This is a genomic window from Rhodococcus sp. NPDC059968, from assembly GCF_042738615.1.
Classification (GTDB): domain Bacteria; phylum Actinomycetota; class Actinomycetes; order Mycobacteriales; family Mycobacteriaceae; genus Rhodococcus_F.
Window position 1 is genome coordinate 1 of the sequence record NZ_JBHWUE010000046.1, and the last position, 56,238, is coordinate 56,238.

55 protein-coding genes and 3 tRNA genes (1 of these 58 only partly in view) are annotated in these 56,238 nt (G+C 67.2%); 35 read left to right on the forward strand and 23 right to left on the reverse strand.

All coding sequences use genetic code 11. The annotated features are described in order from the left end of the window. The first annotated feature begins 240 nt into the window (after window positions 1-240). Window positions 241-522 (forward strand): hypothetical protein, encoded by a 282-nt coding sequence (locus ACFWAY_RS30395; protein WP_378513183.1) that lies wholly within the window; start codon window positions 241-243, stop codon window positions 520-522. A gap of 750 nt (window positions 523-1,272) precedes the next feature. On the opposite strand, the gene ACFWAY_RS30400 is transcribed toward ACFWAY_RS30395, so the two are convergent. Genes ACFWAY_RS30400 through rpmH form a run of 5 tightly spaced genes read right to left on the reverse strand, consistent with a single transcriptional unit; the run spans window position 1,273 to window position 3,883 of the window. Further along, complete coding sequence (locus ACFWAY_RS30400; protein WP_378456304.1) at window positions 1,273-1,827, reverse strand: protein jag; 555 nt, start codon at window positions 1,825-1,827, stop codon at window positions 1,273-1,275. 19 nt (window positions 1,828-1,846) lie between these two features. Further along, window positions 1,847-2,959: a membrane protein insertase YidC gene (gene yidC / locus ACFWAY_RS30405; RefSeq protein ID WP_378513184.1), complete on the reverse strand. Its 1,113-nt coding sequence runs from the start codon at window positions 2,957-2,959 to the stop codon at window positions 1,847-1,849. A gap of 4 nt (window positions 2,960-2,963) precedes the next feature. Then, a complete protein-coding gene (gene yidD, locus ACFWAY_RS30410) occupies window positions 2,964-3,338 on the reverse strand; it encodes a membrane protein insertion efficiency factor YidD (protein WP_378513185.1) in 375 nt (124 codons plus the stop codon). Beyond that, entirely contained in the window at window positions 3,335-3,712 is a 378-nt protein-coding gene (gene rnpA / locus ACFWAY_RS30415) for a ribonuclease P protein component (protein WP_378456307.1), read from the reverse strand. The genes yidD and rnpA overlap by 4 nt, the downstream gene beginning before the upstream one ends. A 27-nt stretch (window positions 3,713-3,739) precedes the next feature. Further along, the gene (rpmH, locus tag ACFWAY_RS30420) at window positions 3,740-3,883 is read right to left on the reverse strand and encodes a 50S ribosomal protein L34 (RefSeq protein WP_005263481.1); all 144 of its coding nucleotides are present in this window, start codon (window positions 3,881-3,883) and stop codon (window positions 3,740-3,742) included. Between the two features lie 739 nt (window positions 3,884-4,622). Here rpmH and dnaA point away from each other — a divergent pair. From dnaA to ACFWAY_RS30525, 21 genes are all read left to right on the forward strand, one after another. Next, window positions 4,623-6,209: a chromosomal replication initiator protein DnaA gene (gene dnaA / locus ACFWAY_RS30425; protein ID WP_378456308.1), complete on the forward strand. Its 1,587-nt coding sequence runs from the start codon at window positions 4,623-4,625 to the stop codon at window positions 6,207-6,209. Between the two features lie 650 nt (window positions 6,210-6,859). Further along, window positions 6,860-8,044, forward strand: coding sequence for a DNA polymerase III subunit beta (gene dnaN, locus ACFWAY_RS30430; RefSeq protein WP_378456309.1), 1,185 nt, complete (start codon window positions 6,860-6,862; stop codon window positions 8,042-8,044). Between the two features lie 62 nt (window positions 8,045-8,106). Then, window positions 8,107-9,018, forward strand: coding sequence for a phosphogluconate dehydrogenase (NAD(+)-dependent, decarboxylating) (gene gnd / locus ACFWAY_RS30435; protein ID WP_378513186.1), 912 nt, complete (start codon window positions 8,107-8,109; stop codon window positions 9,016-9,018). Continuing rightward, window positions 9,019-10,251, forward strand: a complete 1,233-nt coding sequence (gene recF, locus ACFWAY_RS30440) for a DNA replication/repair protein RecF (protein ID WP_378513187.1) — start codon at window positions 9,019-9,021, stop codon at window positions 10,249-10,251. Further along, window positions 10,241-10,804 (forward strand): DUF721 family protein, encoded by a 564-nt coding sequence (locus ACFWAY_RS30445; RefSeq protein ID WP_378513188.1) that lies wholly within the window; start codon window positions 10,241-10,243, stop codon window positions 10,802-10,804. The genes recF and ACFWAY_RS30445 overlap by 11 nt, the downstream gene beginning before the upstream one ends. Window positions 10,805-10,927: 123 nt before the next feature. Beyond that, the gene (locus ACFWAY_RS30450; protein ID WP_378456313.1) at window positions 10,928-11,836 is read left to right on the forward strand and encodes a metal-dependent hydrolase; all 909 of its coding nucleotides are present in this window, start codon (window positions 10,928-10,930) and stop codon (window positions 11,834-11,836) included. Then, a complete protein-coding gene (locus ACFWAY_RS30455) occupies window positions 11,833-12,951 on the forward strand; it encodes a PDR/VanB family oxidoreductase (protein WP_378513189.1) in 1,119 nt (372 codons plus the stop codon). Before ACFWAY_RS30450 ends, ACFWAY_RS30455 begins: the two co-directional genes overlap by 4 nt. 52 nt (window positions 12,952-13,003) lie before the next feature. Continuing rightward, complete coding sequence (locus tag ACFWAY_RS30460) at window positions 13,004-13,942, forward strand: alpha/beta fold hydrolase (protein WP_378513190.1); 939 nt, start codon at window positions 13,004-13,006, stop codon at window positions 13,940-13,942. Between the two features lie 197 nt (window positions 13,943-14,139). Beyond that, window positions 14,140-16,182, forward strand: coding sequence for a DNA topoisomerase (ATP-hydrolyzing) subunit B (gene gyrB, locus ACFWAY_RS30465; RefSeq protein ID WP_378513191.1), 2,043 nt, complete (start codon window positions 14,140-14,142; stop codon window positions 16,180-16,182). Between the two features lie 425 nt (window positions 16,183-16,607). Continuing rightward, window positions 16,608-19,448 (forward strand): sensor histidine kinase, encoded by a 2,841-nt coding sequence (locus ACFWAY_RS30470; protein ID WP_378513192.1) that lies wholly within the window; start codon window positions 16,608-16,610, stop codon window positions 19,446-19,448. Next, on the forward strand, window positions 19,445-19,861 hold the full coding sequence (locus tag ACFWAY_RS30475; protein ID WP_005249096.1) for a roadblock/LC7 domain-containing protein: 417 nt from the start codon (window positions 19,445-19,447) through the stop codon (window positions 19,859-19,861). Before ACFWAY_RS30470 ends, ACFWAY_RS30475 begins: the two co-directional genes overlap by 4 nt. Window positions 19,862-19,868: 7 nt before the next feature. Beyond that, entirely contained in the window at window positions 19,869-20,243 is a 375-nt protein-coding gene (locus ACFWAY_RS30480; protein WP_005249095.1) for a DUF742 domain-containing protein, read from the forward strand. A 13-nt stretch (window positions 20,244-20,256) separates the two neighbouring features. Continuing rightward, window positions 20,257-20,808 carry an ATP/GTP-binding protein gene (locus ACFWAY_RS30485; protein ID WP_005249094.1) on the forward strand — a complete coding sequence of 184 codons (552 nt, stop codon included), beginning with the start codon at window positions 20,257-20,259 and terminating at the stop codon, window positions 20,806-20,808. Window positions 20,809-20,819: 11 nt separating this feature from the next. Continuing rightward, complete coding sequence (locus ACFWAY_RS30490; RefSeq protein WP_378513193.1) at window positions 20,820-21,662, forward strand: MHYT domain-containing protein; 843 nt, start codon at window positions 20,820-20,822, stop codon at window positions 21,660-21,662. Window positions 21,663-21,813: 151 nt separating this feature from the next. Then, on the forward strand, window positions 21,814-24,336 hold the full coding sequence (gene gyrA / locus ACFWAY_RS30495) for a DNA gyrase subunit A (RefSeq protein ID WP_378456319.1): 2,523 nt from the start codon (window positions 21,814-21,816) through the stop codon (window positions 24,334-24,336). After that, entirely contained in the window at window positions 24,336-25,754 is a 1,419-nt protein-coding gene (locus ACFWAY_RS30500; protein WP_378513194.1) for a DUF3566 domain-containing protein, read from the forward strand. Before gyrA ends, ACFWAY_RS30500 begins: the two co-directional genes overlap by 1 nt. A gap of 131 nt (window positions 25,755-25,885) precedes the next feature. Beyond that, a tRNA-Ile gene (locus ACFWAY_RS30505) sits at window positions 25,886-25,959 on the forward strand. A gap of 120 nt (window positions 25,960-26,079) precedes the next feature. Beyond that, window positions 26,080-26,152 (forward strand) — tRNA-Ala (locus tag ACFWAY_RS30510). 93 nt (window positions 26,153-26,245) lie between these two features. Further along, on the forward strand, window positions 26,246-27,079 hold the full coding sequence (locus ACFWAY_RS30515) for a siderophore-interacting protein (protein WP_378456321.1): 834 nt from the start codon (window positions 26,246-26,248) through the stop codon (window positions 27,077-27,079). 19 nt (window positions 27,080-27,098) lie between these two features. Then, window positions 27,099-27,689: a chorismate mutase gene (locus tag ACFWAY_RS30520; RefSeq protein WP_378513195.1), complete on the forward strand. Its 591-nt coding sequence runs from the start codon at window positions 27,099-27,101 to the stop codon at window positions 27,687-27,689. 50 nt (window positions 27,690-27,739) lie between these two features. Further along, window positions 27,740-28,711: a helix-turn-helix domain-containing protein gene (locus ACFWAY_RS30525; RefSeq protein WP_378456323.1), complete on the forward strand. Its 972-nt coding sequence runs from the start codon at window positions 27,740-27,742 to the stop codon at window positions 28,709-28,711. On the opposite strand, the gene ACFWAY_RS30530 is transcribed toward ACFWAY_RS30525, so the two are convergent. Next, the gene (locus tag ACFWAY_RS30530; protein ID WP_378456324.1) at window positions 28,701-29,165 is read right to left on the reverse strand and encodes a hypothetical protein; all 465 of its coding nucleotides are present in this window, start codon (window positions 29,163-29,165) and stop codon (window positions 28,701-28,703) included. The genes ACFWAY_RS30525 and ACFWAY_RS30530 overlap by 11 nt on opposite strands. Window positions 29,166-29,281: 116 nt before the next feature. Between ACFWAY_RS30530 and ACFWAY_RS30535 the strand changes: the two genes are divergently transcribed. Further along, window positions 29,282-30,955, forward strand: a complete 1,674-nt coding sequence (locus tag ACFWAY_RS30535; protein WP_378513196.1) for an alpha/beta hydrolase — start codon at window positions 29,282-29,284, stop codon at window positions 30,953-30,955. On the opposite strand, the gene ACFWAY_RS30540 is transcribed toward ACFWAY_RS30535, so the two are convergent. Then, window positions 30,938-31,498 carry a hypothetical protein gene (locus ACFWAY_RS30540; RefSeq protein ID WP_378456326.1) on the reverse strand — a complete coding sequence of 187 codons (561 nt, stop codon included), beginning with the start codon at window positions 31,496-31,498 and terminating at the stop codon, window positions 30,938-30,940. The genes ACFWAY_RS30535 and ACFWAY_RS30540 overlap by 18 nt on opposite strands. A 100-nt stretch (window positions 31,499-31,598) precedes the next feature. Between ACFWAY_RS30540 and ACFWAY_RS30545 the strand changes: the two genes are divergently transcribed. Continuing rightward, on the forward strand, window positions 31,599-32,126 hold the full coding sequence (locus ACFWAY_RS30545; protein ID WP_378456327.1) for a peptidylprolyl isomerase: 528 nt from the start codon (window positions 31,599-31,601) through the stop codon (window positions 32,124-32,126). A gap of 13 nt (window positions 32,127-32,139) precedes the next feature. Further along, on the forward strand, window positions 32,140-33,057 hold the full coding sequence (locus tag ACFWAY_RS30550; protein WP_378456328.1) for a rhomboid family intramembrane serine protease: 918 nt from the start codon (window positions 32,140-32,142) through the stop codon (window positions 33,055-33,057). Here ACFWAY_RS30550 and ACFWAY_RS30555 read toward each other — a convergent pair. Beyond that, a complete protein-coding gene (locus ACFWAY_RS30555; protein ID WP_378456329.1) occupies window positions 33,051-33,509 on the reverse strand; it encodes a PH domain-containing protein in 459 nt (152 codons plus the stop codon). The two genes, ACFWAY_RS30550 and ACFWAY_RS30555, sit on opposite strands and share 7 nt — an antisense overlap. 67 nt (window positions 33,510-33,576) lie before the next feature. Then, a complete protein-coding gene (crgA, locus tag ACFWAY_RS30560; RefSeq protein WP_005249082.1) occupies window positions 33,577-33,840 on the reverse strand; it encodes a cell division protein CrgA in 264 nt (87 codons plus the stop codon). A 119-nt stretch (window positions 33,841-33,959) separates the two neighbouring features. Here crgA and ACFWAY_RS30565 point away from each other — a divergent pair, with 119 nt between their 5' ends. Continuing rightward, window positions 33,960-34,661, forward strand: a complete 702-nt coding sequence (locus ACFWAY_RS30565) for a DUF881 domain-containing protein (RefSeq protein ID WP_378456330.1) — start codon at window positions 33,960-33,962, stop codon at window positions 34,659-34,661. Between the two features lie 54 nt (window positions 34,662-34,715). Then, window positions 34,716-35,369: an aminodeoxychorismate/anthranilate synthase component II gene (locus ACFWAY_RS30570; RefSeq protein ID WP_378513197.1), complete on the forward strand. Its 654-nt coding sequence runs from the start codon at window positions 34,716-34,718 to the stop codon at window positions 35,367-35,369. A gap of 186 nt (window positions 35,370-35,555) precedes the next feature. Here ACFWAY_RS30570 and pknB read toward each other — a convergent pair whose 3' ends face one another. The 7 genes from pknB to ACFWAY_RS30605 form a co-directional block, all read right to left on the reverse strand. After that, entirely contained in the window at window positions 35,556-37,475 is a 1,920-nt protein-coding gene (gene pknB / locus ACFWAY_RS30575; protein ID WP_378456332.1) for a Stk1 family PASTA domain-containing Ser/Thr kinase, read from the reverse strand. Further along, on the reverse strand, window positions 37,472-38,857 hold the full coding sequence (locus ACFWAY_RS30580; protein WP_378456333.1) for a protein kinase: 1,386 nt from the start codon (window positions 38,855-38,857) through the stop codon (window positions 37,472-37,474). The genes pknB and ACFWAY_RS30580 overlap by 4 nt, the downstream gene beginning before the upstream one ends. A 2-nt stretch (window positions 38,858-38,859) precedes the next feature. Beyond that, a complete protein-coding gene (locus ACFWAY_RS30585) occupies window positions 38,860-40,347 on the reverse strand; it encodes a penicillin-binding transpeptidase domain-containing protein (protein WP_378456334.1) in 1,488 nt (495 codons plus the stop codon). Next, window positions 40,344-41,798, reverse strand: coding sequence for an FtsW/RodA/SpoVE family cell cycle protein (locus ACFWAY_RS30590; RefSeq protein ID WP_378456335.1), 1,455 nt, complete (start codon window positions 41,796-41,798; stop codon window positions 40,344-40,346). Before ACFWAY_RS30590 ends, ACFWAY_RS30585 begins: the two co-directional genes overlap by 4 nt. After that, on the reverse strand, window positions 41,798-43,273 hold the full coding sequence (locus ACFWAY_RS30595) for a PP2C family protein-serine/threonine phosphatase (RefSeq protein WP_378456336.1): 1,476 nt from the start codon (window positions 43,271-43,273) through the stop codon (window positions 41,798-41,800). The genes ACFWAY_RS30590 and ACFWAY_RS30595 overlap by 1 nt, the downstream gene beginning before the upstream one ends. Beyond that, window positions 43,270-43,734, reverse strand: coding sequence for an FHA domain-containing protein (locus ACFWAY_RS30600; RefSeq protein WP_005249074.1), 465 nt, complete (start codon window positions 43,732-43,734; stop codon window positions 43,270-43,272). The genes ACFWAY_RS30595 and ACFWAY_RS30600 overlap by 4 nt, the downstream gene beginning before the upstream one ends. Window positions 43,735-43,990: 256 nt before the next feature. After that, entirely contained in the window at window positions 43,991-45,295 is a 1,305-nt protein-coding gene (locus ACFWAY_RS30605) for a DUF3662 and FHA domain-containing protein (protein ID WP_378513198.1), read from the reverse strand. A gap of 254 nt (window positions 45,296-45,549) precedes the next feature. Here ACFWAY_RS30605 and ACFWAY_RS30610 point away from each other — a divergent pair. From ACFWAY_RS30610 to ACFWAY_RS30630, 5 genes are all read left to right on the forward strand, one after another. Beyond that, window positions 45,550-45,635, forward strand: a tRNA-Leu gene (locus ACFWAY_RS30610). 272 nt (window positions 45,636-45,907) lie between these two features. Further along, a complete protein-coding gene (locus ACFWAY_RS30615) occupies window positions 45,908-46,303 on the forward strand; it encodes a DUF6292 family protein (protein WP_378456338.1) in 396 nt (131 codons plus the stop codon). Between the two features lie 53 nt (window positions 46,304-46,356). Then, window positions 46,357-47,010, forward strand: coding sequence for a hypothetical protein (locus tag ACFWAY_RS30620; protein WP_378513199.1), 654 nt, complete (start codon window positions 46,357-46,359; stop codon window positions 47,008-47,010). After that, window positions 47,007-47,468, forward strand: coding sequence for an RDD family protein (locus ACFWAY_RS30625; RefSeq protein ID WP_378456340.1), 462 nt, complete (start codon window positions 47,007-47,009; stop codon window positions 47,466-47,468). The genes ACFWAY_RS30620 and ACFWAY_RS30625 overlap by 4 nt, the downstream gene beginning before the upstream one ends. 40 nt (window positions 47,469-47,508) lie before the next feature. Further along, window positions 47,509-48,192 (forward strand): helix-turn-helix domain-containing protein, encoded by a 684-nt coding sequence (locus tag ACFWAY_RS30630; protein ID WP_378456341.1) that lies wholly within the window; start codon window positions 47,509-47,511, stop codon window positions 48,190-48,192. Here the strand turns inward: ACFWAY_RS30630 and ACFWAY_RS30635 are convergent. Beyond that, window positions 48,182-48,577: a VOC family protein gene (locus ACFWAY_RS30635; RefSeq protein WP_378513200.1), complete on the reverse strand. Its 396-nt coding sequence runs from the start codon at window positions 48,575-48,577 to the stop codon at window positions 48,182-48,184. The genes ACFWAY_RS30630 and ACFWAY_RS30635 overlap by 11 nt on opposite strands. Before the next feature lie 111 nt (window positions 48,578-48,688). Here ACFWAY_RS30635 and ACFWAY_RS30640 point away from each other — a divergent pair, with 111 nt between their 5' ends. Then, entirely contained in the window at window positions 48,689-49,084 is a 396-nt protein-coding gene (locus tag ACFWAY_RS30640) for an SRPBCC family protein (RefSeq protein WP_378456343.1), read from the forward strand. 385 nt (window positions 49,085-49,469) lie between these two features. On the opposite strand, the gene ACFWAY_RS30645 is transcribed toward ACFWAY_RS30640, so the two are convergent. The 6 genes from ACFWAY_RS30645 to ACFWAY_RS30670 all read right to left on the reverse strand — a co-directional run bounded on the left by ACFWAY_RS30645 (window position 49,470) and on the right by ACFWAY_RS30670 (window position 54,485). Beyond that, window positions 49,470-49,718 (reverse strand): HNH/endonuclease VII fold putative polymorphic toxin, encoded by a 249-nt coding sequence (locus tag ACFWAY_RS30645; protein WP_378456344.1) that lies wholly within the window; start codon window positions 49,716-49,718, stop codon window positions 49,470-49,472. Window positions 49,719-49,729: 11 nt separating this feature from the next. Continuing rightward, on the reverse strand, window positions 49,730-50,488 hold the full coding sequence (locus ACFWAY_RS30650; protein WP_378456345.1) for an RHS repeat-associated core domain-containing protein: 759 nt from the start codon (window positions 50,486-50,488) through the stop codon (window positions 49,730-49,732). 321 nt (window positions 50,489-50,809) lie between these two features. Next, on the reverse strand, window positions 50,810-51,577 hold the full coding sequence (locus ACFWAY_RS30655) for a hypothetical protein (RefSeq protein ID WP_378513201.1): 768 nt from the start codon (window positions 51,575-51,577) through the stop codon (window positions 50,810-50,812). Then, entirely contained in the window at window positions 51,574-52,239 is a 666-nt protein-coding gene (locus tag ACFWAY_RS30660; protein WP_378513202.1) for a hypothetical protein, read from the reverse strand. Before ACFWAY_RS30660 ends, ACFWAY_RS30655 begins: the two co-directional genes overlap by 4 nt. Window positions 52,240-52,310: 71 nt before the next feature. Continuing rightward, a complete protein-coding gene (locus ACFWAY_RS30665; RefSeq protein ID WP_378456348.1) occupies window positions 52,311-53,162 on the reverse strand; it encodes a glycoprotein in 852 nt (283 codons plus the stop codon). A 300-nt stretch (window positions 53,163-53,462) separates the two neighbouring features. Next, entirely contained in the window at window positions 53,463-54,485 is a 1,023-nt protein-coding gene (locus ACFWAY_RS30670) for an FAD-dependent oxidoreductase (protein ID WP_378513203.1), read from the reverse strand. A 54-nt stretch (window positions 54,486-54,539) separates the two neighbouring features. Here ACFWAY_RS30670 and ACFWAY_RS30675 point away from each other — a divergent pair, with 54 nt between their 5' ends. Further along, complete coding sequence (locus ACFWAY_RS30675) at window positions 54,540-55,088, forward strand: TetR/AcrR family transcriptional regulator (RefSeq protein WP_378513204.1); 549 nt, start codon at window positions 54,540-54,542, stop codon at window positions 55,086-55,088. 306 nt (window positions 55,089-55,394) lie between these two features. After that, window positions 55,395-56,238: the 5' end (the start) of a glutamate synthase large subunit gene (gene gltB / locus ACFWAY_RS30680; RefSeq protein ID WP_378513205.1), read on the forward strand. The gene runs 3,785 nt beyond the window's last position; 844 of the gene's 4,629 nt are visible here — the first part of the coding sequence; the start codon lies at window positions 55,395-55,397; its stop codon lies off the right edge, out of view.

Here is a 56,238-nt window from a genome sequence, read left to right on the forward strand (position 1 = left end):
GCGTCCACCGAGGAGGTGACACCGGCCTTGACTGCCTGACTCACCAACGAGGAGCCACGCGACGGCCCTCGTACACCACTCCCATGGACTTGACCTCGCTTGGGCGATGGGGACTTCCCGCGGACCCGTCCGCTCGGTGTGAGCTGCCGAGGGTCCATCGAAATCCAAAACCTCAGAGCGGGCTCTGTCGTCGAAGCGGTCGAACCTCGAATCCGGGAGTTGTTGAACGAGTTCCCGACGATGCCGGCGACCGTGATCGCCGAACGGATCGGCGGGGACCGGTCGGTCCGCGTTCTCAGCGGCCGGGTTGCCGAACTGCGCCCGGTCTACCTGCCGCCGGACCCCTCCTCTCGCACCACCTACCTGCCCCGGGAGATCGCCCGGTGCGATTTCCGGTTTCCGCCGATTACCCTCCCGATCGACCACGGCCAGATCCGAACGACTACGGAGCTCCCCGTCTTGACCATGAACTGCGGATATTCGCGCTGGGTTGTGTGCAGCGCCATCGCGAGACTGAACTGATCCACGACTGCCGCGGCATCCTCAGGGCGAACGTCCTGAACGGCGAACCCACCGACCCGGCCACCGGCATCATCGACCGTAACCACGGCTCTGGAGACCTCCCTCCTGCCCGGCCGGACGACTTCGACCGGTAGCTCGCAGCGTGTCAGGCCGGTCGCGAACGCCCTCCGCAAACGCGTCCTCTGCTCCGCCATGACCGCTCGCACTAGTGCACCCGCCAGAGGACTCCGAGGTGCAGATCCACTCCTCGAGCGACTACGACGCCGCCCTCGGGATCGGCGACTATTACGGAACGGTGACGTGATGACCGCGAGCACCAGAACATCAGACGGGACCTGACTGCGCGATGCTGCGGGACGGTTGGTCGAGCCGGCCCGGTCCGAGAACTGGCCCATGAAGAATTCCCAGTCGCATAGCGGGAGGCTCCGTCTGGGGGAACCGCGGTGGTGAATTCCGGATTCGGTCGGCGCGCTTCCGAGCCCACCGATCCTTAGAAGCCGTGACATCACCGTCTTCGTCTAAAACCCCACACCCGCGCACTGTCCACGAAATCCTGAGACAACGCAGTGAGCGGAGGATGCGACTCGATCTCGCTGCACACACCCGACCTCTAGGTGGGGGAGGGGAGGGGTGCGTGTTTCACGTGAAACGAAACGAACCCAAAGTGACGGATGGCGACATACCGATATAAAAAGGGCGGGCCTCCCAGAGGTGAATCCGGAAGGCCCGCCTTGGTGATGCTTCTGTGGATCAGTCCTTGATGACGACCACGCGACGTGAAGGCTCGGCGCCTTCGCTCTCGCTCGACACGCCATCGACCTTGGCGACTGCGTCGTGAACGATCTTGCGCTCGAACGGCGTCATCGGAGCGAGCTCCTCGCGTTCACCGCTCTCGAGGACGCGGCGTGCAGCCGACGAACCCAGCTCGGTCAGTTCCTCGCGACGGCCGGCACGCCATCCGGCGATGTCGAGCATCAAGCGACTGCGTTCGCCCGTCGCCTGCTGCACGGCGAGGCGCGTCAGTTCCTGAAGTGCGTCCAGCACCTCACCCTTGCGCCCGACCAACTTGGTGAGATCGTCTCCACCATCGATGCTGACAACAGCACGGTCGCCCTCGACGTCGAGGTCGATATCGCCGTCGAAGTCGAGTACGTCGAGCAGCTGCTCCAGGTAGTCGCCGGCGATTTCCCCTTCCTCGATCAGGTAGTCGTCAGAATCGGAATCCACCTCGGTGTCCGGGTTCTGCGTCGTTGCAGTCACGTCTGTCTCATCTCCGTCCACTGCGATGTCAGGCTCACTAGCCATGCTCGTTCTCTTTTCTGAATCAGCGCCGCTTGCGCTTGGGGGACTTTCCGCGGTTTGACTGGGGGCGGGCGCCGGGCTTCGGCTTCGACTTATCTGCGGCCGAACCGTCACCACTCACCTGATCGGAGGCACTTTCTTCGACGACGCCCTCGACGATTTCCGGTTCGCTCGCCGACAAAGAACCGTCCGTTGCGGTCCCGGACTTCTTCTTTTTCTTGGTGAGGTCGGGACGTGCACCGGGCTTCGGAGCGTTGTCCGCCCGACGTGCGATGGCAGCCTGCTTCTTCTCTTCCTCTTCGGCGTCGATGCGACGGAACACGATGTGCTGCTGCCCGTAGGTCCAGATGTTGTTACTCACCCAGTACAGGAGGATCGCGATGGGGAGGAACGGACCACCGACGAGCACACCGAGCGGGAAGATCCACAGCGCGAGCTTGTTCATGATCGCGGACTGCGGGTTGGCAGCGGCCTCGGGACTCTGCCGCGCGACGGAGGCACGCGAGTTGAAGTGAGTCGCGATGCTGGCGATGACCATCAGAGGAACTGCGACAACCGCAATGTTCAGCACCGTGGGGATCGGGCCGTACGCAGCGAACGCGTCGAGTTGTGCCTTCGGCATGGTGATCCAGGCCGAGATGGGCGCGCCGAACAGTCGGGCACTCAAGAAGGACTGCACGTCCTCGACGCTGAAGAAGTAGTTCGGCGTGTTCGCGTTGGCCTCGACCGACATGCTGAGCTGACCGATACCGGTGCCGGTGCGGTTGAACGAGCGAAGCACGTGAAACAGGCCGATGAAGACCGGCGCCTGAGCGAGAACCGGGAGGCAGCCCATGATGGGGTTGAACCCGTGCTCCTTCTGGAGCTTCTGCATCTCGGTGGCCTGGCGCTGACGGTCACCGGAGTACTTCTTCTGCAGAGCCTTGATCTGCGGCTGAAGTTCCTGCATCTGGCGCGTCGTGCGAACCTGCTTGACGAACGGCTTGTACAGCACGGCACGCAGCGTGAACACGAGGAACACCACGGAGAGCGCCCACGTGATACCGCTGTCCGGACCCAGGAAGGGAATGGCACCGAAAACCTTGTGCCAGACCCAGAGGATCCCGGACACCGGATAGTAAATGAAGTCGAGCACGGCTCTATGTACTCCTCTGTTCGTCCACGTTCGCCGGACAGCAACGGCCACCCGCATGACGGTCCATGGTTGATTCCCGCCCACCTGGGACGGGATCCCACCCACCAGGGTGCCAGGGGGCACACTTCGCCAACCGAACCACCGTCAAAAAAAGGCCTTTGATCACCCCGTGGGTACGCAGGGATTCCACCGCGTACTCGCTACAGGTCGGCATGAACCGGCAGGTCGGCATCCTCAGGGGCGACACATACGTCCGGTAGAGCTCGATGAAGAAAATGAGAGTGCGCGCCGGTAACCCGCGAACCGACTTCCACGCGTAAGAGGCCGAGGAGGTGGCCTCGGCCGTGTCGGCGCGCGACTCGTGGAGTGCGCTTTTCATGCGGAGTTACTCACGGGCGCAAGAAGGTCCAATCGAAGGAGACCTGCACGGAGTTGCTTCTCCAGGTCCCGGCTACTTGCAGTCGCAGCTCCCGGAAGAGCCCGAATCACCACATCGGTTCCCCGTGGAACCACGTCCACGAGGTCGATGCAGATATGACGAAGCCGGCGTGCGACTCGATGTCGAATCACCGCCGGCCCGACAGCCTTACTCACAACCAGTCCGAATCGCGGACCGCCGCTACTCACCAGCTCATCTGCCTGCACACGATCGAATGCGTGCACAACCAGATCGCGTCTTCCCATCCGACGACCACGTCGCACAGTCATCGAAAAATCTGAATGACGACGCAATCGGTGCGGCTCAGGCAACACCCCGAGCTCCCGAACCCAGTGTCGGGATCAGGCGGTGAGAGATTCGCGGCCCTTACGGCGACGCGCCGAAACGATTGCACGACCCGCACGGGTCCGCATACGAAGACGGAAGCCGTGAACGCGCGCGCGGCGTCGGTTGTTCGGCTGGAACGTCCGCTTGCCCTTGGCCACGGTCAACACTCCTCGAAGTTCTTCGACGCCTCCCGGCGTCATGGATCTAACATTGACGAAAACTCAGGTGTTCATCCACAAGGTGGGGATGAAACGACTTCAAAACTGGACTCGAGCCAGCACGAAACCGCCACCTCACCACAGGGTGACTGTTCGAGAGTACTTACCACTCACGGTCAGGTCAAACTCGCTCACCTGCGATTCCCCCGCGAATCGGTTGACCGACACGCCGAGGATCGACAAATGCTTGCACCCCAACTTCCAATGTGCCAAACCGCTGTGAGGTTGCCGACACTGTTGCTAGCGTCTATGCATGGTCTCGCCGATGAACCCTGATCGAGTGCCCAGCTCTCGACTTCACCGTTCTCATCTGCATATTCACCACAATTCATCCACAGGGCACAGATGGTGTGCCGCTTCGGATCACCACGAGGGTTGTTGACACCCTTCACTTCCCGGGTCCTCGAACCCGCTCATCCAGGTTTCGCATGCATAAGCGCAGGTCAGCGCGCTCAATCTGGACCCCTCACCACGCAATGGCGTCTCGACAGGAGGCGTCTGCGCTTTGTCCACATCTGTGGATAATTGTGTGGAAACACAGTTCAGATGGCATATTCGTAGGTCCGTACGGGGTCCATCCTCAGGTCGGGGAAGCTCCCAATTCCACCTCGACGACGGCACCGACACTCGACTCGGCACCGCTGGCGCCGAGTCCGCGAACACACTGGGGAGGAACCACGTGAACGACGATCCCAATGCGCTCGCACGGATCTGGATCGACGTCGTCGCAGACCTCACATCCGATTCGCCCGGCGGCGATCTGCCGCCGCTGACGAGGGGACAGAAGGCCTGGTTGGCGCTCGTCAAACCACTGACTCTCGCGCAGGGCTTCGCGCTCCTGTCCGTTCCGTCGCCCTTCGCTCAAGAGGCCATCGAGCGGGATCTCCGTGAGCCGATCCTCCACGCGCTCGGCCGTCATCTCGGTGAGCAGGTGGAAGGCCTCGGTGTGCGTATCGCGGCCCCGGTCGACGACGAACCCGAGTCAGAGCCGCCGAGCCGGGACCATCGGCCCGAGCCGGAACCGATCCACACACCCCGCCACCTCGAGACTTCCGTCACCAGTTCCGGCACTTTCCGCAGGCGCCGTTTCGGCTCCGGTGAAGATCAGCCGTACTCCGACACCACGGACTTCGAGGAGGTGGACGACGACCGCGAGGCCCTCGCCAGCGTCCACGAATCCTGGCCGTCGTACTTCACGAAGCCACCCTCCGGCCCGGCACCGTCGGCGACCGGGGGAAACAGTCTCAACGCGAAGTACACGTTCGACACGTTCGTGATCGGCTCGTCCAACCGGTTCGCGCACGCCGCGGCGGTCGCCATCGCCGAGGCACCGGCGCGCGCGTACAACCCGTTGTTCGTGTGGGGAGCATCCGGCCTCGGCAAGACGCACCTCCTGCACGCCGCCGGCCACTACGCCCAGCGGCTGTTCCCGGGGATGCGGGTGAAGTACGTCTCCACCGAGGAATTCACCAACGACTTCATCAACAGCCTCCGCGACGACCGCAAGGTGGCGTTCAAGCGCCGCTACCGCGAGACGGACGTGCTGCTGGTCGACGACATCCAGTTCATCGAGGGCAAGGAAGGTATCCAGGAAGAGTTCTTCCACACCTTCAACACCCTGCACAACGCGAACAAGCAGATCGTCGTCTCGTCCGACCGGCCGCCGAAGCAACTGGCGACGCTCGAGGAACGACTGCGTACGAGATTCGAATGGGGCCTGATCACCGACGTTCAGCCACCCGAACTCGAGACCCGCATCGCGATCCTCAGCAAGAAGGCCCGAATGGACCGGCTCGAGGTGCCCGACGACGTCCTCGAGTTGATCGCCTCCCGGATCGAACGCAACATCCGGGAACTCGAGGGTGCCCTCATCCGGGTGACGGCGTTCGCGTCCCTGAACAGGCAACCCCTGGACCTCACGCTCGCCGAGGTGGTGCTGCGTGACCTGATGCCGGACTCGTCGAGTCTCGAGATCAATGCGGCGACGATCATGGCGGTCACCGCGGAGTACTTCAACATGTCCATCGACGACCTCTGTGGCCCCGGTAAGGCACGTCCGCTGGCGTCCGCCCGCCAGATCTCGATGTACCTGTGCCGTGAGCTCACCGATCTGTCCCTGCCGAAGATCGGGCAGACTTTCGGCCGCGACCACACCACCGTCATGTACGCGGACAAGAAGATTCGCAAGGAGATGACGGAGCGACGCAAGGTCTACGACCAGGTCCAGGAGCTGACCGCCCGGATCAAGCAGCGTTCCAAGAGGTAGTCGACGGCCGCTGTCTCTCCTGCGCCCCTGGTAGCTCGCCTACCGGGGGCACAGGTCGTTTCGGGGGAACTTACGGTCCCGCGGGCAACTCGAGGGACCCCCCGAGCCGGTCCTCCAGGGTTGGCTCGAGCGGGTCCTCGAGGTACCGCTCGAGGGTCTACTCGAGGCCTGCGCGAACCCCTACCGACACGACACGCCGGTGCAACACGCCGACGCCGGGACCTGGGATAAAGCATGCACACCTGTGGATAAGGGTGGGGATGAGGTGGAATCTCTGTGGACAGAACGTGCAGAACTTTGAACAACCTCGAGTAGTCCACATGGGTGCCGGATCGGTCCTCGAGTTTGTCCTCGAGAATTCCCCATACGGCGACGCGGACGGACCAGCGTCTACACGCCTTCGTCCACAGATTCCACAGGACCTAATAGTACTTCTCATTAATTCTTATAAAAACCTCTTTGAAAACAGGGTTGGGGATTGCGCCGGTTCACAGGCCTCGGTCGGCGACTCGAGGACGCGACCGTTCCACTTTCAAGTTCGTCCTCGAGGGCATACGGTTATGCATCGCCGCTCTGTGAAAGACTGCAGTGCTGTGGTCACGGCCCGACCGTGGCGAACAACCGTGCCTACCGAGAGGAACAACCCGGCGATGGAGCTTGGAAGCCTGAAGTTTCGTGTCTCCCGGGAAGAATTCGCTGATTCAGTGGCATGGGTCGCTCGCAGTCTGCCGTCGCGGCCTCCAGTCCCCGTTCTCGGCGGTGTTCTCCTGGACGCGACCGAGCAAGGGTTGACGGTTTCCGGATTCGACTACGAGGTATCGGCCCAGGTCAGGGTCGCAGCCGAGGTCGGTAGCGCCGGTCAGGTCCTCGTCTCCGGCAAGCTTCTCGCCGACATCACGAAGTCGCTCCCCAACAAGCCGGTCGACGTGACTCTCGAAGGCACCCGCGTGCTGATCACGTGCGGAAGCGCCAAGTTCTCCCTGCCCACCATGCCGGTCGAGGACTATCCCCAGCTTCCGCAGTTGCCGCAGCAGACCGGCTCGATTCCCGCCGACCTCTTCTCCGAAGCGATCAGTCAGGTGGCGGTCGCGGCGGGCAAGGACGACACCCTGCCGATGCTCACCGGCATCCGGGTCGAGATCGAACGCAACGCGATTGTGCTCGCCGCCACCGACCGGTTCCGTCTCGCGGTCCGTGAACTCGAGTGGTCGCCGGCGAACCCCGACACCACCGCGGCCGTCCTCATCCCCGCGAAGACGCTCTCAGAGTCGGCGAAAACACTTGCAGGAGATGCCACTTCGCCGGTCGAGCTGGCGCTCGGTTCGGGCTCCGCGGTCGGCAACGACGGCCTCCTCGGCATCGTCAACGACGGCCGCCGCACCACCACCCGGTTGCTGGACGCCGAGTTCCCGAAGTTCCGGCAGCTGCTGCCGTCCGAGCACACGGCGCTGGCCACCGTGGAGATCGCTCCGCTCGTCGAGGCCATCAAGCGTGTGGCCCTCGTCGCCGAGCGCGGTGCGCAGGTCCGCCTGCAGTTCTCCACCGAGGGGCTTCTCCTCTCCGCGGGTGGCGACGATGCAGGTCGCGCCGAGGAAGGCTTGAACGCGGTCTTCCAGGGTGAGCCGCTCACCATCGCCTTCAATCCCGGCTACCTGATCGACGGGCTGTCTTCGCTGCACAGCGAGCAGGTGCTGTTCGGCTTCACGACCCCCAGCCGCCCCGCGGTGCTGCGTCCGGCCACCGAGGACGAGATCGAGCCCGACGATTCCGGCAACTTCGCGGCGCCGGAGAGCGCGTACACGTACCTGCTGATGCCGGTGCGTCTGCCGGGCTGACGATTTCGCGGAAGCGAAACCAGCACTGCCGAACGAAATCTCACGAGTGGACGGAGATCACGATGCAGATCGGGTTGGTCGGGCTCGGAAAGATGGGATTCAACATGCGCGAGCGGTTGCGCGCGCACGGGCACGAGGTGGTCGGTTACGACCCCCGCCCCGAGGTCACGGATGTGGCGTCGCTGACGGAACTCGCGCAGCGACTCGAGTCTCCGCGAGTCGTGTGGGTGATGGTTCCGGCGGGAAAGATCACCCAGGACACGGTGACCGAGCTGTCGTCGGTGCTCGAGACCGGCGACCTGGTGATCGACGGCGGCAACTCGAGATACACCGACGACAAAGTCCACGGCGAGCTTCTGGGTTCCCGCGGCATCGGCTACGTCGACTGCGGTGTGTCCGGCGGGGTCTGGGGACTCGAGAACGGCTACGGGCTGATGGTCGGAGGATCGGACGCGGACGTCGAGCGGGCGCTGCCGATCTTCGACGCTCTCCGTCCCGAGGGTGAGCGTGCGGACGGATTCGTCCACGCCGGTCCGATCGGCGCCGGCCACTACGCGAAGATGATCCACAACGGCATCGAATACGGACTGATGCAGGCGTACGCCGAGGGCTACGAGCTGCTCGAGGCGGAAGACCTCGTCACGGACGTCCACGGTGTGCTGCGCGCGTGGACCAAGGGCACGGTGGTCCGGTCGTGGCTGCTGGAGCTGCTCGTCAAGGCGTTGGGTGAGGATCCCGATTTCGCCGAGATCTCCGGTTACACAGACGATTCCGGCGAGGGCCGCTGGACCGTGCTCGAGGCGATCGACCATGCCGTGCCTGCGCCGGTGATCTCGGCCGCGTTGTTCGCGCGGTTCGCGTCCCGTCAGGACGATTCCCCCGCGATGAAGGCCGTCTCGGCGCTGCGCAACCAGTTCGGTGGTCACGCCGTGAAGAAGGCGGCAGGCGAGGCAGAAGCCGGTTCTGGAACGTAGGTGTTCGTTCGCGCACTCTCGCTCAGAGACTTCCGTTCGTGGGACGCCCTCGGTCTCACCCTGCGTCCGGGCTGCACCGTCTTCGTCGGACCCAACGGTCACGGCAAGACGAACGTGCTCGAGGCGCTCGGCTACCTGTCCACTCTCTCGTCTCATCGGGTCAGCTCGGACGCTCCGCTGATCAGGACGGGTACCGGTCAGGCGTTCGCCGGGGCGACCGTCGTCAACACCGGCCGGGAACTGACCGTCGATCTCGAGTTGAACGAGGGCAAGTCCAACAGGGCGCGGATCAACCAGTCACCGACCCGGCGGCCGCGGGAGATTCTCGGGATTCTGCAGACGGTGCTGTTCGCGCCGGAGGATCTGTCGCTGGTCCGCGGGGATCCGGGGGATCGGCGGCGCTACCTCGACGAGCTCCTCACGTCCCGTATCCCGCGGATGGCGGCGGTACGCGCCGATTACGAACGGGTGCTGCGGCAGCGGTCGGCTCTGCTCAAGACCGCAGGTGGCGCGCTGCGGCGGGTGTCCCGCGGCGGCGGCCAGTCGAGCGAGGACGGCGCGAGTGCGCTTGCCACACTGGAGGTCTGGGACGGACATCTCGCCGCGCACGGTGCACAGCTGCTCGCCGGTCGGCTTCACCTCGTCCATGATCTCGCTCCCCATCTGGCCGAGTCGTACCAATCGCTGGCACCGGAGTCGAGGCCCGCGAGCATCCGCTACCGCTCGAGTCTGGGCTCGTCGCTGCCACCGGAGTTCAACGATCCGGCTCGAGTGCCCGAGGCGGACGACATCGCGTTTCTCGAGGAGCGGTTCCTCCAGGAGCTGTCCGTGATGCGTTCCAAGGAGATCGAGCGGGGTGTGTGTCTCGTCGGACCGCATCGTGACGATCTCGAACTGCAACTCGGCGACACCCCGGCGAAGGGATTCGCGAGTCACGGTGAGTCGTGGTCGTTCGCGTTGTCGTTGCGGCTGGCGGGATTCGCATTGCTGCGTTCGGACGGCAGCGATCCGGTGCTCATGCTCGACGACGTATTCGCCGAACTCGACCGTCGTCGGCGGCGCGCACTCGCCAAGGTCGCGTTGGATGCGGAACAGGTGCTGATCACGGCGGCCGTGCCGGAAGATGTTCCGGAGGAACTCGACGCCGTCCGATTCGGTGTGGAGGCCTGCGACACCGATCGAGGACGGATATCGCACATCGTGGAAGACACGGAGGACCGCTGTGACGGATGATCCCGAACCCACCGCACCGGCGGCGGCCCCCGAGCCGGAGGTGAAGGGAATCGATCTCGCCCGCCGTGCCCTCGAGGAGGCACGTGCCGCGGCGAAGGCGAGCGGAAAATCCGTCGGGCAGGGCCGCCGGTCCGGAACCGGTGTCCGGGCCCTGCGCGCCCGGCGTCGACGCGGATGGTCGGGTCCCGGGCCGGACGACCGCGATCCCCAGCCGTTCGGTGCGCTGACCAACGCGCTCGCGAAACAGCGCGGCTGGTCTCCCAAGGTGTCCGAGGGGACGGTCCTCGGTCGGTGGGTGCAGGTGGTCGGTGAGGACATCGCCGCGCACGCCGAACCGACGGGGCTGCGGGACGGGATCCTGAGCGTCTCCGCGGAGTCGACGGCCTGGGCGACGCAGCTTCGGATGATGCAGTCGCAGATTCTCGCGAAGATCGCCGCGGCCGTCGGCGACGGCGTCGTGAAGTCGTTGCGGATCACCGGTCCGACCGCCCCGAGCTGGCGAAAAGGTGAACGGCACGTCCGGGGGCGCGGTCCCCGGGACACCTACGGATAGGCCGGAGCGGACGTTCAGTCCCTAGTTTTGTCTATTACTCGGTGTTACAGTTACTCCAAGTTTGAGTGAACTGTGCCGCAAGTCTTCGTCGTGGCGCAGCCGCCGGCACGAAGGAGTAATGAGATGTCCGCCCCGACTGCACCCCGGAACGCGATCCCCGAACCGGACCACATCCTGTTGCAGGCCAGGAACGTGGAGTTCGACTGGTCGAACCTTCCCATGCACTGGATCCCGGGCGACCCGTTCAGCACGCACGTCCTCAACGTCCTGCACCTTCTCCTGCCTGCGGGCGAGGAGTGGTTCGTCGAGACGTTCAAAGAGGCTCTGCCGCTGATCGAGGACGAGCAACTCCGCGACGACGTGGTCGGGTTCATCGGCCAGGAGGCGATGCACGCCAACGCCCACACCGGCGTCCTGGCGCACCTGAGGGAGAAGGGTCTCGACCCGACGCCGTTCACCGAGCAGATGGAATGGACGTTCTCCAAGATCCTCGGACCGCGACCGCTCACCGGTCTGCGTGAGAAGAACTACCTGATCGAGCGGCTGGCGGTCATCGCCGCCATCGAGCACGTCACCGCGTTCCTCGGCGACTGGGTACTCAACGCCGAGGGGCTCGACCGCGCCGGGATGCATCCGACGATGCTCGACCTGCTGCGCTGGCACGGCGCCGAGGAGGTGGAGCACCGCTCCGTCGCGTACGACGTCATGCGGTACTTCGACAAGCGTGAGTCCCGGCGGATCCGCACCCAGGTGATCGTCACCCCGGTCATCGTGTGGCTGTGGGTGCGCGGCACCCGTTTCCTCATGCGGAACGATCCGGAGCTCGCCCAGTGGTCGGCGCACCGGCGTAAGCCGCACCTGACCGATTTCTTCGCGGCAGGCAAGCGTGGCACCCTCCCGACGGCCCGGGAACTCGGCAAGCGGATGTCGACGTATTTCACGCGTTCCTACCACCCGAGCAACGAGGGTTCGACGGCGCAGGCCGTGAAGTATCTGGCGTCCTCGCCCGCGGCTCAGGCGGCCGAGCGATGAAGCTGTCCCGGGTGCGGGAGGTGCTCACCGGGCAGGGCCTGCCCCGCTACGACGCTCCCCCGGACATCAAGGGGCGACCGCGCCCCGACCGCGCCATGCGGATCACCGAGGCCGTGGCCGCCAAGTACCTCGGTGTTCTCACCGCGTACGAGTACGATCCGGGGGTCGCCGGGCACAACCCGGACGTGGCGATGAAAATGGTTGTCTCCCAACGTGACGTCGTGGCACTGGACGAGAACGTCGTGCAGCTGCGGTTCGAAGCCGAGGACGGTGCGGAACTCCCGGCGTGGCAGCCGGGTTCGCATCTAGACTTCCACTTGCCGTCCGGGCTGCGACGTCAGTACTCGCTGTGCGGGGACCCGTCCGACCGCACGGGCTTCAGTATCGCCGTCCGCCGGATCCCGGACGGCGGTGGTGGATCCCTCGAGATGCACGCGCTCGAACCGGGCGCCCCGGTGACGGTTCGCGGCCCCCGCAACGGGTTTCCCTTCGTCGGCGAGGGGAGTGCGCTCTTCGTCGCCGGCGGCATCGGCATCACGCCGATCCTGGCGATGGTCCGGGCGGCGCGCGATCTCGGTATGGACTGGCAGTTCGTGTACTCAGGCCGGTCACGAGAGTCGATGCCGTTCGTCGACGAGATCGAAACGTTCGATCGGTCACGGGTGTTCATCCGTCCCGACGACGAGTTCGGACTGCCGACCGCCGAGGAGTTGCTGGAGCGTGCCGCGCCGGGCGGCGCCGTCTACTGTTGCGGGCCGACGCCGATGCTGGAGTCGGTACGCCGCGGGTTTCCCGGAAGCCCGGCCACTGCATTGCATTTCGAGCGATTCGGGGCGCCGCCGGTGCTCGACGGCACCGAGTTCGAAGTGCAGCTCGTCAGCACGGGTGAGGTACTCACCGTGCCTGCCGACGAGTCCGCACTGACGGTGATCAAGAAGACGATGCCCGGAGTGGGGTATTCGTGCCAGCAGGGATTCTGCGGCACCTGCAGGGTGAAGGTGCTGTCCGGCACCCCGGATCACCGTGAGACGCGGCTCACCGACGCCGAGCAGGAGAACGAGATGCTGATCTGCGTGTCCCGCGCCGACACCGGCCGTCTCGTCCTCGATCTGTAGTTCCCACCGCAAATCCCGAACCCGATCCCGCACGACGACCAGAGGACCCACCATGACTCCATCCACATCCGGTACCACCCGGCGGATCACCAACGGTTCCGTCGAACTCGCCGTGTTCGAGGAGGGCAACCCCGACGGCGAGACGATCGTGCTGGTGCACGGCTGGCCCGACACCCACGACCTGTGGAGCCGAGTGGTGCCGTTCTTGAAGGAGCGGTTCCGGGTGATCAGCTACGACAGCCGCGGTGCAGGCTGGAGCACCGTGCCCACCCGGGTCGAGGACTACCGACTGCCCGCCCTGGCCGGCGACCTGTTCGCGGTGATCGACGCCGTGAGCCCGGGCCGTCCGGTGCACGTGCTGGCCCACGACTGGGGATCGGTGGAGGGGTGGGAGGCGGTCTGCGAACCGGAAGCACGCGCGCGAATCGCGTCGTTCACCTCGATCTCGGGGCCCAACCTCGATCACCTCGGCAAGTGGATGCGCCGTCGAATGTCGGACCGCAGCTTCGGCGGGCCGCTCGCCCAAGCCGTCGCGTCCGGCTACACCGTCCTGTTCCAGATTCCGGGCCTGGCGACGCTGCCGCTGCGGCTGTGGTTCTCCCGGCACTGGCCGGCGTTCCTGAAGTTCTTCGACCGCCTCGACCCCGCGCTGGTGCGTCCGGCGCCGACGCTGGCGGACGACATGGTCAACGGGCTGAAGCTGTACCGCGCCAACATCCGTGCGAGGCTGCTGAGGCCGCGCGAGCGGTACACCGATGTCCCCGTCCAGCTGATCCTGAACAAGAACGACAAGGCGGTGCGGCCCGTCGGCTACGAGGACACCGAGAAATGGGCGCCCGACCTGCGCCGTCGAGAGGTCGACGCCGGGCACTGGTCGCCGATCTCCCACGCCGAGGACATCGCGCAACTCGCCGCGGAGTTCGTGCTGCACGTTGAGGACCGGCGGTCGGCAGGTCTCTCGGACGGCCCGCCCGAGAGCGCTTCGGCCTAGGTTTTCACTCCCGAGACGCCCTGAAAATTCGTCTACGGGGCGCTCAGGGGTGTCATAGCCCGCTCCTGGCGCTGACGTACCAGTAAGATGGCCGAGGTAACTAGCGGCAAGATTCCCGATTCTCGTCTCCCGCGTGCCCGACCAGGGCGGTGGGCGCCTGCGTCGGGCATTGGACGGAGAAGGAGAGCTACCCACCCGTGGCTGCCCAGAAGTCAGACAAAAGCACCTCCAGCAAGGACTACGGCGCTTCTTCCATCACCGTCCTCGAGGGACTCGAAGCTGTTCGTAAGCGACCGGGTATGTACATCGGTTCCACCGGTGAACGCGGTCTCCACCATTTGATCTGGGAAGTCGTCGACAACTCGGTCGACGAGGCCATGGCCGGCTACGCCAGCAAGGTCGAGATCACCCTGCTCGAAGACGGTGGCGTCCGGGTCATCGACGACGGTCGAGGCATCCCCGTCGGGATGCACGCCTCCGGTGTCCCCACCGTCGAGGTCGTCCTCACCCAGCTCCACGCCGGCGGCAAGTTCGACTCCGACTCCTACGCCGTGTCCGGCGGTCTGCACGGTGTCGGTATCTCCGTCGTCAACGCGTTGTCCACCAGGCTCGACGTCGACATCAAGCGCGACGGCTTCCGCTGGAACCAGACCTACACCGATTCCAAGCCGGGTGAACTCGTCAAGGGCGAGGCCACCAAGGAGACCGGCACCACGGTCACGTTCTGGGCCGACTCGAACATCTTCGAGACCACGGTCTACAGCTTCGAGACGGTCGCCCGCCGCCTTCAGGAGATGGCCTTCCTCAACAAGGGCCTGACGATCACCCTCACCGACGAACGCGTCAGCGACGCCGAGGTCACCGAAGAGGTCGTCAGCCAGGTCGCGGATGCTCCGAAGACCGCCGAGGACGAGTCCGCCGAGGCGGAGGCGCCGGCCGCGCACAAGGTGAAGACCCGCGTCTACCACTACCCGGGCGGCCTCGAGGACTACGTGCGGCACATCAACCGCACGAAGCAGCCGATCCACAACTCCGTCGTCGGTTTCACCGCCAAGGGCACCGGCCACGAACTCGAGATCGCGATGCAGTGGAACTCCGGCTACTCGGAGTCGGTCCACACGTTCGCGAACACCATCAACACCCACGAGGGCGGCACCCACGAAGAGGGCTTCCGTTCCGCCCTGACGGCGACGGTCAACAAGTACGCGCTGGACAAGAAGCTCCTCAAGGAGAAGGACCCGAAGCTCACCGGTGACGACATCCGTGAGGGTCTCGCCGCGATCCTCTCGGTGAAGGTTGGTGAACCGCAGTTCGAGGGTCAGACGAAGACGAAGCTCGGCAACACCGAGGTCCGGTCGTTCGTCCAGAAGGCGAGCAACGAGCACCTGTCGCACTGGTTCGAGGCGAACCCGGCCGACGCGAAGACCATCGTGAACAAGGCGGTGTCGTCGGCGCAGGCCCGCGTCGCCGCCCGCAAGGCCCGCGAACTGGTGCGCCGCAAGAGCGCCACCGACCTCGGCGGTCTGCCGGGCAAGCTTGCCGACTGCCGGTCCAACGATCCGAGCAAGTCCGAGATCTACATCGTGGAGGGCGACTCCGCAGGCGGCTCGGCCAAGTCCGGGCGCGACTCGATGTACCAGGCGATCCTGCCGCTGCGCGGAAAGATCATCAACGTCGAGAAGGCACGCATCGACCGTGTGCTGAAGAACACGGAAGTTCAGTCGATCATCACCGCGTTCGGCACGGGCATCCACGACGAGTTCGACATCGCGAAGTTGCGGTACCACAAGATCGTGCTGATGGCCGACGCCGACGTCGATGGCCAGCACATCGCAACGCTGCTGCTCACGCTGCTGTTCCGCTTCATGCGGCCGCTCGTCGAGCACGGCCACGTCTACCTGGCGCAGCCCCCGCTGTACAAGCTGAAGTGGCAGCGCAGCGACCCGGAGTTCGCGTACTCCGACCGGGAGCGCGACGCCCTGGTCAAGGCCGGCCTCGAGTCGGGCAAGAAGATCAACAAGGACGACGGCATCCAGCGTTACAAAGGTCTCGGCGAGATGAACGCCAAGGAACTGTGGGAGACCACGATGGATCCGTCGGTGCGCGTCCTGCGTCTGGTGACGCTCGACGACGCAGCCGCAGCCGACGAGCTGTTCAGCGTTCTCATGGGTGAGGACGTCGAGGCCCGGCGAAGCTTCATCACCCGTAACGCCAAGGACGTCCGCTTCCTCGACGTCTAGGTATCCGGCACAAGAGATTACGGATGTCGTGCAGCCACCGGCGGTCGGAAGACCCCGGTGGCTGCACCCGTCTGGGCCGGTTTCGCGACCGGGTGAGGCAGAAATCCGTCCTCGACTGTGAACCGCGATTCTGTGTAGCCTGGTCCGCTGATCCACCCCGCGACGACAACGTCTGGGATCGGTGGTGCGCATGTTACTTGGAAGTAAGGATCGGGGAATTTCTGTGGTAAGAACGTTCCCCATGGGGATGTGATGAACTCGTTACATTCGGAAATCGGTGCGTCGGGCAGCGCTGCGCACAGCGCAACTGATCGATCACTTTCCTCTGTCGACGCGTGTCGTCCGGGCCGGTACGACTGCCCTGTCGCAGGCGCGGTCACGAGCACAGAGCGACAAGCTATGAGTGGTTGGAAAGGAAGCGTGGGATGAGCGACGATTCGCCGCCCCGGGCAAAGTTCTGGGATATCGAGGGCTGGGGCCTGCGGTGGAAGGTGACCGCGGTTCTCGCAGTTCCCGTCACCGTCGCCATGGTGCTCGGCGGGCTCCGTGTGCAGGGCGAGCTGAGTAACGCCGTCCACTTCACCGAGGCGGCCGACCAGATCGTCGTCGTCCCGGACATCGTGGCCCTCGAGGCCTCGATGGGTACCGTGACCAGTGGTTACGCCTCGGGTACCCTCACCAAGCAGGACCGCGAGGACGCGGAATCCCTGATGAACGGCGTGTCCGAACAGGCCCGGAACCCCGAACTGGATCCCGCCGTCGTGAGTTCCATCAACCAGACCGTCTCGGACGGTCGGGCCCTCCTGAATCTGATGGATTCCCCGGGCGTCGCCACCGACCTGCTCGCGGAACGCCAGCGCGCGTTCGCCGCGGACTTCATCCGCGAAGTGGACGACATCGTGCGTCCCATCGAAGACAGCGAAGTCGTCGACAAGGGCTACCAGCTGACCAACGCGTGGCAGGCGCAGCGTCGTCTGTTCGAGCAGGCCATGGGCCTCGTGATCGTGAAGGACGTCTACGCCGGTCCCGACGGACGGGAGAAGGCCCGCACGGGCGACATTCCCACCTCGGCCGTCGTCGCGGCCGCCGGCGCCGAATCGAGCCTCCTCGACGTCCTCGACCGCTACTACCCCAAGGGGGATGCCCGTGTCGAGACGCTGCGAAACAACATCAACGACCGCAACGCCCTCATCGACCAGGGCCTGGCCGATGCGGCGCGCGGCGGGATGCTGCCCATCCTGCAGCTGCGCTCCTCCCTCATCGCGAGCCGTGACGTCTACCAGGAGCTGACCAGCGAGGCGGCGAACGACATCGCGTCCACCGTGCAGATCCGCGCGGCCGAGACCCGGTCCGCCGCGCTGCGTGACACGGCGATCGTCCTCGGAACCCTGCTCGCCGCGCTCGTCCTCGCGCTCCTCGTGTCGCGTTCGCTGATCGGTCCGATCCGCCGCCTGCGGTACGGCGCGCTGAAGGCCGCCCGCCGCGACCTCCCGGAGGCGATCGAGCAGATCAAGGCCAGTGACGATCCGCGGGCACTGTCGTTCGAGCCGGTGGCCGTGCACTCCTCCGAGGAGATCGGCCAGCTCGCCCGCGCCGTGGACGACATCCACGGGCAGGCCCTCAAGCTCGCCGGTGAGCAGGCACAACTGCGCCTGCAGATCAACGACATGTTCGAAACGCTCGCACGCCGAAGCAAGTCGCTCGTCGACCAGCAGCTCGGCCTGATCGAGAATCTCGAGTTCGAGGAGAAGGACCCGAAGCGACTCGAGAGCCTGTTCCGGCTCGATCACCTGGCCGCGCGTATGCGCCGGAACGGTGAGAACCTGCTGATTCTGGCCGGCACCCGCGTGCGTCGTTCGCAGGCGGCGCCGATCCCGCTCGGCGACGTGCTGCGTGCCGCGATCTCCGAGGTCGAGGACTACCAGCGTGTGCAGATGGGTGCGACCCCCGAAGGCGCACTCAGCGGCACCGTCGTCACGGACGTCGTGCACCTGCTCGCCGAACTCGTCGACAACTCGCTTCGCGCTTCGCCGCCCGACACGGTGGTGACGTTCAGCTTCGCTCGCGCCGTGGACGGCGGGGTGCTGCTCGAAATCGCGGACCGCGGCATCGGTATCCCGGCCGACGACATGCGCGCCGTCAACGAGCGTCTGGCGTCGGGTGGTGAGGTCGGTCCCGAGACCGCGCGCCACATGGGTCTGTTCGTCGTGAGTCGGCTCGCGAAGCGTCACGGCCTGACCGTGCGCCTGCGGTCGACGTTCGACACCGCCCGCAACCCGGGTGTGACCGTGAGCATCCACATCCCGAATGCGCTGATCGTGTCGCAGGCTGCCCGACAGGACACGGGACCGCAGCGGAGGATTCCCGCGGCGCCGGTCCGGACCGCCATCCCGGCACCCGCGGCCCCGGCCCAGCGCAAGGACAACGGACAGCAGCAGCCGGCAACCCGCAACGGACTGCCGACCCGCACCCCGTCCACACCTCCGCCCGCGCCGAGCCCGGCACCTGCGAGCGCGGTGACGACGGCCTCCGGCACGAGCCTGCCCCGGCGTCAGCCCGGTGCCAGCGGCATCGCGGCCGGCGCGGCATCGTCGACCGGTGCCCCGGCGGCGCAGCAGTCCCAGGACACCGTCAACGTCCGCGGATCCGGGGCGATGCCGAAGCTGCCCGTGCGGCGGCCGCAGGCGGCGACCCCGGAAACGGCACCGGCGGAATCGCGGCCACAGCACGCGCCGCACGCACCACGTAGCGAGAACCGCATCGAGACGCGGACCGCGGAGCAGCCCGCGCCCCTGTCGTCGAACGGCGACGACCAGGGACCGGTCCGGCACCGCTACCGCACCAACTCGGCGAAGACCGCGTCGTTCTTCCAGTCGCGGATCGATCCGCCACCGGCCGAGGCGGCACCGCGCCGAGGCGGCGGCACCCCGATCTTCTCCGACATGGTGTCCGACTGGCTGACCGATCCGACCGGCACCGAAGGCGCACCCGGCGACTGGCATTCCGCCGGCGACGCCGGATGGTCCGCCGCCGAACGGATCAGCGAGACTCCCGTCGAGGTCGACCCGGAGATCGGACTGCCGAAGCGGCGTCCCGGAGACCGGCTGGTTCCCGGCACGGTCGAAGGCGCGCACAATACGGGGACACTGCGCCGGGTGCGTGACCCTGAGACAATTCGCGCCAATCTCAGTCGTCACCAGCAGGGCGTCCGAAACGGCAGGGCCACGAGGCTCGCGGAACGTAACAGCATTGAAGGAGACCGATGAACACCGCTCATGGATCCGACGTCACGCGACCGCTCGACTGGTTGGTGTCGAACTTCGCCAGTGACGTGCCCGGTGTCTCCCACGCCGTGCTCGTGTCCGCGGACGGTCTCCTGATGGCGGCCAGCGCCCACCTCCCGATCGACCGGGCCGAGCAACTGGCCGCCGTCACGTCGGGGCTGGCCAGCCTGTCGGCCGGTGTGTCCCGGTTGTTCGAAGGCGGCGGAGTGCTGCAGTCGGTGGTCGAGATGCAGCACGGATACCTGCTGCTCATGAGCGTCGGCGACGGCTCGCACCTCGCGACCCTCACCGACGCCGAGTGCGACATCGGACAGGTCGGCTACGAGATGGCGATCCTGGTCGACCGCGTCGGCGCATCGGTGCAGGCCACGGCCCGCACCCCGCAGGGTCTCTGATCAGCCCATGCCCATGAACGACCACCACTCGGAGCAGCCGGGCCCGAACATCGTGCGCCCGTACTCGCTGACGTCGGGCCGGACCCGGCCTGCGGTCGAACTCGCGCTCGAAGCGTTGATTCAGGCACTGCCGCAGTCGGTGGACCGGCAGTGGGAACTCGACGACGTCAACGCCGCGATCGTCGCGTTGTGCCAGCAGTCGCCTTCGGTCGCCGAGATCGCCGCCCGGGTGGGCGTGCCCCTCGGAGTGGCACGCGTCCTGGTCGCCGACCTGGTCGAGGCCGGTCATCTTCAGATCCTGGCCACCCTGAAGGAAGACTCGACCGACTCCGAACGTCGTGAACTCATCGAAAGGGTCCTCAGTGGACTTCGCGAAATCTGATCCCCGCAATCGGGTGACCTCGACCAAGATCGTGATCGCCGGCGGGTTCGGCGTCGGCAAGACCACGCTGGTGGGGGCGGTCTCCGAGATCGTCCCGCTGCGTACCGAGGCGCTCGTCACCAACGCCAGCGACGGCGTCGACAACCTGGCTGCGACACCGCAGAAGGGCACGACCACCGTCGCCATGGACTTCGGGCGCATCAGCCTCGCCGACGACCTGGTGCTGTACCTGTTCGGTACCCCCGGTCAGCACCGGTTCTGGTTCATGTGGGACGACCTGATCCGCGGTGCGATCGGTGCGATCGTCCTGATCGACACGCGCCGGCTGGACGAGAGTTTCGCGGCGGTCGACTTCTTCGAGGCCCGGCAACTGCCGTTCCTCGTCGCGATCAACGAGTTCGACGACGCCCCGCGCTACCCCATCGAGGACATCCGTGCGGCCCTCGCGATCTCCGAGGACGTGCCGATCATCCCGATCGACGCGCGTGACCGGGAATCGGCGAAACGCGCACTGGTCGCGATCACCGAATACGCACTGACCAAGCTCCACACGGCCGCGTACTGAGGATTCGAAACATGTCGGACGACTTGCAGCACTTCTCCATGGGCACGTGGATCGTCGCCCTCGCCGCGGTCACGGCGTTCATCGGCGTCTTCGTCGGTATCGCCAGCGCCCGTAAGGCGGTGACCGCGCCGAACCCGAGGCAGCGGTACCTCTGGCTGGCCTGGGGTGCGCTGTCGATCGGCGGCATCGGCGCCTGGCTGCCGCACTACATCGCGATGGTCGGGTTCGAGGTCTACGGCAGCGTGGTGCGCTACGACGTCATGTGGATCGCGGTCTCGTTCGTGGTGCCCGTCGCGGCTGCCGCCGTGGCGTTGCTGATCATCAGCCCGCCGCCGACGAAGCACCGGCTGCCGAGTGCATCGGTGGAGATCGGCCGCCTCGCCGGCGGTGCGGTGCTCCTCGGTGTCGGCTTCACCGGAATGGACCTCGCGATCGTCTCGTCCCTCGAGATCCAGGGTTCGGTGAACTCCGACATCCTGCTGACGGCGGCATCGGCCGTGATCGGCCTGGTCGTCGGCGCCGGAATCATGTGGTCGATCTCGGCACTCGAATCCCGCACGCTGCGACTCGTGGCGTCGGCGGTCGTGGCGGCCGGGCTGGTGGCCATGCACTACACCGGCGTGTTCGGGCTGAGCGTCACCGTCGACCCGGCCGTGGCGCGCCCGGACGGACTCGAGGTGTTCTCGATCCTGTTCCCCGTCTTCGTGCTGGGCATGCTCGTGGTCACGATCCCGATCACCGCCCTGCTGATGGCGCCCGACCGCGTCGCCGCCGAGCTCGAACTCGAGGCCGAAATGCTCGCCGCCGAATCCCTCGCCGCCGAATCCCAGGGCAGGGAGCTCGAACTCCAATAGATCGGACGACTCCTGCAACACCGATTCATGGGCGCACCCGAGTCCTTCACCCTCACAGCTGACCTGCACCTATAGACTCGGGTGGTTGCGCGACGTCGTGCAGGACCGCGAGTCCGCGAGGAGACGTCAAGCCGAGTAGAAGAAGGAGCTCATGACCGACACAACGTTGCCGCCGGAGGGACCGGGGCACGACCGCATCGAGCCCGTCGACATTCAGCAGGAGATGCAGAGCAGCTACATCGATTACGCGATGAGCGTGATCGTGGGTCGTGCGCTGCCCGATGTGCGCGACGGCCTCAAGCCGGTGCACCGCCGCGTTCTGTACGCGATGTACGACAACGGTTACCGGCCCGATCGCGGTTATGTGAAGTCTGCGCGACCGGTCGCCGAGACGATGGGTAACTACCACCCCCACGGCGACGCCTCGATCTACGACACGCTCGTCCGCATGGCCCAGCCGTGGTCGCTGCGGTACCCGCTCGTCGACGGCCAGGGCAACTTCGGTTCCCGCGGCAACGACGGCGCCGCCGCGATGCGATACACCGAGTGCCGGCTCACTCCGCTGGCCATGGAAATGCTGCGTGAGATCGACCACGAGACGGTCGATTTCACCCCGAACTACGACGGTCGTACACAGGAACCGTCAGTTCTCCCCAGCCGTATCCCCAACCTGTTGATCAATGGTTCCGGTGGCATCGCCGTCGGTATGGCCACCAACATCCCGCCGCACAACCTGCGCGAGGTCGCCGAGGCCATCTACTGGGCGCTGGAGAACTGGGAAGCCGACGAGGAGTCCACCCTCACCGCGGTCATGGAACACGTGAAGGGACCCGACTTCCCGACGCACGGCCTGATCGTCGGAGGCCAGGGCATCCACGACGCCTACACCACCGGACGCGGGTCGGTCCGCATGCGCGGTGTGGTGGAGATCGAGGAGGACGCCAAGGGGCGCACCACCATCGTCATCACCGAGCTGCCGTACCAGGTGAACCCGGACAACCTGATCACGTCGATCGCCGAGCAGGTCCGCGACGCGAAGATCGCCGGCATCTCCGACATCCACGACGAGTCCTCGGACCGCGCGGGTATGCGCATCGTCGTCACCGTCAAGCGTGACGCGGTCGCGAAGGTCGTGCTCAACAACCTGTACAAGCACACCCAGCTGCAGACCAGCTTCGGCTGCAACATGCTGTCCATCGTCGACGGCGTGCCGCGCACCCTGCGTCTCGACCAGATGATCCGGCTCTACGTCGCCCACCAGGTCGAGGTCATCCGCAGGCGCACCGAGTACCTGCTCCGCAAGGCAGAGGAACGCGCTCACATCCTGCGCGGACTGGTGAAGGCGCTCGACGCCCTCGACGAGGTCATCGCGCTGATCCGGGCGTCGCAGACCGTCGACATCGCGCGGGCCGGCCTGATCGAGCTCCTCACCGTCGACGAGATCCAGGCCGACGCGATCCTCGCGATGCAGCTGCGCCGCCTCGCCGCCCTCGAGCGTCAGAAGATCATCGACGAACTCGCCGAGATCGAGCTGGAGATCGCCGACCTCAAGGACATCCTCGAGAAGCCCGAGCGTCAGCGCCGGATCGTCCGCGACGAGCTGAAGGAAATCGTCGACAAGCACGGCGACGACCGCCGGACCCGCATCATCGCGGCCGACGGGGACGTGGCCGACGAGGATCTGATCGCCCGCGAGGACGTCGTCGTCACGATCACCGAAACCGGCTACGCCAAGCGCACCAAGACCGACCTGTACCGCTCGCAGAAGCGCGGCGGCAAGGGCGTGCAGGGCGCCGGGCTGAAGCAGGACGACATCGTCTCGCACTTCTTCGTCAGTTCCACGCACGACTGGCTGCTGTTCTTCACCACGAAGGGCCGCGTGTACCGGGCCAAGGCGTACGAGCTGCCGGAGGCGAGCCGCACGGCCCGCGGACAGCACGTGGCCAACCTGCTCGCGTTCCAGCCCGACGAGCGGATCCAGAGCGTCATCCAGATCAAGACGTACGAGGACGCCCCCTACCTGGTTCTCGCCACCCGCAACGGTCTGGTGAAGAAGTCCAAGCTCACCGACTTCGACTCGAACCGCAGCGGCGGCATCGTCGCGATCAACCTGCGCGGCGAGGACGAACTGGTCGGCGCGGTGCTCTGCTCCTCCGACGACGACCTGCTGCTCGTCTCCGCGCAGGGGCAGTCGATCCGCTTCTCCGCCACCGACGAGGCGTTGCGTCCGATGGGCCGCGCCACGTCCGGTGTCCAGGGCATGCGGTTCAACGGCGACGACGAACTGCTGTCGCTCAACGTGGTGCGTGAAGGCACCTATCTGCTGGTGGCGACGTCGGGTGGCTACTCGAAGCGCACCGGTATGGAGGACTATCCGGTCCAGGGTCGCGGCGGAAAGGGCGTACTTACGATTCAGTACGACAGGAAACGTGGCACCCTGGTCGGAGCGCTCATCGTGAACGACGACGACGAGCTCTACGCGATCACGTCGGGCGGTGGCGTCATCCGCACCGCCGCCAAGCAGGTCCGCAAGGCCGGTCGGCAGACCAAGGGCGTTCGTTTGATGAACCTCGGGGAAGGCGACACCCTGCTCGCGATCGCGCGCAATGCCGACGAACCCGACGAACCCGACGACAACGCCGAGAGCAGCGGCAAAGGAGCTAAGGAGTCCTAGTGAGCACTCCCAACCAGCCAGGCAGTGACCGGCAGAACCCGGGTTCCGCCAACAAGGCGCCATCCGAGCAGCAGGCCTCCCGCACACCCGAGAACGGGTCGGCGCGACCGAACCCGCAGCAGGGTTCCGCGCCGCAGGGGCCGCAGGCGTCAGCCGGTCGTGGTCCCGCTCAGGCGGGGCCGGCTGCCCGGCCGGGCAGTGCTCCCGACGCGAGACCGGATCGGCAGGCTCCGGCCGATCCGGCCCGGTCTCCGTCGACGCCCCAGCATCAGGGTCCGCGTACGCAGACGCCGCAGGGCCGGTCCGTGCCGCCGCAGCAGGGTCACGCTCCGAATCAGCAGGCTCCCGGGCATCAGGGCCCGCCGCAGCAGGCGCCCGGCAACCGGGTCCCTGCGGGTGGTGCTCCCACCGAGGGTGCGCAGTCCATTCGGGGAAATCAGGCTCCGCCGTGGCAGCGTGGAATGCAGCGTGAGCCGCAGACCAATCTGAAGCGACCGGTGCAAGGCGGGGCCGGTGCCAAGCAGGCTCCGCGCCCGGAGGGTCAGCCGAACCCGGCCAACGGCGCGGCTGCAGCGGCCGCGGCGGGTGCCGCGGCAGCGAAGGCTCCCGGCGGCCAGGACGTCCAGAAGCCGCAGACCGCCCCGACGCAGAAGACGCCGCCCCAGAGCGCCCCCGCGCAGGGTCAGCGACCCCAGGGCGCGCCGAACTCGGGTGCTCCCACCCAGGCCGTGCCCACGCAGAAGGCGCCCGCACAGAACCCGTCGTCGCCGGCGAAGGGGCAGCCCGCGCCCAAGCAGGGGTCCGATCGCGCACCGTCCTCGACCGCGGCCACTGCAGCGGTCGGTGCGGTGTCCGGTGCAGCCGCGGCCGGTGCCGTGACGCAGCGGGAGGCAGCGAAGGCGAAGGCGTCCGCGATCGACGGACCCACCCGGCACATCAACCGGGACGCGCTCCCCAAGGACATGCCGGACCTGTCCGAGGCCAAGCACCCGTTGCCCGGGGCGGCGGCCACGGGTCAGCAGCCGAAGATCGCCGTGGCCCCGCAGCGGGTCGAGGAGGGCGAGGCTCTCCGGGCCACGGTGCAGGTCCGCAAGATCGATCCGTGGTCGACGCTGAAGATCTCGTCCGTCATCTCGGTGTCGCTGTTCTTCGTGTGGATGGTGGCCGTCGGTCTGCTGTACGTCGTCCTGGACGGGATGGGCGTCTGGGACCGGCTGAACAACGCATTCACCGATATCGTCGCGGAGTCGAGCTCTGAGGGGCTCGTGACGGCCGGGCAGGTCTTCGGATACGCCGCCGTCATCGGCCTCGCGAACATGGTGTTGTTCACCGCGCTGGCGACGATCGGCGCGTTCATCTACAACCTGTGTTCCGACCTCGTCGGGGGCGTCGAAGTGACGCTCGCCGACCGGGACTGAACGCGGAAAACGATGGGGGCTGAGCTGGGAAAAGAGCGTCTCGCCGGACCGGTTTTGGTAGTTGCCGGTCCGGTGGGGTAATCTTCCGACTCGGTTCAGGGAACTGTGCGAGATGAGTTTCCAGACTTCAGGGGCCTATAGCTCAGGCGGTTAGAGCGCTTCGCTGATAACGAAGAGGTCGGAGGTTCAAGTCCTCCTAGGCCCACTCCTGGTGCCGGTGAAAGGTCATTCGCATGAAGGTCCTCCTGTTTGTGGGAGCCGGAGTGCTGGTGGCAATCGGACTGTCCAAGTTGCTACGCGGCAACGAGGTGTGGCACGAGGTAACGGGGCCTTAGCTCAGTTGGTAGAGCGCTGCCTTTGCAAGGCAGATGTCAGGAGTTCGAATCTCCTAGGCTCCACAAGTACAAATACAGAACGGGGTGCCCCGGATTCGAAAGAGTCCGGGGCACACTGCTGTGCGGACCAGAGTTGGGTGAGGTTACCCTTACTTCATGACCGCACTCGATCCCGGAGCCCGTGAACGCCACGACCCGCGCAGCCGCGTCGCATCCCACCACCGGACCGGTGAGGGAACCGCACGAATCGGCTACCCGATCGGAGTCCGCACGGTCACGGTCCGTGCACGCGAGTACGTCACACCCCGCATGGTGCGTCTGACGATCGGGGGCCCCGGACTCGACGGCTTCCACACCTATCAGGCCGACGATCACGTCAAGGTCGTGTTCCCCGATCCGGACGGCACCCGCCGCGTGCCCGTGGTGAACGACGCGACGATGCTCGACTGGCCGCGACCGCTCCCGACCACGCGGAAATACACCGTCCGCCGCTACGACGCCGACGCCCGCGAACTCGACCTGGACTTCGTGCTGCACGAAGGCGGGCTCGCGTCCTCCTGGGCGACGACGGTCGCGATCGGCGACGAGGTGACCATCGCCGGACCGCCCGGCGCCAAGGCATTCGCCCACAACTTCGACCACTACGTCTTCGCGGTCGATTCCACCGCTCTGCCGGCGGTCGCGCGGTGGCTCGACGAGTCCCCGGCCGACGTCTCGGCGCACGTCGTGATCGAGACCGACGACGACGTCGAGCACGGTTACCCGCTGGCCGTGCGCGAGAAAGTGGACGTGACGTGGCTCGTTCGCGACGGCAGCGAGTCCACTCTCGCGTCGACGGTGCAGTCGCTGGTGCTGCCCGACGGCCGCTCCTTCCTGTTCGCGGCCGGCGAGGCGAATGACATCAAGTCTCTGCGCACGTGGAGTAGGGACCGGATGGATTCGCTGTTCACCGGATACTGGAAACGCGGAGTCGCCGGGCTGGACGACTGACCGGCCCTACACTCGCACCATGACCACGGTCCGGCCCGCACTCGCCCGCCGCGCGGCCGTCGCCGCGGTGATGCTCGGGATGCTGACGGCAGGCGGTGCTGCGCCCGCGAGTGCGCAGACCCGTCCACTGGAACCGATCGCCCTGGCGGTCTCGCTGCGTCTCTCGACGGCAGACACGGTGGCGGCGGCCAAGTGGGGCACGCCGTCACCGATCGACGATCCCGCGCGCGAAGCGCAGGTCCTGGGTGCGGTCGCCACGCAGGCGGCCGACGAGGGCCTGAGCGCGGGGCGGGTGCAGCAGATCTTCCGGGACCAGATCGAGGCCAACAAGGAGGTGCAGCGCGCCCTCTTCGCCTGGTGGAGCGTCGCGCCCGGCGGGGCACCGACCCTCCGGCCCGACCTGACGCAGGTCCGTCCGGTGATCGACCGCCAGAACACGGACATTCTCCTGCAGCTGCGCGAACAGGAGGCCGTGCTCGCGAGCTCGGGCTGCGTGCCCGCTCTCGTCGACGCCGCGGTCGCGGTGGCGGCCGAACAGCGCCTCGACCCGCTGCATCAGGCCACGCTGGCGCGCGCGCTCGTGTCGATCTGCGGGCCGGTCCGCGAATAACTGGCCGTTTCGCCATGGTCCGACAAAATATCGCCACCTAGACTGGGGACATGATCTCCAAGGTCGCGACGCTCCTCCTCGACCGTGTCTCGATGTTCGAGTTCGGGGTGGTCTGTGAAGTGTTCGGAATCGACCGCACCGAACACGGGGTTCCGCCGTTCGACTTCCGGATCTGCGGGATCCGTCCCGGCGAACCGCTCGCGTCGATCACGCCGGGGCTGACGCTGTCCGCCGGCTACGGGCTGGACTCCCTGCGCGACGCGGATCTCGTCGTGGTCCCGCCGCCGGGGGCACAGTCGGACTTCCCCGTGGAGGCGCTCGACGCGGTGCGCGCCGCCGCGGATGCCGGCGCCATCGTCCTCAGCCTGTGCTCGGGTGCGTTCCTGCTCGGCGACGCGGGACTGCTGGACGGGCGCAGGTGCACCACCCACTGGGAGTACGTCGAGGAACTGGCCGTCCGGTTCCCGACTGCGGTTGTCGACCCCGACGTCCTGTTCGTCGACGAAGGCAACCTCGTCACCAGTGCGGGCACCGCGGCCGGAATCGACGCCTGCCTGCACGTGGTGCGTCGCGAGCTCGGTTCCACCGTCGCCAACACGATCGCCCGCAGAATGGTCGTTCCGCCGCAACGCGACGGGGGGCAGCGCCAGTTCATCGAGCAACCGGTGGTTGCGTGCACGTCGGACAGCCTGAGCGAGACGATGGCGTGGATGAGCGAAAATCTCGAGCTGCCGCACACGGTCGACGAACTCGCGGCCCGCTCGTCCATGTCGACGCGCACGTTCGCGCGCAAGTTCGCGGCCGAGACGGGCACCACCCCCGTGAAGTGGCTGACGACGCAGCGGATCCTCTACGCGCAGCAGCTACTCGAGGGCACCGACCTCGGCCTCGAGGCGATCTCGAGACGCAGCGGATTCGGGTCGGGCGCGCTTCTGCGCCACCACTTCAACCGGGTGGTCGGCGTCGCGCCCGCCGACTATCGGCGCCGGTTCGGCTGCAACACGGCCGAACTCATGCAATGAACGTGCCGATGGCCGGGTTCGCCTGGCAGATCGGGCTGCTGCCGAAGTTGATCGATCCGAACGCCGTCGCCACCACGTTCCCGACGCCGGTATTCACCGTCGCGGACAGGAAGGGGTAGACGCCGCCGAGGTTCACGATCCCCGAACGTCCGCTGTCGGTGTTGACCCAGGCCACGGTGACCTGCGCGGCTGCCGGGATCGGTGGCGCGGCCGGGCGTGACTCGAAGCGGATGTCGCCGTCGGCGATGGGCGGTGACGCCTCCGGCCCGGACTGTCCGGTGAGCGCCGTCAACGACATCAGGCTGCCCTGGTTCGGACATCCGATGGTGAGGGCGGGTCCGCCGAAGGGGTGGGGTGGGTCGGCGCCGGCGGGGCCGGCCGTCAGCACAGCCGCGGTGGCGGCGATCGGAAACGTGACGACGGCAATGCGGTGGACGATACGTCTGGCGGTCATGTCTGCTCCTCGGAACGGATCCTGGCGCTGGTGCGCATCTGCCTGCGGGGTACCCCTGGTACAAGCCGTGAAACGAAGACAGGACAGCAGGACGGTTGTCCACCTAGGATTCCCAGATGCCGGAGACCGCGCCTTCCGTCCCCTCCCGATTGCGGGACACGGCCGTGCGCTACGCGCGGTCGCTCCACCCCGTCGGCCTCGCGTTCGCGTTGCTGTTCTTCGTGTGGTCGATGTCGCCGTCGTTGCTGCCCCGACCGTGGTACCTGCAGGCGGTGGCGACGGGCATCAGCCTGGCCACCGGCTACGCCATCGGATGCTTCGTGTCCTGGGTGGTGCGCAAGTGCGGGGTCGAACCGAAGTTCTCGCCGAAGACCCGGCGGATCGGGTGGTGGACCCTGCTGGGTGCCGCCGTGATCCTCGTTCCCACCTTCCTGGTGCTGGGATCGTGGTGGCAGCAGATCGTCCGCGATCTGGTCGGCGCCGAGCGCGCGAACCGCTCATACTACCTGCTGATCCTCGTGATCTCGTTCGCCGTCGCGGCGCTGCTGCTGGCCGCGGGCCGGGGACTCCGCACTGCCGCGCGGCGGCTGACCGCCGTCGGATTGCGCTACGTACCTGCGCCGGTCGCGAAGATCGCGAGCGTCGTCGTGCTGCTCGCCGTCCTGTTCTTCGTCGTCAACGGCGCGCTCTACGCAGGTCTGCTCGCCCTCGCCAACGGCAGCCTCGCCGCAGCCGACCACGACACGGCCGCAGGCGTCACCCAGCCCACCGCCCCGGAACGGTCGGGCTCACCGGACTCGGCGGAACCCTGGGATTCACTGGGCAAGGAGGGGCGCACGTTCGTCGCCGGTGGTCCGTCGGCGGAAGACATCACCGCCCTCACCGGGCGTCCGGCGCTCACACCGATCCGCGCATACGCGGGCCGCGACTCCGCAGGCACCGTCGAGGAGGTCGCGGACCACGTGGTGGCCGAACTGAAACGCACCGGCGCCTACGACCGCGCGGTCCTGGCCGTCGCCACGACGACCGGTCGCGGCTGGGTCAACCAGGACGTCGCGTCCTCGCTCGAGTACCTGAACGACGGCGACACCGCCATCGCGTCGATGCAGTACTCGTTCCTCCCGAGCCCACTCGCGTTCATCGCCGACCGGGAGACACCGATGGTGGCGGGCCGGGCGCTGTTCGAGGCCGTCTACGCCGAATGGGCTGCGCTGCCGCAGGAGTCGCGGCCGAAACTGGTGGTGTTCGGCGAGAGCCTCGGTTCGTACGGGGGACAGGCCGCGTTCGTCGGCGGCCAGGACATGCTGGCCCGCGTCGACGGCGCACTGTGGGTGGGAACGCCCAACTTCACCGAACAGTGGACCCGGATTACCGAGAACCGTGACCCCGGCTCGTTCCAGCGGGTCCCGGTGATCGAGGACGGCACCGGAATCCGCTTCGCCGCAGAGCCCACCGATCTCGAGCTCGACGGTCCGTGGGGCGACAGCCGGGTGGTCTATTGGCAGCACGCCGGCGATCCCATCACCTGGTGGTCGTTCGACCTCCTGCTGAACCGCCCCGACTGGCTGCGCGAGCCACACGGGCCGGACGTGGACCCCGGAATGCGGTGGATCCCGTTCGTGACGTTCTGGCAGGTCACCCTCGACATGGTGTTCTCGGCGGACGTTCCCCCCGGTCACGGGCACAACTACGGGGAGGACGCCGTCGACATGTGGGCCGCGATCCTGCAGCCGCCCGGCTGGACGCCGGACGACACCGAGCGGGCGCGCGCCCTACTGGCCGGGGAGTGACGGGTCAGTTGGCGTGAGGGGCTTCGTCGCCGTGGGCGGCGTGGGCTCCTGCGAGTTCGGGCTGTCGATGTCGCGCAGGTTCGGGGGAGCGGACGCGACGCGCGGCTGCTCGCGGCGGCGGCTCTTGACGAACACCGCGCCCCCGGCGATGGCGGCACCGACCAGGACGACGATCGCGATGCGACGTCCCTTTCGCGACTTCTTCTCCTCGACCGGTGCCACAGCCGTGGTCAGGGGACGAACGACATCCTGGGCGACCTTCTTCACCGGCACGGTCCGGGCGCGTTCGTAGCCCTTCTTGGCCAGCGAGGCCCCCTGACGGCCGAGGAACAGACTGAGCTGGCCGGCGCCGCGGGCCGTCGCGAGTGCCGCCGAGCGTGCGTAACGCCGCGCCTGATCGACAGCCTCGGATTCCTTGACGCGGGAAGCCGAATCCTCGACGTGGGCCAGAGCGGTCTCGACTCGCTCGGAGACCTGCTCCTGCAGGGTCTCGGCGCGTTCGGTCGGAAGCAGATTCGTGAGGGACTCCGTCGCTCGTGTCATGTCCCCACTTTGTCACAAGAACCGGGAGCACGAACCGATCCGAAGTACTCGAGTCACCGCGGCGGAACCACACGGAACCCCACAATGGCAACATGGTGGTGTGACTTCACCTCATCAGACCGCAACCGCAACGCTGCACACCAACCGCGGCGACATCAAGATCGCGCTGTTCGGCAACCACGCGCCCAAGACCGTCGAGAACTTCGTCGGCCTGGCCGACGGTTCGAAGGACTACAGCACCGCCAACGCCGGTGGCACCGACTCCGGACCGTTCTACGACGGCGCCGTCTTCCACCGCATCATCGACGGATTCATGATCCAGGGCGGCGACCCCACCGGCACCGGCGCCGGCGGCCCGGGCTACAAGTTCGGCGACGAGTTCCACCCGGAACTGCAGTTCGACCGCGCATACATCCTGGCCATGGCGAACGCAGGCCCGGGAACCAACGGTTCCCAGTTCTTCATCACCACCGGCCCGACGCCGCACCTCAACCGCCGCCACACCATCTTCGGTGAGGTCGTCGACGAGGAGTCGAAGAAGGTCGTCGACGCCATCTCGACCACCGCCACCGATCGTGCGGACCGTCCGCTCGAGCCGGTCGTGATCAACAGCGTCACCATCGCGTAGGGAACCGCAGCATATGACCAACCCCGGCTGGGGCGGTGCCGCGAACGAGGGCACTCCGCCCCAGCCGCGGTGCGTCCGCCACCCCGATCGTCCCACTGCACTGGCGTGCAATCGGTGCGGCCGTCCCGCGTGCCCCGAATGCCTGCGCGAAGCGGCCGTCGGCTACCAGTGTGTCGACTGCGTCGCCGCCGGACAGCGTGATGTCCGACCGGTCCGCAACGTCGCCGGTGCCGTGACCACGCGGCGTGCGGCACCGCTGGTGACGTACATCCTGATGGCCGCGAACGTCGGCATCTTCCTGATCACCGCGGCGCAGTCCCGCAGCATCATGCAGAACCAGGCCGGGTCGAAGCTCTTCGCGGACTGGGCGCTGTTCCCACCCGCTGTCGTGGACGGGCAGATCGTCCGCGTGCTCGGCAGCGGATTCCTCCACTTCGGCATCATTCACCTGGCCGTCAACATGTTCGCGCTGTGGGTGATCGGCCGCGACACCGAACTGGTCCTCGGGCGCGCCCGCTACGCCTGCGTCTACTTCGCGTCGCTGCTCGGCGGTTCCGCCGCGGTGATGCTGTTCCAGCTCGGCGCGGTCACCGCGGGTGCGTCGGGCGCCGTCTTCGGACTGATGGGCGCGCAGGCCGTCATCCTCCTGCGGCTGCGACGCAGTCCCGCACCGGTGATCTCGGTGATCGCCATCAACGTGATCATCAGCATCACGATCCCCGGCATCTCACTGTGGGGGCATCTCGGTGGCCTGGTCGCCGGGGCCGCGGCCACCGCGGGAATCCTCTACGGGCCCCAGCTGCTGGGCGCCGGGAACAACCGGGAGAAGGCCGTCACCGTCGGCTGGGTCTGCCTCGGCGTCGTGGTGCTGGTGCCACTGGCCGTCATCGCGGTCCGCACCCTGCAGCTCCGCGCGAGCTTCGGCTACTGACCCCGGCCCACCAGACGGTGCACCGCGAGGGCATCGAACACGTCCTCCGGATTGGTGCCGAGATCCCAGCGGCCGAAGATCAGGAGGCGTTCGGTGCCGTCCTCGGTGCGGACGTCGATCTCGAGCATCGGCACGCGGCGTCCCAGCCGGGGATAGCGCACCAGCCGCGCGCGGTCGATCTGCGAGCGGGCATACCCGTGGCGGCCCGTCAGCCGGTTCACCACGATCCCGCCGCCCTCCTTGTCGACGGCGAGGCGCGGGCGTTGCCGGAGCGCCGACGCGGCGGTCAGCAGCAGCCCGACGGCGGCGACGCACACCAGGACACGGCCCGCCGGCTCCGTCGACACCACAAGTCCCGCGACCCCCAACGCGACTCCGCCCGCAGCGAGAGCGATCACCGCACCGAGTGGCGTCGACCACTCCAACGGTGCCTCGTCAGCAGACATCAGCACTCGACCTGCGGCTATCCACAGGGGTTGTCCACATTGGGGATGAATGACATGGGTGTAATTGTGATCCTCAACGCCAGCGCATCGTCATGATCAGACCGACCACCATGAAGCCGAATCCGATGAGGAAGTTGTAGGCACCGAGGTTGTTCATCCACTCGAGCTGGTCGGCGGCCAGGTAGTAGACGAGCAGCCACACCAGCCCGACCAGCATGAACCCGAGCATCACCGAGACGTACAGGGTGCTCGAGGGGCCGGCCTTCACCTTCACCGGGGTGCGGCTCGCAGGGTTGATCGTGTAATCGGTCTTCTTTCGGACCTTCGACTTCGGCATGACGTCCTCGTTCGTGCGGCTCTGCGGGAATGTGGGCAGGTAGATTCGGAAATACCTGCGTGTGTACACGCTAACGTAGCCGCGATTCGCGCGGCGAGGACGAGGGGACGGAAACACCGGTGACCAGGTCGATCTTCTGGCGGATCGCGGTGCTGGTGGTGTGTCTCGTGGCCGGTCTGCTGGTGGCCACCACCCGTCAGGCGTCGCACGGCAACGAGATCCGCGCCGGCGATTCGACCCGGCTGTCCGACCTCGTGCGGAACGCGCAATCCGAGACCGACCAGGTAGCCGCGACCCGCGACCGGCTGGCGGCGCAGGTCGAGTCGCTGCAGCAGGACGCCGCGGCATCCGACAGCGGTGTCGCGAAGACGCTCGCCGACACGAAGGCGCTCGCCACGGATGCCGGACTCACACCGATGACCGGTCCCGGCGTCACCGTCACACTCACCGACGCCCCCCGCGACGCGGACGGTAAATACCCCGTCGACGCGTCGCCGGACGATCTCGTCGTCCACCAGCAGGACGTCCAGAGTGTGCTGAACGCGCTGTGGGTCGGCGGTGCCGAGGCGATCAGCATGCAGGACCAGCGGATTGTGAACACGTCCGCGCCGCGCTGCATCGGCAACACCCTGCTGCTGCACGGCCGCACCTACAGCCCGCCCTACGTGATGTCGGCGATCGGTGATCCCGCGCGACTGGAGGCGGCACTCGCCAACGAACCCGGAATCCGGGTGTTCAAGCAGTACGCGACGCGGTTCAAGCTCGGCTACTCGGAGGCGGCGTCCGGCCAATTGACCGTCCCCGGCTACGCGGGCCACTGACCTGAACGGTCCCCGGCCGCGCAGCGCACGAGGCAGGCAGAATACCCTGCTTCCATGAGGATCCTCGTCGTCGACAACTACGACAGCTTCGTGTTCAACCTGGTCCAGTACCTCGGACAGTTGGGAACACGGGCGGTGGTCTGGCGCAACGACGATCCGAACCTCACCGGGCCCGACGCGATCGCGGCGGCAGCGGCCGACTTCGACGGCATCCTGCTGAGCCCCGGCCCCGGCACACCGCAGCGCGCCGGCGCGACGATGGACCTGGTCACGGCATGCGCCGCCGCGAAGACACCGCTCCTCGGGGTGTGCCTCGGCCACCAGGCGATCGGGGCCGCGTTCGGCGCCACCGTCGACCGGGCACCCGAACTCCTGCACGGGAAGACCAGCGTCGTCCACCACACCGGCGAGGGCGTTCTCGCGGGTCTGCCCGACCCGTTCACCGCCACGCGCTACCACTCGCTGACCGTTCTGGAAGACACCATCCCGGACGAACTCGAAGTCACCGCGCACACCGACAGCGGCATCGTCATGGCGATGCGGCACCGGGAACTGCCGATCCACGGCGTCCAGTTCCACCCGGAGTCCGTGCTCACCGAGGGCGGGCACCGCATGCTCGCCAACTGGCTCACCGTCTGCGGCGAAGCCCCGAAGGAGTCCCTCGTCGCCACCCTCGAGGACGAGGTCGCGCAAGCATTAGGCGCGTAGCACCCGTGGGGCGTTAAGGTAGCTAAAACCAACACAAATGCGCACCGGCGGCGGGGCCGCCAACCCCCGGGTGCCTCCCGCGTCCCCCCCCTCGTGGCGGTGGTCGCCCATGATTTGGGCGGTTACCACCCGTGCGCCTTTCTGGTAGCTACAGCAACCAGAAAGGCGCACGGGCGGCGGAGCCGCCTACCGCGGGATGCCCAGCGCGCCGACACCGACCGAGACGACACCGTTCTTGGTGATCTCCGATCCCGGCGGTTGTTCCTGGCTGATGACCTTGCCGACCATCTCCGGGTCCAGGGTGGACGTCTGCGTCTGATTCAGTGAGGCCGACGACCCGCTCCAGCCGGCGCTGCGCAGCGCAGCGAGCGCCTGCGACACCGTCTTGCCGGTCAGGTCCGGCATCTCGATGTTGTTGCCGTTCGACACCCGGATCTGAATGGTGTCGCCCTTGGCGGCGGTGGAGCCGCCGACGGGATCGGTGGACACGACCTGGCCCTTCGGAACACCGGAATCGATGTTCTGGATCTGCACCTTGAAGCCGGCGCCCTCGATGTTCGCCTGCGCGACCTCGACCTTCTGGCCGGTCACGTCGGGGATGCGGATCTGCTCCGGCCCGGTGCCCAGCGTGACGGCGACCTCGGAGTCGAGGGAGATGCTCGCCCCGGAGGACGGGTTCTGTTCGATCACCTTGTCGACGTCGGACACGTCCGAGGGTGCGCGGGCGACTGCGGTGTCGAGCCGCAGACCCACCGCGTTCAGTTCCTGCTGCGCTTCCTGCTGGGTGAGGCCGTCGAGCCGCGGGACCTTCACCTGTTCGGGGCCCGACGACACCTCGAGGGTGATCGTGCTGCCCTCGTCCACCTGCACCCCGCCGACGGGCCGGGTGGTGATGACGTTGCCGGTCGCCACGACGGCGTCCGGTTTCTGCTGGCGGGCGACGCGGAATCCGAGGTTCTGCAGCGTCGTCTCGGCGTCGTCCGCGGCCTGGTTCGTGACATCCGGCATGGTCACCTGATCGGCCTTCGAACCCGGTCCCACGGACCACAGGAATGCGCCGACGATGCCGACGACGATGAGGGCGCCCAGCGCCATCAGCGCCACCCGCATCGGGTTCTTCTTCTTGTCGGGCTCGCCGCCGTCCGTCTTCGAGGCGGTGGCCGGGGAGGGTGACTGCGGGCGCCGGTAGTTCCCCGCGCCGGAGTCGACGGCACCGAGGATCGTGGTGCGGTCTTCGTCGCTCATGACCATCGGCGCGCTGGGGCGCTGCCCGCCGAGCACCCGGACCAGGTCGCTGCGCATGTCCGCGGCGGTCTGGTAACGGTTGGCGGGGTTCTTGCTCATCGCCTTGAGGATCACCGAGTCGAGCTCACGCGGAATGTCCGGGTTGACCGCGGACGGTGTCTGCGGGTCTTCCCTCACGTGCTGGTACGCGACCGCCACCGGGGAGTCACCCTTGAACGGGGGTTCGCCGGTGAGGATCTCGAACAGCACGCACCCGAGCGAGTACACGTCGGAGCGGGCGTCGACCTGCTCGCCGCGGGCCTGCTCGGGCGACAGGTACTGGGCGGTGCCGATGACGGCTGCCGTCTGCGTCATGGGGCTGGACGCGTCGGAGATCGCTCGCGCGATGCCGAAGTCCATCACCTTCACCGCACCCGCACGGTTGATCATCACGTTGGCGGGCTTCACGTCGCGGTGCACGATGCCGTTGCGGTGGCTGAAGTCGAGGGCCGCGCACACATCCGAGATGACTTCCATCGCGCGCCGCGGCGCCATCGGGCCCTCGCCGCGCACGATGTCCCGCAACGTGTCCCCGTCGACGTATTCCATCACGATGTACGGCAGCGGTCCGGCCTCGGTTTCCGCCTCGCCGGTGTCGTAGACGGCCACGATCGCCGGATGGTTCAGCGCCGCCGCGTTCTGCGCCTCGCGACGGAACCGCAGGTAGAACGTGGGGTCGCGGGCCAGGTCGGCGCGCAGGACCTTGATCGCGACATCACGGCTGAGTCGGACGTCACGGGCGAGGTGGACCTCGGACATGCCACCGAAGCCGAGAATCTCACCCAGCTCGTAGCGTGAGGAGAGGTTGCGCGGTGTCGTCATGGCAGTCCTTGTGGGGTCGGAGTAGCTGACTCCTCCGACGTGGTCGTCGTGGTCGTCGTCGTGGGTGCGGTAGTGGTCGTGGTGGTGGTAGTCGTCGTCGGCTCTGTCGTCGTCGTGGTCGTCGGGGCGGTCGTCGTGGTCGTCGGCGGCTCGGTGGTGGTCGTCGTGAACGTCGGCTCGGTGGTGGTCGTCGGTTCCTCGGTCGTCGTGGTCGTCGTCGGCCGCGGTGTCGTCGTGATCGTCCGTAGCGAGGATGTGATCGCCGGGGACGTCGGTTCCTTCGTGTCACCGCCGTCGAACACGACGAGCGCGAGCGCGATGATCGCCGCCAGCAGGAGCAGACCGCCCGCACCCCAGGCCACTGCCTTCTGGCCGCTGGTCAGACCCTTCTTCTTGCCGTCGCCGTTCGAGTCGTCGGGAGGCACCTGCCCGGTCACCGGTCCCGCGTACGCGGACTGTGACGGCGGCATCATCTGGGTGGCACCGGTCATCGGCGGTGGCAGCACCCGCGACGTCCCGGTTCCCGCCGCGCCGGGCGGCGGGGGTCGCCGGCCGGCCCGGACCGCCGCGACCGCGTCGGCGAACTCGCCACCACTGGCGTAGCGGGTGCTCGGATCCTTCGTGATGGTGATGTCGATGAGTTCGCGGATGTTCGGCGGCAGGTCGTTCGGCAACGGCGCCGGCGCCTCCTGCACGTGTTTCATCGCGACGGTGATCGCCCCGTCACCAATGAACGGGCGACGTCCCGACAGTGCCTCGTAGCCGACGATGCCGAGCGAGTACACGTCGCTGGCCGCGGTTGCGTCCTGTCCGAGGGCCTGCTCGGGGGCGATGTACTGCGCGGTGCCCATCACCATGCCGGTGCGCGTGATCGGCGAGTTCTCCACGGCCTTCGCGATGCCGAAGTCGGTGATCTTCACCTGACCGGTGGGGGTGATCAGGATGTTGCCCGGCTTCACGTCGCGGTGCACGACTCCGGCGTCGTGCGCCACCTGCAGCGCCCGGCCGGTCTGCTCGAGCATGTCCAGGGCGTGCGGCACCGCGAGACGGCCCACCCGCGCGAGGACGGCGTTGAGCGGCTCACCGTTGACGAGTTCCATCACCAGGTAGGCGGTGGAATCGCCGGTGGCGTCGCGGACCTCGCCGTAGTCGTAGATTCCGGCGATGCCGGAATGGTTCAGTTGCGCAGTGGTGCGTGCCTCGAAGCGGAAACGTTCGACGAACTCCGGGTCGGACGAGAACTCGGACTTCAGCACCTTCACCGCGACACGACGGTTGAGCCGGTTGTCCGTCGCTTCCCAGACCTGTCCCATTCCGCCCGTGGCGATGAGCCGGATCAGGCGGTATCGATTGGCGATCAGCGCGCCGTTGTTCAGTGCCACAATCAGCCCCCTTGTAGTCCGGCTGCGATGACGGCACGGCCGATAGGTGCAGCCACCGAGCCGCCGGTTGCGGCCAGTGCACGATCTCCGCCGTCCTCGACGATGACCGCGATGGCCACGGTCGGGTTCTGGGCGGGTGCGAATCCGATGTACCAGGCGTGGGGCGGGGTATTCCGAGGGTCGGTCCCGTGCTCGGCGGTGCCCGTCTTGGACGCGATCTGGACGCCCGGGATCTTGCCTGCGCCGCTGGTGTTGTTCTCGGAACCGACCATCAGGTCGGTCAGCGTCGCCGCCACCTGGGACGACATCGCCTGGCCTTCGGACACCGGGTTGGTGGTCGCGAGGTTGGACAGGTCCGGCCCCTGCAGTTCCGACACCAGTTGCGGTTGCATCCGCACGCCACCGTTGGCGACGGTAGCCGCGATCATCGCGTTCTGCAGCGGAGTGAGCGCCACGTCCCGCTGGCCGATGCTGCTCTGGCCGAGCGCGGCGTCGTCGGGGATCGACCCGATCGTGCTGTCCGCGACGGGGAACGGGACGCCGGGCATCTGCCCACCGATGCCGAGCGCGCTGGACTGGTCGCTGACGGCGTCGGTGCCGGTCTTGACCCCGAGTTCGACGAACGCCGTGTTGCAGGACCGCGCGAACGCTTCACGCAGAGACGCGGTCGGGGCGGCGCCACAGGTGGAGCCGTTGTAGTTCTCGAGCGTCGTCGACGTGCCGGGAAGGGTGATCTGCGGTGCCGCGGTGAGCTGGGTGTCGGGGGTGGTTCCGGCGGCGAGCGCGGCGGCGGTCACCACCACCTTGAACGTGGAACCGGGCGGGTACGTCTGCGACACCGCGCGGTTGATCAGCGGCTTCTCCGGGTCGGCGTTCAGGGCCTCCCACGCCTGGGTGGTCTCGGTGCCGTCGTGGCTGGCGAGCGAGTTGGGGTCGTAGCTCGGGGTGCTGACCATCGTCAGGATGCGTCCGGTGCTCGGCTCGATCGCGACGACCGAACCGGTGTAGCCCTTCGCCGTCAGCTCGTCGTACGCCACCTGCTGCATGACCGGGTTGATGGTGGTCACCACGTTGCCGCCGCGCGGGTCGCGCCCGGACACGAGGTCGAAGAAGCGACGCCCGAACAGCCGGTTGTCGGAACCGTTGAGGACCGGGTCCGCGGCCCGCTCGAGACCGGTGCTGCCGTACTGCATCGAGTAGAAACCGGTGACCGGTGCGTTGGCCAGCGGGCTGGACGGTGCTGCCGGGTTGGGCGGGTAGGTGCGCAGGTACTTGTAGCGGTCGTCGGTCGGAACGGACGCCGCGAGCACCTGGCCGGCCGCCGAGATCTGGCCGCGCTGGCGCGAGTACTCGTCGAGCAGCACGCGCGAGTTCCGCGGATCGGCCCGCAGATTGTCCGCCTTGATGACCTGGACGTAGGTGGCGTTGGCGAGGAGGGCGACCACCATCACCATGACGGCGATCGCGACGCGACGCAGAGGTGTGTTCATGAGCGCGGCACCATCTCGGTCGGGGCGTCGGCGATGGGTGCGGGGCCCTTCTTCTTCGGGACGGCCGGCTCACGGGCGGCGTCTGAGATTTTGATCAGGATCGCGAGAAGGAGATAGTTGGCGAGCAGTGACGACCCACCGTACGACATGAACGGCGTGGTCAGGCCGGTGAGCGGGATCAGTTTGGTGACGCCGCCGACCACCACGAACACCTGCACGGCGATCGTGAACGACAGACCGGCCGCGAGGAGTTTGCCAAAACTGTCGCGGACGGCCAGCGCGGTGCGCAGACCGCGGATGACGAGGATCAGGAACAGCATCAGGACGGCGGCGAGACCGATGAGACCGAGTTCCTCACCGATCGTGGCGACGATGAAGTCCGTCTTCGCGAACGGCACCTGGGCGGGCCGTCCGCTGCCGAGTCCCGTTCCGGCAACGCCACCGGTCGCCAGCCCGAACAGCGACTGCGAGATCTGGTAACCGGTGTTGTTGTAGTCGGCCAGCGGGTCGAGCCAGGTGCTGACGCGGACCCGGACGTGGCCGAACAACTGGTACGCGAAGAAGAAGCCGATGCCGAGCAATCCGACACCGATCAGCAGCCACCCGACGCGTTCGGTGGCGATGTAGAGCATCACCAGCACGGTGCTGAACAGCAGCAGCGACGTGCCGAGATCCTTCTCCAGCACTAGCACGCCCACCGACACCATCCACGCGACGAGGATGGGTCCGAGGTCGCGGGCGCGGGGCAGGTCGATGCCGAACACGTGCTTGCCCGCGGTGGTGAACAGGTCGCGTTTCGCGACGAGGACGGAGGCGAAGAAGATGATCAGCAGGATCTTCGCGAACTCGCCGGGCTGAATGCTGAAGCCGGGGAGGCGGATCCAGATCTTCGCGCCGTTCACCTCGGAGAAGCTCGACGGCAGGATTGCCGGGATGGCGAGGAACACCAGTCCGGCGAGCCCCAGCGTGTAGCTGTAGCGGGCCAGGAGGCGGTAGTCCTTGAGCAGCACCAGCACGCCCACGAAACCGGCGATGGCCAGCGTCGTCCACAGCACCTGCTGGTTGGCGTCCGGCGACGGGACGGGCAGCCCGAAGTAGGCGGCGGACTGTGCGTCGGCGAGGTCGAGTCGGTGGATCAGCACCAGTCCGAGGCCGTTGAGCAGCGCGACGATCGGCAGGATCAGCGGGTCGGCGTACGGTGCGAACCGGCGCACCGCGAGATGCGCGATCAGGAACAGCGCCGAATAGGCGGCGGCGTACTTGGCCAGGTCCCAGGTGATGCTCTGTTCCTGGCTGGCCTCGACCAGCACCAGCGAGATCGTCGTGATCAGGATCGCGAAACCGATGAGGATCAGCTCGGTGCCCCGGCGCGTCGACTGGACGGGGGCTGGCGCGAACCCGCCGGGTGGACTGGGAAACTGCGCCCCCGGTGATGCACTTGCGACCGACATCAGCTAGCCGTCCTGCAGTTCTGACCGGGAACCTGGGTCACGGTCGGCGCCGGGGTGGCGGTCGGAGTCGGGGGTGTGGTCGGCACCGGAGCGGGCGGCACCTCGGCGGGGGGCGCAGGCGCGGGCGGCGGCGTGGTCTCGGGGGCGGGGGCCGGAGTCGGTGCGGGCGTCGGTGCCGGGGTGGTCGTCGTAGTGGTGGACGACTCCGACTCGCAGACCGGAAGCAGATCGTTCTGGGCGAGGCGCGTCATCTGGTTGCGGACGTCGTCGAGCTTGCCCGACGGCAGCCCGGCACGCACCTGCTCGCGGGCGGACGGCTGGAGGTCGTCGACCTCGAGGATGGTGCACCCGTTCGGTGATTCGGTCGGCGACATCAACGTCAGGTCGCCGGCATCGCTGACACAGCCGACGAGATTCGCTTCCTGCAGCGAGTAACCCAGCACCGAACCGGGAACTCCGCGCAGCACGGTGACGCGTTCGCCGTCGGCGCCGACGTAGTAGTTGTTGCGGACCAGAGCCCGCCCCACGAAGGCAGCGACGGCGACCACGACGATCAGACCGAGCGCGAGTGCAGCCCACCACATGCGGTGACGCTTCTTCTTCGTCGGCGGTTCCTCGACCTGCGGGACGACCCGCTTCGGCGTGGCACGCGGCGGACGCATCGCGGCGGCGCGGCCCGCGGCCGTGTTGGGCGGCGGTGTGTCCTCTTCGTCGTCGGCGGAGGCGGCGCCGGCGACGATGGGGTGGCTCTGCCCGTAGTCGAGGTCGATGACGTCCGCGACGACGACGGTCACGTTGTCGGGGCCGCCGCTGCGCAGGGCCAGTTCGATGAGCCGGTCGGCGCACTCGTCCTGCGAGCCCTCCCGCATCGTGTTCTCGATCGTCTCGTCGCTGACCACGTCCGACAGTCCGTCGGAGCACAGCAGGTAACGGTCGCCTGCGCGAGCCTCGCGGACCGTCAGCGTCGGCTCGATCTCGTTGCCCGTGAGGGCGCGCATGATGAGCGACCGCTGCGGGTGGGTGTGCGCCTGCTCGGCGGTGATCCGTCCCTCGTCGACGAGGGACTGCACGAACGTGTCGTCCCGGGTGATCTGCGCGAGGGAGTCGTCGCGGAGCAGGTAGGCCCGGGAGTCGCCGATGTGGACCAGCCCGAGCTTGTTGCCGGAGAACAGGATTGCGGTGAGCGTGGTGCCCATGCCGTCGAGTTCGGGATCCTCCTCGACGTGGTCGGCGATGGAGTCGTTGCCCTCCCGGGTGGCGGCCTCGAGCTTGCCGAGAAGGTCTTCGCCGGGCTCGTCGTCGTCGAGATGCGCGAGGGCCGCGATCATCAACTGTGACGCGACCTCACCGGCCGCGTGACCGCCCATGCCGTCCGCGAGCGCCAGCAGGCGGGCACCGGCGTAGACGGAATCCTCGTTGTTGGAACGGACAAGGCCACGGTCGCTGCGGGCGGCATAGCGGAGTACGAGGGTCACGGGCGCAACTCGATTACCGTTTTGCCGACCCGTACGGGGGTACCGAGCGGCACGCGGACAGATGTGGTGACCTTGGCGCGATCCAGGTACGTGCCGTTGGTCGAGCCGAGGTCTTCGACGTACCAGTCGGCACCTCGCGGGGAGAGCCGAGCGTGGCGGGTGGAGGCGTAGTCGTCGGTGAGGACGAGCGTGGAGTCGTCGGCCCGGCCGATGAGGACGGGCTGGGTGCCGAGGGTGATGCGCGTGCCGGCGAGGCCGCCCTGCGTCACCACCAGATACTTGGCCGTCTTGGTCTTCCCCAGCGACGGCAGCACGTTGCCGCTGCGCGAATATCGGGGCGGCACACGGACGCCGGAGCCGGCGTAGATGTCGCCGCGCAACGCCCGCAGAACGGTCCAGACGAACAGCCACAGCAGAAGCAGGAACCCTGCTCGTGTGAGTTGCAGAATCAAACCTTGCACGGCAGTCCACCTCCTTCTGTGGCTGGAACGTTCGAGGTTCCAGCGTCTTTTTCTGGCAGCATCATATGGGCAACCCGCACCCTGCGATCAGGATACGGACAGCCCACAACGATACGGAGTCCCCACCGTGTTACGTCCGACACGGGCTCCGACGCGGTGTCGGTCCAGTATCGAAGCCGTCTCGGTTGTGTCTCGGCGAGGGAGGTCGGGGTCGGGTATCGGCGGAACCTACTCGGAGTCCTAACTCGGTGGTGCCTCAGAGGATTCGGACCAGGATCTCCGAATGACCCGCCCGGATGATGTCTCCGTCGGCCAGCTGCCAGTCCTGCACGGGGGCACCGTTGACGGTGGTTCCGTTGGTGGAGCCGAGGTCGGACAGCATTGCGACCTGTCCGTCCCAGCGAATGTCGATGTGACGGCGCGACACACCGGTGTCGGGCAGGCGGAACTGCGCCTCCTGGCCGCGGCCGATGATGTTGTTGCCCTCACGCAGCTGGAAGTGGCGTCCGCTGCCGTCCTCGAGCTGCAGCGTCGCCGTGAACGTGTGACCGTCGGGCGCGTAGGCCTGCTGGCCGTAACCGCCCTGGTCGTAGTCGGCGTAGCCCTGCTGGTCGTACGCCTGCTGGTCGTAACCGCCCTGCTGGTAGCCGCCGCGGTCGTAACCCTGGTCGTAGCCCTGCGGCTGCTGGTAGCCGGCCTCGGCGTAGGAACCGTCCGGGTAGCGTGCGGGAGCCGCCGGCTGCTCGTAGGCCTGCTGGTCGTAACCCTGCTGGTAGCCGCCCTGCTGGTAGTCGTAGCCCGCGTCCGCGGGCTGGTCGTAGCCGGGAGCCTGCGCGCCCTGGTCGTACGCCTGACCGTAGGCAGCGTTCTGGGGGTACCCGCCGCCCTGGTCGTCGGGGTACTGCTGCTGGTCGTAGCCGCCCTGCTGGTAGCCGCCGCGGTCGTAACCGTTCTGGTGGCCCTGTGGGTACCGCTGGTCCTGACCTGCATGGGCATGACCGTTGCGCGCGTACTGCGGGTCGGGATTGCGGTTGCCCGCTGGTTCGCGGCTGGGGTCGTAGCCTGAGTTCTGCGTCATGGGGCCAGCTCCTGGATTCGACGTGACGGGTACAAACGGTGCCTGTGGTCGCGGTTCGGGACCGCGTGGCGGTTCGGGTCGCCCCGGCGTGGCCGCACCTGGTCGGCCGGCATCCGGATCCACCGAACCCCGGGTGCGGAACTGCCCGGTGTGCAGTGAGGGCGACGGTTCGAACGCGACATGAATGGGACCATACGTCTGCCAGCCCTGGTCGCGAATGAAGTCTTCGAGGTGTCGGGCGAAGGCCTTGACCGTCAAGTCTCTGTCGGCGGCAAGTTCTTCGTGGTCCGAGTTGTTGATGGCGATGACATAGCTGTTCGGAGCGAGCAGGTGCCCACCGTCCAACTGCTGGATTCGGTCGGAGGCTTCCTGCTGAAGCGCGGCCTCCACCTCCTGCGGCACCACGCCACCGCCGAAGACCCGGGCGAACGCGTCACCCACGGCTCCCTGGAGCTTCCGCTCGAAACGTTGAACTATCCCCATCGGAACCTCCTCACGGTGCCTGGCTGTCGGGTCTTCTGTCCTCGGTGCGCGTGGCTGCGACAAGACATGTCCGTGTCGCGCCACTGCCGTGCGCGTAGCCCACGGTACTGTCATTGCCTCGGGCCACGACACGGGTCTACGCCATTGCATGATATCGGTCTTTGCCTGGACGGGTGTTTTTGTGGCCGTTTCGGGTCCTGACCTGTACGAATCGTGATTTCTGGCGACCCCGTGTTAATGTTTCCGGGTCGCTCGGGCGAGTGGCGGAATGGCAGACGCGCTGGCTTCAGGTGCCAGTGTCCTTCGGGACGTGGGGGTTCAAGTCCCCCTTCGCCCACCACAAGCGATTCTTCGGAATCGCGACATCGAGGCCACGAACTCCACGAGTTCGTGGCCTTTGTGTTTTCCCGCAAGGGTGATGCATCCACACCCCAGGGTGGCTACCGGGCGCACCGTCGCAGCCCGACGATGGAGTAGAAGCCTCGTCGCGAACCTCCGGCCTTTCCGGACCCGCACCCGTCCTCTCGGCGGTCCGTGACGAATGACTCGAGTGTGAACCTGCCGTCCGGCTTCTTCCGTTGGGTTTCTGCGAACGTCGAGAGTGGGTTGTGTATGAGCGTCAGCCAGGTCCGGGCCACGAGCTCGGCGAATGTCGGTGAGTATGTCGGTTCCGTCGCGACGGCGGTGGGCGCCCTGTCGGTCGACTGGTGGTGCACCCCCGCTTTCGACGCGGTCGTGACCCTTTCCTGCGAGATCCCCTACTACCGCGGCCGGAAGGCCGTTCTGGCCTGGAACCGCCACTTCGGGTGGTCGCTCGGGGTCCACGGACTCACCCAGGGGAACGTGCTGGTGGTCGAAGGGCTTGGGTTGGGGCCGGCGCCGGATCCCGCGCACTGCTCCGATCGGGTCGCCGAGTTGCTCACCGAACTCGCCGACTGGGCACCCCGGCGGTCCGCCGACGGGCCGTCCCCGCGCATCGTGCACGGCCCGCATGCACCGACCGGGTAACCATAATCGGGAAGTCGTGCGCCGTCACCGTCGACGGGCTTGGATATCGAAGTATGGACGGCAGGAGAGCCCCTGATCCGCTGCGCCTCGCGGCCGGCGTCGCCGCGACTGCCGGCGGTGCGTTGCAGCGTGTGATCGGATTCGGCGTCGACACGGCGCGACTCCTGCCGGGAGTCGACCCACTGCTGGTCACCCTCGAGGAACGCGGCACCCAGACACTCCGCAGCGCCGACGAACTCGCGGATCGGTTGCTGCACGCGGTGCTGCGGAGAGTCGTGCAGGTCGCTCTTCAGGAGGTGGACCTCACCGCGATCGTGCGAAATCACGTCGACCTGGACGTGGTCGCCGAGGGCATCGACATCCAGCGCATCATCGACCGGGTGGACGTGGATGCCATCGCCGCCCGGGTGGACATCCCGCAGATTCTCGATCGCGTGGATATCGACGCCGTCGCCGCGCGGGTCGACGTGGATGCCATCGTCGACCGCGTCGACGTGGACTCCGTGATCGGGCGGGTCGACCTGGTGGTGCTCGCCGACACCGTGATCGAAGGCGTCGACCTGCCGCGCATCATCCGCGAGTCGACCGACTCGATGTCGAACGAGGCGGTCCGCGGGGTGCGAACCCAGGGCATGCAGGCCGACGACGCCGTCTCCGGGTTCGTGGGCAAGTTGTTCGGGCGCGGGCACGAACCGGGCGATGCATGAGCACGCCGGCGCATCGTGCGGCCGGGATCGTCACCCGCGGTCTGGCCGCGGGCATCGACCTGGCAGTCGTCCTGGCGGTGATGGGCGGCCTATATGTCGGAGTGTTGTTCCTGCGTTTGCTGTTCTCGCCGCAGGAATTCTCGTTCCCCGATGCCAATGCCGTGCTCTCCGTGACCTTGTTCATCGGCGTGTCGATGCTGTACCTGACGGCGTGCTGGGCTGTGAGCGGCCGCACCGTCGGTGCCGTGACGATGGGGCTGCGGGTGATCAGCCGCAACGGTGAACTGATCGGCTGGCTGCGGGCTCTTCTCCGGGCGGTGCTGTGCGTGATGTTCGGGTTCGGATTGCTCTGGGCGGCAGTCGACGGCCGGCGCCGGTCCCTGCAGGACATCCTCCTGCGGACCGCGGTCGTCTACGACTGGGAGCCGGACCTGCACGCGGTCGAGGCCGAGACCTGACGGCGCGCGCAGTGTCGTAGCGGGTGCCTAGCATGGGGTCATGTACACGGAGCGGCGGTCGGTGTTCCCCGGCGCTGTGGTGTGGCAGAAGACCGCAGCCGGGGGTGAGGCCGCCATCCTGCCCGACGGCTGTATGGACCTCATCTGGATGAACGGTGACGTCGTCGTGGCCGGCCCCGACTCCCGGCCGTATCTCAGCCGCAGTCGGGAGGGCGACCGTTACGTCGGATTGCGTTGTTCCCCAGGCGCTCTGCCGGATCTCCTGGGGACGCCGGCAGAGGAGCTGACCAATCTTCGGGTGCCGCTAGCCGAGGTGCTGACCGACCGCGCCACCACGGAATTCCTCGGCAGGATCGCCGACGACGCCGACCCCGGCCGGGCGCTCGAGGAGTTCGCGATCTCTCGGCGGCTCCTCGGACCGCCGCCGGACGGCAGGATCCCCGCGATCGTCCAGCTTCTGGAGCAGCAGACGTCCGTCCGTGAGGTCGCGGACCGGGTCGGTGTCGGCGAGCGCCAACTGCACCGCCTGTGCCGACGTCAGTTCGGCTACGGGCCGAAGATGCTGGCCCGGATCCTTCGGTTGCAGTCGGCGCTGGGGCTGGCGGATTCGTCCATTCCCGCAGCGCAGGCGGCCGGCATGGCCGGGTTCGCAGACCAGGCCCATCTGATCCGCGAGGCCCACGAGTTGACCGGTCGCACCTTCGGTCAGCTGGTCACGGCGTGAGCGCGGCGAACAGATCGACGGGGTTGCCGTCGGGATCGTCGACGGTGGCGTAACGCTGGCCCCACGGTGCATCCCACGGCTTCTTCCGACCGTTGTAGCCGTCGCCCGTGATCTCGTCGAAGAGCGCGTCGACGTCGGCGGCGGTTCCGCAGTCGAAGGCGAGAGCGACGCGATGCGCGCCGGTGGGTTCGGTCCAGTCGGGTGTGAACGAGCGGATGGTCTCGACCGTGTCCCACAGCAGGCGGATCCCACCGGGAAACTCGAATTCGACGTGCGGTGCCTGATTGGCGTCGCCGGGAATGTCGAGTCCGAGCCGCCGGTAGAACGCGAGCGACGTGGGCAGGTCGTGGACGACCAGTTCGATGGCACTGAATGTTGCGGTCATAACGAGAACGCTAACGACCTCGGACGGATCCGCATTGAAGGTTTCGGACATCGCGCACCGGAGTCCGATTTCTTCAATCATCCGGGCGCTGCGGCGGGGATGCTGGGACTCATGACCACCGAATCAACTCATGTCAGTGTGTTCATCGCTCGGACCGCCGCCGACGTGTACGCCTACGCGAGCGACCCCGCCAACCTCCCCGCCTGGGCGGCGGGCCTGAGCACCAACATCACCCGGGACGGCGACCGCTGGCTCGCCGACTCACCGATGGGACAGGTCGCCGTCGCCTTTGCGCCCACCAACGACTACGGGATCCTCGACCACGACGTCACCCTCCCCAGCGGCGACACCGTCTACAACCCCGTGCGCGTCATCCCCGACGGCGACCACAGCGAAGTCGTCTTCACCATCCGGCGACGCGACGGCGTCACCGCCGAAGAGTTCGCACAGGACGCAGCAGCCGTCAACGCCGACCTGCAGAGGTTGAAGGGGTTGCTCGAGGCGTGAGGGGTCGCGATGTTGTCGCCTGTTGTCGCGTTTGCACACCGATTGGTAATCCGCGCACGCAATTGCGTGTGAAGATGGCCAAAATGTGTGCGGATGTCGTGACTGCGCTCAGCTATCGTCGCTCGACGTCAGGGTAAGCCCTCCTGCCGCACATTTGCACACCGATTAGCCAAATGCGCATGCAATTGCGGGTGCAGATGACTAAACCGTGTGCGGACGTGGCGGCCGCGGTCATATCAGCGATCTTCGAACGGCTGTTCCCGATCAATGTTGTGATGTGCGGATAGTTTGTAGATGGTTATCCAGCGGGCAGTCATGGATAAGTCGGGGAGCGTGCCGCACGAGACCCTGTAGCGAGAATGAGGGGTCTCGGATATTTCCAACGTCACAGGTAAGTCGTTACCCCATCCGTTGATTGAAAGATCGCGGGCACTCTGCCGCTGCGGGTGTCGCCTTCCGGTCTCACGTTGAAGTGTGGGCCTTGATCACCGATACCGCCCTCTCCGAACGTGTGTCCAGCCCCGTGATCCTGGATTGTGATGACGCGACCGTTGGGAAGCTGGTAACTGTACTCTCGCGTCATAATGGGTAACCCATTGTCCCCGAGGATGTTTCTGTCGAATCTGTCGGTCATCGGAATTCGATTCACTTCGAATGGGTGCTGAGATCGAGGAATCCCGGCATCTTGCTTGGCCTGATTGAGGGCGGAATTACGGCTTGCCTCACCACATGCCGCCGGCACCAGGCCGAGTGGGTCGGTCCATCCGGTGGGGTTGTGGGGGTAGGTGTTCGGGTTGGGTGAGGGGCGAGTCCGAGTGGGTCCTGGGTGAGGTATCGGGCGGTGTCGGGGTTGTAGTACCGGTGCAGGTTGTAGTGGAGGCCGGTTTCCGGGTCGTGGTACTGACCCGGGAAGCGGAGGTTTCCCCGCGCGTCCCATTCCTGCCGCGACATCGTGCCGTCGGGAGGGTGGATCGTCGCCGGTTGGCGGGGGCCGGCGTAGTCGATGGCGACGACGTGTCCGTCGGGTCGGGTGATCCGGGCAATGTCTCCGTCGGCGGTGTAGAGGTAGCTCGTCGTCGCGCAGTCGGGTCCGACGACCCGCAACGGTTCACGCCGCACGTTGTAGTCGGTGTGGGTGCGTGACCCTGCGGCGTCGACGAGGTCCCGCAGCCGCAGGTCGGAGTCGAAACCGTGGACCGTCGCCGCGCCGGTCGAATCGGTGACCACGGTGACGGTGCCCGTGGACTCCGCGTTGTTGCGGTAGTCGAACTCGGAGTCGAGGATGCCGCCGGTGCCGTTCTGCCGGACCACCCTCCCGTCCGCGTCGTACGTGTTGACCATGCGGTTGCCGTTGCCGTCGGTCCACGACAGCATGCGGCCTTCCGGGTCGTACGTAGTCGCCACCCGAACACGGTGTGGAAGCGGCGCAGCCCACTCTGTTCGTCGCGGGCGAGTACATATCGGGCGTACTCCTGTTCGCCGGTGAAGGCGCACACCCAGTTCAGTCCGCCGAACGTGCTGGTCAGAAGTCGGTCGTCGTCGGTCAACGGAATGAGGAGCAGCGCCGAACGGAGGGCCTCCGTCAGTTTCGCGGGCTGGCCGAAACCCTGACGGAACGCGTCCATTTCGGTGAGTAGTGCGCCGCAGTCGCCGACGGATTTCCCCATGACAGCCCTCTGATGTCGAATGTCCTCCCCGCCCGGGAGGGTACTGGACGCGCCGCGCTCAGACCCGTTCCGGACGACCTTCGGCAACCGCTGATGCCGCCGCGGACACCCGCTCGTACGCAACCCGGGTGTCCGGTGCCAGCTTGCTGTGTTCGATGACGATCCCCATGCCCAGATGTTCGTCGTAGGGGATGGTCTCGACGCCCCAGACCTGTCCGCCCAGGTACTCGCGGAGGAGGTCGACGTCCACCTGCCAACCGGTGGCGTCCTGATTCGACACGGTGACGACGGTGCGGGCGAGCCCGGGTTCGCCGAGCGTGTCACCGATCGACTGCAACGCGGAGCGGAGGCGGTTGAACGCGTCCGCCCGGCACGGCACGACGAGGACGATGGGCGACGGAGTGGCCAGCAGCGGCGCGAGGTACGCGGCACGCAACCGGTGACCGAGGTCGTGCACGGCACTCACCCGGCGGGCACGCAGTGCCCCTGTGAGAGTGTGGAATTCACGGTCGGTCGCGGTCTGATTCCCGATCCGGTTCAGGATGCGGGTCCCGGCGCTCGTGCGGGAGCAGTACCCGTCGAACACGTCGTCCGCGACGGGGCCGGCGGCCACCAGTTGCTCGAGGCCGCTCACGGACAGCACGGCATCGGCGCCGCGTTCGGCGATGTCGCCGCCCGCGGGTGTCGCGTCGACGGCCACGAGCGCCTCGCCGCGCACTGCGGCGGTGTTGGAAAGCCCGAGTGTCGTCGTGGTGGCGCCGGCTCCTCCGCACGCCCCGAGGACGAGCATCGACACCGGAAGTGGTTGCAGCAGTTGGTCGGTCACTTCGCGTCTCCAATGGATGTGATGTACGTGCGATCGTCGCGGTCCGCGGTGGTCACGACCTGCTGGTATTTCTTCGTCGACCCGTCCGGACGCAGTTCCGACAGCGTCACCGCGTAGCGGCCGGGTTCGGATTCGGTGATGGCGAGGCAGTGCTCGGTGCCCTCGGGCACCGAGTCGATGCCGCCCTGGATGGTCTCGGCGGACCCCAGCGGCGCGTCGGGCGCGACCACTTCACGGGACTTGGCACCGCTGCGTGCGACGTAGTACGCGTGGTCGAAGGCCAGGATCGCGGCGACGCCGTCGGAGGTTCCGCCGGGACCGTTGCCGACCACCGTCGAGCCGTCGCGGGATTCGACGCACCAGCCCGATTCGGCAGCGGCGACGGGAGTTCCGCTCGCATCGCCGGACGTCGAGGCGAACACGGCGACCACACCGGCGATGACGGCGATCACCGCTGCGGCGGCTCCGGCGACCAAGAGCCCGTGATTGCCGCGAACAGGTGGGGTGGAGTCGGGCTCGTCGCCCGGGGTCAGCCAGGTCGGAGCGGGGGGTTGCTCGGCCTCGGGCTCCGCAGTGGGAACCGTGGGTGCCGCGGCCGACGCGAAGGGCGGGAACCAGTGCGAGAAGCGGTCGAGGGGTGCCCTGTTCGGCGGTTCTGTCACAGTTGAATCCTCCACACCTCATTCCCTCGCGCGGAGCCGACCCCTGGCGGGCTCCGCGCGAGGGAATCGGATCACACGTGCAGCGTCGCCTGGCTGCGTACGTTCACGCCGCCGATCGTGGTCGTAGCCGGACCGCTGTCGGTCGACTGCAGCTGCGGCAGTTGCGGTGCGGGCAGAGACGCGATCGTCTCAACCAGCTCCCCAAAGGCCGGGTACCGGTGGGCCGCATCCGCGATCGCGGCGGCGACGGGTGTGACGTCGACGGGCGCAGACCAATTGGTGGGGTGCTCGGCGTTGGAATCGGCCGAGAACGCGGAGACGGTGGCCGCCGTCGGCGAGGACGGGTCGACGGCGATGCCTGCGGTGCCGGTGGCGTCACCGACGCGCCAGCCGATGGTGCCGACGTACCCCTCGGGGTTGCCGTACTGGCGTCCGTTGACGGCCACGGGCATCGCGCCGACCAGCGTGTCGACGGCCGCGTTCACCTCGACCACCGGTTTCGGCACGGGAAGGGCGGGGGCGACGGGTGCCTGGTGCGCCTTCGGCATGTCGTCGGGGTCGATCCACACGGTCGCCGGCTGGGCGGCCTGCGCCCCGTCGACCGCCGGGGCGTTGCCGTCCACCGCCGAGTCGGCTGCCGGCGCAGCAGGCACAACCGTCTCGCCACCCGGCACCGCCAGCGGAGCCTGCGGGGGAGCGGGGGTCGTCGCGGCCGGAGCCGCCGGGTCGGTGACGCCCGGCTGCGACGTGGTGGGCGGCGCCGTCGGAACCGTCACGCCGGGCTGCGACGTGGTGGGCGGGGCCGAGGGGTCGGTGACGCCCGGCTGCGACGTGGATGGCGACGTGGTCGGAGCGGCGTGTGCCGTCGCGGCACCGAGCAGTGCGGCGGTGGACACCGAAATCGCGGCTGCCAGAGCGTGCATGCGGATTCTCAAGGCTTTGACTCCTGAAGTCGAACGGACATGGTGATCGAACGGAGTGGTGCTGACGAAGCAAACGCAAGAGTGGTGCAGATCAGAGACACCGAAAGAGGAAAGCGAGCACAGCGGAATGCCTCCACCGACCAGGTGGATGTGCTGTTTCCCCGATGAGATACGTGCGTGCTGCCGGCGCACTGCCGCAGCCGTCGTCCACCGCCCCCATGACCGCCCCCGGTTCTTTCTCGTCCCCCTACCGCGGCAAAGTACCAGACGGGCAAGCGTTCCGGCGCCCCCGCATTCCGGTCAGGCCAGGCCCGCGGCGAGCTTCACCGACAGATCGCGCAGCGGACGGAGACGGCCAGTCATCGCGATGGAGGACATGGCGCGCGATCCACGCACCAGCCGCCGCGTCGCGGACCGCCGCGCGCGGTCGTAACGGCGAAGCGCGGTGTGAATGTCGGTGTCGGCGGCGAGGAATCGGCCGAGCGCGACGGCGTCGACGAGGGCCTCGCAGGCGCCCCGGCCGAGGTTCGGCGCCATTGCGTGGGCGGCGTCGCCGAGCAGGGCCGTGTTGCCGGCCACGTACGACGGCAGCGCGGGGGACTCGTACAGGTCGTGGTGGAGCATCGCCTCGGGGGTGGCGGCGTCCAGCACTGCCCGGACGTCGGCGTGCCAGTTCCCGAAACGTGACCGGAGGTAGTCGAGGCCGCCGGGGTGTCCGGCGTCGGTGCGTACGCACGCGAACCAGTTGACGAGATCGCCGTCGCGCGGGGTGATGCCGAAAAGTGCGTCCGTGTCCCAGGTTTCGCTGACGGTGTCGCGATGTCCGGGTACCCACCCGCGCCAGGCGGTCGCTCCTACGTACCGCGGCTCGAACTTCTCGCCGAACAGTTGACGGCGGGTCGGGCTGCGCAGACCGTCCGCACCGATCACGACGTCGTGGTCCGTCAGCGCGTCGAGGGCGGGGGCCGATGTGCCGAACGAGATCATTCCGTCGGGCAGGTCCTCGGCCAGTGTGGCCAGCAGGGCGGGCCGCGACAGCAGGTAGGCGGTGCGGTCGCGGTTGTCGATGGCGCCGATCACGGACCCGTCGGGGCGCAGGAGCGAACCGCGGTGCTGGGGTGATCCCAGCGTGCGCACGCGATCACCTGCGCCGATCGCGTCCAGCGCGTCGAGGGCCTGCGGCCACATGCCGAGCGCGGTGCCTGACGTGGGCAGGGTGTCGGCCCGCTCGAAGACATCGACGTGCCAGCCGGCGCGGGACAGGTAGCGGGCGACGGCGAGTCCGCCGATGCCGCCGCCGAGGACTGCTGCGGAGTGCGTCATGACCACTACGCTACTACGGGTGTAGTGAATTTACTACCGTTGTAGTGTCGGGGTATGGCAGACAAACGGGAGCAGGTGCTCGACGCCGCCATCGCGCTGCTCGGCACGAAAGGGGTCCGGGCCCTCACTCACCGGGGTGTCGACGAGCTGGCCGGGATGCCCCAGGGGTCCGCGTCCAACTACTTCCGAAGCCGGGGCGCGCTGCTCGAGGGGATCGTCACACGGCTCGTCGAACGTGACCGGGAGGACTGGCAGAAGTTCGCGCACCTCCGGCCCGCCGGCACGGATGCGCTGGCCGAGGCGCTGGTTGCCTTCGTGAGTTTCTCCACTGGTCCGGACCGCGTGCGAACCAGTGCCCGCTACGCACTCTTCGTCGAGGCGTCCGTAACGCCGGGTCTGGACGCGAAGATCGGATCGGCACGCCGCGCGCTCGTAGAATGGGGTGCGGACATGCTGGAACTCGTGGGATCGAGGAACCCGGCGTCCGACGCAGTGGTGATCACCGACTACCTGGACGGTGTAATCCTTCATCAACTCACCGTCCCGGATCCCGATTTCGATCCGACTGCGGGAATTACAGCGGTGCTCGGCGCTCTCACTTAACATGTACTCAGTGCAGTCGGACGAGGTCCGCCCTCGACAATGCCCAGTTCAGAGGGTAAATAGGCCAACCTAAGTTGTGTTTCGTCGGGGGTTCTGAATTATCGTTTTCGTTACACGTTGGACCCACGAAAGTCCGACCCGACCGAAAAGCCACGTCGCCCGGTGCGAGGACCACACCCAGCGTGCTGCAAAAGGGCGATAGCCGATCGGTGGTGCCGATCACGTCGTGACGGCACTTGCATTGCAAGTTGATGGCCATCAGCGCTGCTGGTCGTCGGTGCATCTTTTGGCATACGAAGGCTAGGTATGAAGCAACTTCCAGGCCCCCAGGGGCTGTATCACCCGTCGAACGAGCACGATTCCTGTGGTGTCGCGTTCGTCGTGGACATGAAGGGCCGCCGCAGCAGGGACATCGTCGAGAAGGCGATTACCGCGCTGGTGAACCTCGAGCACCGTGGTGCCGCGGGCTCCGAACCCAACACGGGTGACGGCGCCGGCATCCTCCTCCAGGTCCCGGACAAGTTCTTCCGCGCCGTGGTCGACTTCCCGCTGCCCGCGGAAGGCACGTACGCCACCGGCATCGCGTTCCTGCCGCAGAGCAAGGCCGACGCGCAGCGCGCAGCCGACGCAGTCGAGAAGATCGTCGAGAGCGAGGGCCTGAAGGTCCTCGGCTGGCGTGAGGTCGCGACCGACGACTCGTCGCTCGGCGCCCTGGCCCGCGACGCCATGCCGACGTTCCGGCAGATCTTCATCGGCAGCGAGAACGACGCCCTCACCGGACTCGACCTCGAGCGCCGCGCCTACGTGGTCCGTAAGCGCACCGAGCACGAGCTGGGCAGCGAAGGCGCCGGCAAGGACGGCCCCGGTCGCGAGACCGTGTACTTCCCGAGCCTGTCGAGTCAGACGTTCGTCTACAAGGGCATGCTGACCACCCCGCAGCTCAAGGGTTTCTACCTGGACCTGCAGGACGAGCGCGTCGAGTCGGCCCTCGGCCTCGTGCACTCGCGTTTCTCCACCAACACGTTCCCGTCGTGGCCGCTGGCCCACCCGTTCCGGCGCGTGGCCCACAACGGTGAGATCAACACCGTCACCGGCAACGAGAACTGGATGCGTGCCCGTGAGGCGCTCATCGACAGCGACATCTTCGGCG

What these genes read in the sequence shown, in the direction of transcription:
- ACFWAY_RS30395 (WP_378513183.1), top strand. Translation starts at nt 241, where the DNA reads ATGCCGGCGACCGTGATCGCCGAACGGATCGGCGGGGACCGGTCGGTC.
- ACFWAY_RS30400 (WP_378456304.1), bottom strand. Translation starts at nt 1,827, where the DNA reads ATGGCTAGTGAGCCTGACATCGCAGTGGACGGAGATGAGACAGACGTG.
- yidD (WP_378513185.1), bottom strand. Translation starts at nt 3,338, where the DNA reads ATGAAAAGCGCACTCCACGAGTCGCGCGCCGACACGGCCGAGGCCACC.
- dnaN (WP_378456309.1), top strand. Translation starts at nt 6,860, where the DNA reads ATGGAGCTTGGAAGCCTGAAGTTTCGTGTCTCCCGGGAAGAATTCGCT.
- gnd (WP_378513186.1), top strand. Translation starts at nt 8,107, where the DNA reads ATGCAGATCGGGTTGGTCGGGCTCGGAAAGATGGGATTCAACATGCGC.
- ACFWAY_RS30450 (WP_378456313.1), top strand. Translation starts at nt 10,928, where the DNA reads ATGTCCGCCCCGACTGCACCCCGGAACGCGATCCCCGAACCGGACCAC.
- ACFWAY_RS30455 (WP_378513189.1), top strand. Translation starts at nt 11,833, where the DNA reads ATGAAGCTGTCCCGGGTGCGGGAGGTGCTCACCGGGCAGGGCCTGCCC.
- ACFWAY_RS30460 (WP_378513190.1), top strand. Translation starts at nt 13,004, where the DNA reads ATGACTCCATCCACATCCGGTACCACCCGGCGGATCACCAACGGTTCC.
- ACFWAY_RS30470 (WP_378513192.1), top strand. Translation starts at nt 16,608, where the DNA reads ATGAGCGACGATTCGCCGCCCCGGGCAAAGTTCTGGGATATCGAGGGC.
- ACFWAY_RS30475 (WP_005249096.1), top strand. Translation starts at nt 19,445, where the DNA reads ATGAACACCGCTCATGGATCCGACGTCACGCGACCGCTCGACTGGTTG.
- ACFWAY_RS30480 (WP_005249095.1), top strand. Translation starts at nt 19,869, where the DNA reads ATGCCCATGAACGACCACCACTCGGAGCAGCCGGGCCCGAACATCGTG.
- ACFWAY_RS30490 (WP_378513193.1), top strand. Translation starts at nt 20,820, where the DNA reads ATGTCGGACGACTTGCAGCACTTCTCCATGGGCACGTGGATCGTCGCC.
- gyrA (WP_378456319.1), top strand. Translation starts at nt 21,814, where the DNA reads ATGACCGACACAACGTTGCCGCCGGAGGGACCGGGGCACGACCGCATC.
- ACFWAY_RS30515 (WP_378456321.1), top strand. Translation starts at nt 26,246, where the DNA reads ATGACCGCACTCGATCCCGGAGCCCGTGAACGCCACGACCCGCGCAGC.
- ACFWAY_RS30520 (WP_378513195.1), top strand. Translation starts at nt 27,099, where the DNA reads ATGACCACGGTCCGGCCCGCACTCGCCCGCCGCGCGGCCGTCGCCGCG.
- ACFWAY_RS30525 (WP_378456323.1), top strand. Translation starts at nt 27,740, where the DNA reads ATGATCTCCAAGGTCGCGACGCTCCTCCTCGACCGTGTCTCGATGTTC.
- ACFWAY_RS30530 (WP_378456324.1), bottom strand. Translation starts at nt 29,165, where the DNA reads ATGACCGCCAGACGTATCGTCCACCGCATTGCCGTCGTCACGTTTCCG.
- ACFWAY_RS30535 (WP_378513196.1), top strand. Translation starts at nt 29,282, where the DNA reads ATGCCGGAGACCGCGCCTTCCGTCCCCTCCCGATTGCGGGACACGGCC.
- ACFWAY_RS30540 (WP_378456326.1), bottom strand. Translation starts at nt 31,498, where the DNA reads ATGACACGAGCGACGGAGTCCCTCACGAATCTGCTTCCGACCGAACGC.
- ACFWAY_RS30550 (WP_378456328.1), top strand. Translation starts at nt 32,140, where the DNA reads ATGACCAACCCCGGCTGGGGCGGTGCCGCGAACGAGGGCACTCCGCCC.
- crgA (WP_005249082.1), bottom strand. Translation starts at nt 33,840, where the DNA reads ATGCCGAAGTCGAAGGTCCGAAAGAAGACCGATTACACGATCAACCCT.
- ACFWAY_RS30570 (WP_378513197.1), top strand. Translation starts at nt 34,716, where the DNA reads ATGAGGATCCTCGTCGTCGACAACTACGACAGCTTCGTGTTCAACCTG.
- pknB (WP_378456332.1), bottom strand. Translation starts at nt 37,475, where the DNA reads ATGACGACACCGCGCAACCTCTCCTCACGCTACGAGCTGGGTGAGATT.
- ACFWAY_RS30585 (WP_378456334.1), bottom strand. Translation starts at nt 40,347, where the DNA reads ATGAACACACCTCTGCGTCGCGTCGCGATCGCCGTCATGGTGATGGTG.
- ACFWAY_RS30590 (WP_378456335.1), bottom strand. Translation starts at nt 41,798, where the DNA reads ATGTCGGTCGCAAGTGCATCACCGGGGGCGCAGTTTCCCAGTCCACCC.
- ACFWAY_RS30605 (WP_378513198.1), bottom strand. Translation starts at nt 45,295, where the DNA reads ATGGGGATAGTTCAACGTTTCGAGCGGAAGCTCCAGGGAGCCGTGGGT.
- ACFWAY_RS30615 (WP_378456338.1), top strand. Translation starts at nt 45,908, where the DNA reads ATGAGCGTCAGCCAGGTCCGGGCCACGAGCTCGGCGAATGTCGGTGAG.
- ACFWAY_RS30620 (WP_378513199.1), top strand. Translation starts at nt 46,357, where the DNA reads ATGGACGGCAGGAGAGCCCCTGATCCGCTGCGCCTCGCGGCCGGCGTC.
- ACFWAY_RS30625 (WP_378456340.1), top strand. Translation starts at nt 47,007, where the DNA reads ATGAGCACGCCGGCGCATCGTGCGGCCGGGATCGTCACCCGCGGTCTG.
- ACFWAY_RS30630 (WP_378456341.1), top strand. Translation starts at nt 47,509, where the DNA reads ATGTACACGGAGCGGCGGTCGGTGTTCCCCGGCGCTGTGGTGTGGCAG.
- ACFWAY_RS30635 (WP_378513200.1), bottom strand. Translation starts at nt 48,577, where the DNA reads ATGACCGCAACATTCAGTGCCATCGAACTGGTCGTCCACGACCTGCCC.
- ACFWAY_RS30640 (WP_378456343.1), top strand. Translation starts at nt 48,689, where the DNA reads ATGACCACCGAATCAACTCATGTCAGTGTGTTCATCGCTCGGACCGCC.
- ACFWAY_RS30645 (WP_378456344.1), bottom strand. Translation starts at nt 49,718, where the DNA reads ATGACCGACAGATTCGACAGAAACATCCTCGGGGACAATGGGTTACCC.
- ACFWAY_RS30665 (WP_378456348.1), bottom strand. Translation starts at nt 53,162, where the DNA reads ATGCACGCTCTGGCAGCCGCGATTTCGGTGTCCACCGCCGCACTGCTC.
- ACFWAY_RS30670 (WP_378513203.1), bottom strand. Translation starts at nt 54,485, where the DNA reads ATGACGCACTCCGCAGCAGTCCTCGGCGGCGGCATCGGCGGACTCGCC.
- ACFWAY_RS30675 (WP_378513204.1), top strand. Translation starts at nt 54,540, where the DNA reads ATGGCAGACAAACGGGAGCAGGTGCTCGACGCCGCCATCGCGCTGCTC.